Source organism: Type-A symbiont of Plautia stali, from assembly GCF_059731155.1.
The window spans coordinates 1,086,759-1,143,754 of the sequence record NZ_AP035891.1 but is presented as its reverse complement, the minus strand read 5'-3'; the positions used below and the strand labels follow the sequence as shown (position 1 = coordinate 1,143,754).

General features: G+C 57.4%; 49 protein-coding genes, 1 other RNA gene and 17 pseudogenes (2 of these 67 cut by a window edge). 30 read left to right on the top strand and 37 right to left on the bottom strand.

Going from position 1 to position 56,996, the window contains the following annotated elements:
- Positions 1-1,742: the 5' portion of a type I secretion system permease/ATPase gene (locus AC6I8M_RS06160; RefSeq protein ID WP_010618828.1), read on the bottom strand. It extends 445 nt beyond the left edge of the window; 1,742 of the gene's 2,187 nt are visible here — the first part of the coding sequence; the start codon lies at positions 1,740-1,742; its stop codon lies beyond the left edge, outside the window.
- 269 nt (positions 1,743-2,011) lie between these two features.
- Between AC6I8M_RS06160 and ddlA the strand changes: the two genes are divergently transcribed.
- Positions 2,012-3,106, top strand: coding sequence for a D-alanine--D-alanine ligase (ddlA, locus tag AC6I8M_RS06155; protein WP_010618827.1), 1,095 nt, complete (start codon positions 2,012-2,014; stop codon positions 3,104-3,106).
- Between the two features lie 16 nt (positions 3,107-3,122).
- Here ddlA and AC6I8M_RS06150 read toward each other — a convergent pair.
- From AC6I8M_RS06150 to AC6I8M_RS06135, 4 genes and pseudogenes are all read right to left on the bottom strand, one after another.
- A pseudogene (locus AC6I8M_RS06150) lies at positions 3,123-4,546 on the bottom strand (GGDEF domain-containing protein).
- Between the two features lie 292 nt (positions 4,547-4,838).
- Entirely contained in the window at positions 4,839-6,314 is a 1,476-nt protein-coding gene (locus AC6I8M_RS06145) for a SulP family inorganic anion transporter (RefSeq protein ID WP_498013708.1), read from the bottom strand.
- Between the two features lie 23 nt (positions 6,315-6,337).
- The gene (locus AC6I8M_RS06140) at positions 6,338-6,865 is read right to left on the bottom strand and encodes a carbonic anhydrase (protein ID WP_041387526.1); all 528 of its coding nucleotides are present in this window, start codon (positions 6,863-6,865) and stop codon (positions 6,338-6,340) included.
- 580 nt (positions 6,866-7,445) lie between these two features.
- Positions 7,446-8,255: pseudogene (locus AC6I8M_RS06135) on the bottom strand (5'-nucleotidase, lipoprotein e(P4) family).
- 109 nt (positions 8,256-8,364) lie between these two features.
- On the opposite strand from AC6I8M_RS06135, the gene AC6I8M_RS06130 reads away from it, so the two are divergent.
- Entirely contained in the window at positions 8,365-9,075 is a 711-nt protein-coding gene (locus tag AC6I8M_RS06130; protein WP_058948826.1) for a purine nucleoside phosphorylase YfiH/LACC1 family protein, read from the top strand.
- A gap of 31 nt (positions 9,076-9,106) precedes the next feature.
- Here the strand turns inward: AC6I8M_RS06130 and AC6I8M_RS06125 are convergent, their stop codons facing one another.
- The 4 genes and pseudogenes from AC6I8M_RS06125 to AC6I8M_RS06110 form a co-directional block, all read right to left on the bottom strand.
- Positions 9,107-10,426: a gluconate:H+ symporter gene (locus AC6I8M_RS06125; RefSeq protein ID WP_498013707.1), complete on the bottom strand. Its 1,320-nt coding sequence runs from the start codon at positions 10,424-10,426 to the stop codon at positions 9,107-9,109.
- Positions 10,427-10,505: 79 nt separating this feature from the next.
- Complete coding sequence (gene idnO, locus AC6I8M_RS06120) at positions 10,506-11,270, bottom strand: gluconate 5-dehydrogenase (RefSeq protein ID WP_010618822.1); 765 nt, start codon at positions 11,268-11,270, stop codon at positions 10,506-10,508.
- Between the two features lie 10 nt (positions 11,271-11,280).
- Positions 11,281-12,311 (bottom strand): annotated as a pseudogene (idnD, locus tag AC6I8M_RS06115) (L-idonate 5-dehydrogenase).
- A gap of 169 nt (positions 12,312-12,480) precedes the next feature.
- A complete protein-coding gene (locus AC6I8M_RS06110) occupies positions 12,481-13,182 on the bottom strand; it encodes a response regulator (protein WP_010618820.1) in 702 nt (233 codons plus the stop codon).
- Between the two features lie 299 nt (positions 13,183-13,481).
- Here AC6I8M_RS06110 and AC6I8M_RS06105 point away from each other — a divergent pair, with 299 nt between their 5' ends.
- From AC6I8M_RS06105 to AC6I8M_RS06065, 9 genes and pseudogenes are all read left to right on the top strand, one after another.
- Complete coding sequence (locus AC6I8M_RS06105; RefSeq protein ID WP_010618819.1) at positions 13,482-13,655, top strand: hypothetical protein; 174 nt, start codon at positions 13,482-13,484, stop codon at positions 13,653-13,655.
- Between the two features lie 27 nt (positions 13,656-13,682).
- On the top strand, positions 13,683-14,126 hold the full coding sequence (locus AC6I8M_RS06100; RefSeq protein ID WP_498013706.1) for a type 2 periplasmic-binding domain-containing protein: 444 nt from the start codon (positions 13,683-13,685) through the stop codon (positions 14,124-14,126).
- A gap of 298 nt (positions 14,127-14,424) precedes the next feature.
- Positions 14,425-14,940, top strand: a complete 516-nt coding sequence (locus AC6I8M_RS06095; protein WP_010618817.1) for a PAS — start codon at positions 14,425-14,427, stop codon at positions 14,938-14,940.
- A gap of 90 nt (positions 14,941-15,030) precedes the next feature.
- Positions 15,031-15,675 carry a PAS domain-containing protein gene (locus AC6I8M_RS06090; protein WP_010618816.1) on the top strand — a complete coding sequence of 215 codons (645 nt, stop codon included), beginning with the start codon at positions 15,031-15,033 and terminating at the stop codon, positions 15,673-15,675.
- A 159-nt stretch (positions 15,676-15,834) separates the two neighbouring features.
- Positions 15,835-15,894 (top strand): annotated as a pseudogene (locus AC6I8M_RS06085) (histidine kinase dimerization/phospho-acceptor domain-containing protein); the annotation flags it as partial.
- Positions 15,895-15,907: 13 nt separating this feature from the next.
- Positions 15,908-17,368, top strand: coding sequence for an ATP-binding protein (locus AC6I8M_RS06080; protein ID WP_010618815.1), 1,461 nt, complete (start codon positions 15,908-15,910; stop codon positions 17,366-17,368).
- A 99-nt stretch (positions 17,369-17,467) separates the two neighbouring features.
- Positions 17,468-17,668, top strand: a complete 201-nt coding sequence (locus AC6I8M_RS06075) for a helix-turn-helix domain-containing protein (RefSeq protein ID WP_318285149.1) — start codon at positions 17,468-17,470, stop codon at positions 17,666-17,668.
- A 14-nt stretch (positions 17,669-17,682) separates the two neighbouring features.
- Entirely contained in the window at positions 17,683-18,078 is a 396-nt protein-coding gene (locus tag AC6I8M_RS06070) for a LuxR C-terminal-related transcriptional regulator (RefSeq protein ID WP_318285150.1), read from the top strand.
- A 318-nt stretch (positions 18,079-18,396) separates the two neighbouring features.
- A pseudogene (locus AC6I8M_RS06065) lies at positions 18,397-19,116 on the top strand (oxidoreductase); the annotation flags it as partial.
- 120 nt (positions 19,117-19,236) lie between these two features.
- Here AC6I8M_RS06065 and rlmG read toward each other — a convergent pair.
- Positions 19,237-20,353 (bottom strand): annotated as a pseudogene (gene rlmG / locus AC6I8M_RS06060) (23S rRNA (guanine(1835)-N(2))-methyltransferase RlmG).
- 81 nt (positions 20,354-20,434) lie between these two features.
- Here rlmG and AC6I8M_RS06055 point away from each other — a divergent pair.
- Positions 20,435-20,935, top strand: a complete 501-nt coding sequence (locus AC6I8M_RS06055) for a M48 family metallopeptidase (RefSeq protein WP_498013705.1) — start codon at positions 20,435-20,437, stop codon at positions 20,933-20,935.
- On the opposite strand, the pseudogene AC6I8M_RS06050 reads toward AC6I8M_RS06055, so the two are convergent.
- Positions 20,932-22,013 (bottom strand): annotated as a pseudogene (locus AC6I8M_RS06050) (CBS domain-containing protein). The gene AC6I8M_RS06055 and the pseudogene AC6I8M_RS06050 sit on opposite strands and share 4 nt — an antisense overlap.
- A gap of 137 nt (positions 22,014-22,150) precedes the next feature.
- On the opposite strand from AC6I8M_RS06050, the gene AC6I8M_RS06045 reads away from it, so the two are divergent.
- The 3 genes from AC6I8M_RS06045 (at position 22,151) to sstT (ending at position 25,831) form a co-directional block, all read left to right on the top strand.
- Entirely contained in the window at positions 22,151-23,137 is a 987-nt protein-coding gene (locus AC6I8M_RS06045; RefSeq protein WP_010618811.1) for a Gfo/Idh/MocA family protein, read from the top strand.
- A gap of 253 nt (positions 23,138-23,390) precedes the next feature.
- Complete coding sequence (locus AC6I8M_RS06040) at positions 23,391-24,362, top strand: TerC family protein (RefSeq protein WP_010618810.1); 972 nt, start codon at positions 23,391-23,393, stop codon at positions 24,360-24,362.
- Between the two features lie 248 nt (positions 24,363-24,610).
- Positions 24,611-25,831 carry a serine/threonine transporter SstT gene (gene sstT / locus AC6I8M_RS06035; RefSeq protein WP_498013794.1) on the top strand — a complete coding sequence of 407 codons (1,221 nt, stop codon included), beginning with the start codon at positions 24,611-24,613 and terminating at the stop codon, positions 25,829-25,831.
- A gap of 46 nt (positions 25,832-25,877) precedes the next feature.
- Here sstT and AC6I8M_RS06030 read toward each other — a convergent pair.
- Both AC6I8M_RS06030 and AC6I8M_RS06025 read right to left on the bottom strand, forming a co-directional pair.
- A pseudogene (locus tag AC6I8M_RS06030) lies at positions 25,878-27,369 on the bottom strand (UxaA family hydrolase).
- Positions 27,370-27,373: 4 nt separating this feature from the next.
- Positions 27,374-28,570, bottom strand: a complete 1,197-nt coding sequence (locus tag AC6I8M_RS06025) for a tagaturonate reductase (RefSeq protein WP_010618808.1) — start codon at positions 28,568-28,570, stop codon at positions 27,374-27,376.
- On the opposite strand from AC6I8M_RS06025, the pseudogene AC6I8M_RS06020 reads away from it, so the two are divergent.
- From AC6I8M_RS06020 to AC6I8M_RS05980, 9 genes and pseudogenes are all read left to right on the top strand, one after another.
- Positions 28,472-28,915 (top strand): annotated as a pseudogene (locus AC6I8M_RS06020) (FCD domain-containing protein); the annotation flags it as partial. The gene AC6I8M_RS06025 and the pseudogene AC6I8M_RS06020 overlap by 99 nt on opposite strands.
- A gap of 336 nt (positions 28,916-29,251) precedes the next feature.
- Positions 29,252-29,926 (top strand): DedA family protein, encoded by a 675-nt coding sequence (locus AC6I8M_RS06015; protein ID WP_010618806.1) that lies wholly within the window; start codon positions 29,252-29,254, stop codon positions 29,924-29,926.
- A complete protein-coding gene (mzrA, locus tag AC6I8M_RS06010) occupies positions 29,926-30,294 on the top strand; it encodes an EnvZ/OmpR regulon moderator MzrA (RefSeq protein WP_022547899.1) in 369 nt (122 codons plus the stop codon). The genes AC6I8M_RS06015 and mzrA overlap by 1 nt, the downstream gene beginning before the upstream one ends.
- A gap of 174 nt (positions 30,295-30,468) precedes the next feature.
- A pseudogene (locus tag AC6I8M_RS06005) lies at positions 30,469-30,843 on the top strand (DUF1090 domain-containing protein).
- 34 nt (positions 30,844-30,877) lie between these two features.
- Entirely contained in the window at positions 30,878-31,183 is a 306-nt protein-coding gene (locus tag AC6I8M_RS06000) for an ElaB/YgaM/YqjD family protein (RefSeq protein ID WP_041387140.1), read from the top strand.
- A 1-nt stretch (position 31,184) separates the two neighbouring features.
- Positions 31,185-31,580, top strand: a complete 396-nt coding sequence (locus AC6I8M_RS05995) for a phage holin family protein (protein ID WP_010618801.1) — start codon at positions 31,185-31,187, stop codon at positions 31,578-31,580.
- Entirely contained in the window at positions 31,577-31,861 is a 285-nt protein-coding gene (locus tag AC6I8M_RS05990) for a YqjK-like family protein (RefSeq protein WP_010618800.1), read from the top strand. Before AC6I8M_RS05995 ends, AC6I8M_RS05990 begins: the two co-directional genes overlap by 4 nt.
- Positions 31,862-32,068: 207 nt before the next feature.
- Positions 32,069-32,479, top strand: coding sequence for a DoxX family protein (locus AC6I8M_RS05985; RefSeq protein ID WP_010618799.1), 411 nt, complete (start codon positions 32,069-32,071; stop codon positions 32,477-32,479).
- 81 nt (positions 32,480-32,560) lie between these two features.
- Positions 32,561-33,535 (top strand): annotated as a pseudogene (locus AC6I8M_RS05980) (glutathione S-transferase family protein).
- 70 nt (positions 33,536-33,605) lie between these two features.
- On the opposite strand, the gene mdtI reads toward AC6I8M_RS05980, so the two are convergent.
- The 4 genes and pseudogenes from mdtI to rsmI form a co-directional block, all read right to left on the bottom strand.
- Entirely contained in the window at positions 33,606-33,935 is a 330-nt protein-coding gene (gene mdtI, locus AC6I8M_RS05975; RefSeq protein WP_010618798.1) for a multidrug/spermidine efflux SMR transporter subunit MdtI, read from the bottom strand.
- Positions 33,922-34,272, bottom strand: a complete 351-nt coding sequence (gene mdtJ / locus AC6I8M_RS05970; RefSeq protein WP_010618797.1) for a multidrug/spermidine efflux SMR transporter subunit MdtJ — start codon at positions 34,270-34,272, stop codon at positions 33,922-33,924. Before mdtJ ends, mdtI begins: the two co-directional genes overlap by 14 nt.
- Positions 34,273-34,834: 562 nt before the next feature.
- An RNA gene (gene rnpB / locus AC6I8M_RS05965) (RNase P RNA component class A) lies at positions 34,835-35,211 on the bottom strand.
- Between the two features lie 33 nt (positions 35,212-35,244).
- Positions 35,245-36,108 (bottom strand): annotated as a pseudogene (gene rsmI / locus AC6I8M_RS05960) (16S rRNA (cytidine(1402)-2'-O)-methyltransferase).
- A gap of 62 nt (positions 36,109-36,170) precedes the next feature.
- On the opposite strand from rsmI, the gene AC6I8M_RS05955 reads away from it, so the two are divergent.
- From AC6I8M_RS05955 to dolP, 4 genes are read left to right on the top strand one after another with little or no spacing between them, the layout of a single operon-like run.
- Complete coding sequence (locus tag AC6I8M_RS05955) at positions 36,171-38,216, top strand: penicillin-binding protein activator (RefSeq protein ID WP_498013704.1); 2,046 nt, start codon at positions 36,171-36,173, stop codon at positions 38,214-38,216.
- Positions 38,174-38,569, top strand: coding sequence for a YraN family protein (locus tag AC6I8M_RS05950; protein ID WP_010617899.1), 396 nt, complete (start codon positions 38,174-38,176; stop codon positions 38,567-38,569). Before AC6I8M_RS05955 ends, AC6I8M_RS05950 begins: the two co-directional genes overlap by 43 nt.
- Positions 38,570-38,583: 14 nt before the next feature.
- Positions 38,584-39,171, top strand: a complete 588-nt coding sequence (gene diaA / locus AC6I8M_RS05945; protein WP_498013703.1) for a DnaA initiator-associating protein DiaA — start codon at positions 38,584-38,586, stop codon at positions 39,169-39,171.
- A 14-nt stretch (positions 39,172-39,185) separates the two neighbouring features.
- Entirely contained in the window at positions 39,186-39,758 is a 573-nt protein-coding gene (dolP, locus tag AC6I8M_RS05940) for a division/outer membrane stress-associated lipid-binding lipoprotein (protein WP_010617897.1), read from the top strand.
- 30 nt (positions 39,759-39,788) lie between these two features.
- Here dolP and AC6I8M_RS05935 read toward each other — a convergent pair.
- Positions 39,789-40,438 (bottom strand): annotated as a pseudogene (locus tag AC6I8M_RS05935) (pirin family protein).
- Positions 40,439-40,618: 180 nt separating this feature from the next.
- Between AC6I8M_RS05935 and AC6I8M_RS05930 the strand changes: the two are divergent.
- Positions 40,619-41,518, top strand: a pseudogene (locus tag AC6I8M_RS05930) (LysR family transcriptional regulator).
- 206 nt (positions 41,519-41,724) lie between these two features.
- On the opposite strand, the pseudogene AC6I8M_RS05925 reads toward AC6I8M_RS05930, so the two are convergent.
- The 8 genes and pseudogenes from AC6I8M_RS05925 to AC6I8M_RS05890 form a co-directional block, all read right to left on the bottom strand.
- Positions 41,725-43,624: pseudogene (locus tag AC6I8M_RS05925) on the bottom strand (BglG family transcription antiterminator).
- 24 nt (positions 43,625-43,648) lie between these two features.
- Entirely contained in the window at positions 43,649-44,386 is a 738-nt protein-coding gene (gene dagF / locus AC6I8M_RS05920; RefSeq protein WP_010616212.1) for a 2-dehydro-3-deoxy-phosphogluconate aldolase, read from the bottom strand.
- Positions 44,383-45,502, bottom strand: a pseudogene (locus tag AC6I8M_RS05915) (DgaE family pyridoxal phosphate-dependent ammonia lyase). Before AC6I8M_RS05915 ends, dagF begins: the two are co-directional and overlap by 4 nt.
- Positions 45,486-46,619, bottom strand: coding sequence for an amidohydrolase/deacetylase family metallohydrolase (locus AC6I8M_RS05910; protein WP_010616213.1), 1,134 nt, complete (start codon positions 46,617-46,619; stop codon positions 45,486-45,488). Before AC6I8M_RS05910 ends, AC6I8M_RS05915 begins: the two are co-directional and overlap by 17 nt.
- Positions 46,620-46,711: 92 nt before the next feature.
- Positions 46,712-47,359 (bottom strand): DUF4310 family protein, encoded by a 648-nt coding sequence (locus tag AC6I8M_RS05905; RefSeq protein ID WP_010616214.1) that lies wholly within the window; start codon positions 47,357-47,359, stop codon positions 46,712-46,714.
- 12 nt (positions 47,360-47,371) lie between these two features.
- Positions 47,372-48,149, bottom strand: a pseudogene (locus AC6I8M_RS05900) (DUF4311 domain-containing protein).
- Positions 48,150-48,174: 25 nt separating this feature from the next.
- Entirely contained in the window at positions 48,175-48,471 is a 297-nt protein-coding gene (locus AC6I8M_RS05895) for a DUF4312 family protein (protein ID WP_010616215.1), read from the bottom strand.
- 139 nt (positions 48,472-48,610) lie between these two features.
- Positions 48,611-49,201: a recombinase family protein gene (locus AC6I8M_RS05890; protein WP_022548474.1), complete on the bottom strand. Its 591-nt coding sequence runs from the start codon at positions 49,199-49,201 to the stop codon at positions 48,611-48,613.
- 161 nt (positions 49,202-49,362) lie between these two features.
- Between AC6I8M_RS05890 and AC6I8M_RS05885 the strand changes: the two genes are divergently transcribed.
- Positions 49,363-49,959: a hypothetical protein gene (locus AC6I8M_RS05885; RefSeq protein WP_498013702.1), complete on the top strand. Its 597-nt coding sequence runs from the start codon at positions 49,363-49,365 to the stop codon at positions 49,957-49,959.
- Here the strand turns inward: AC6I8M_RS05885 and AC6I8M_RS05880 are convergent.
- The 11 genes from AC6I8M_RS05880 to AC6I8M_RS05830 all read right to left on the bottom strand — a co-directional run.
- Positions 49,876-50,484, bottom strand: a complete 609-nt coding sequence (locus AC6I8M_RS05880; RefSeq protein ID WP_022547920.1) for a tail fiber assembly protein — start codon at positions 50,482-50,484, stop codon at positions 49,876-49,878. The two genes, AC6I8M_RS05885 and AC6I8M_RS05880, sit on opposite strands and share 84 nt — an antisense overlap.
- Positions 50,484-51,515: a tail fiber protein gene (locus AC6I8M_RS05875; protein ID WP_498013701.1), complete on the bottom strand. Its 1,032-nt coding sequence runs from the start codon at positions 51,513-51,515 to the stop codon at positions 50,484-50,486. Before AC6I8M_RS05875 ends, AC6I8M_RS05880 begins: the two co-directional genes overlap by 1 nt.
- A gap of 1 nt (position 51,516) precedes the next feature.
- Positions 51,517-52,104, bottom strand: a complete 588-nt coding sequence (locus tag AC6I8M_RS05870; protein WP_022547605.1) for a phage tail protein I — start codon at positions 52,102-52,104, stop codon at positions 51,517-51,519.
- Complete coding sequence (locus AC6I8M_RS05865; protein WP_010615526.1) at positions 52,097-53,200, bottom strand: baseplate assembly protein; 1,104 nt, start codon at positions 53,198-53,200, stop codon at positions 52,097-52,099. Before AC6I8M_RS05865 ends, AC6I8M_RS05870 begins: the two co-directional genes overlap by 8 nt.
- Positions 53,191-53,550, bottom strand: a complete 360-nt coding sequence (locus AC6I8M_RS05860) for a GPW/gp25 family protein (protein WP_010615527.1) — start codon at positions 53,548-53,550, stop codon at positions 53,191-53,193. The genes AC6I8M_RS05865 and AC6I8M_RS05860 overlap by 10 nt, the downstream gene beginning before the upstream one ends.
- Positions 53,551-53,612: 62 nt before the next feature.
- Positions 53,613-54,254 (bottom strand): phage baseplate assembly protein V, encoded by a 642-nt coding sequence (locus AC6I8M_RS05855; protein ID WP_498013700.1) that lies wholly within the window; start codon positions 54,252-54,254, stop codon positions 53,613-53,615.
- Entirely contained in the window at positions 54,251-55,084 is an 834-nt protein-coding gene (locus tag AC6I8M_RS05850) for a phage late control D family protein (protein ID WP_010615529.1), read from the bottom strand. Before AC6I8M_RS05850 ends, AC6I8M_RS05855 begins: the two co-directional genes overlap by 4 nt.
- A 202-nt stretch (positions 55,085-55,286) precedes the next feature.
- Positions 55,287-55,412: a hypothetical protein gene (locus AC6I8M_RS05845; protein ID WP_010615531.1), complete on the bottom strand. Its 126-nt coding sequence runs from the start codon at positions 55,410-55,412 to the stop codon at positions 55,287-55,289.
- Positions 55,413-55,426: 14 nt separating this feature from the next.
- Positions 55,427-55,654 carry a tail protein X gene (locus AC6I8M_RS05840; RefSeq protein ID WP_010615532.1) on the bottom strand — a complete coding sequence of 76 codons (228 nt, stop codon included), beginning with the start codon at positions 55,652-55,654 and terminating at the stop codon, positions 55,427-55,429.
- Positions 55,654-56,547 (bottom strand): phage tail protein, encoded by an 894-nt coding sequence (locus tag AC6I8M_RS05835; protein WP_058948924.1) that lies wholly within the window; start codon positions 56,545-56,547, stop codon positions 55,654-55,656. The genes AC6I8M_RS05840 and AC6I8M_RS05835 overlap by 1 nt, the downstream gene beginning before the upstream one ends.
- A protein-coding gene (locus AC6I8M_RS05830; RefSeq protein WP_041387466.1) for a phage tail tape measure protein crosses the window boundary here: on the bottom strand, positions 56,547-56,996 show its final stretch. Its footprint extends 2,049 nt past the window's final position; only the last 450 of its 2,499 coding nucleotides appear in the window; its start codon lies beyond the right edge, outside the window; the stop codon is at positions 56,547-56,549. The genes AC6I8M_RS05835 and AC6I8M_RS05830 overlap by 1 nt, the downstream gene beginning before the upstream one ends.

Sequence of the window (56,996 nt, the reverse complement as noted above, 5' to 3'; positions counted from 1 at the left end):
GCGACGTGATCGAGACCGGTCAGATTCAACACGCGCAGCAGTTCATTCGCGGTGGCATCCGGCCGGCCAATCATCACGTTCTCGCGCAGCGTGCCGTAGAACAGGCGCGCATCTTGGCTGACGAGGCCCACCGCTTTGCGCCAGTCCGCCGGATCGATCTGGTTAACATCGAGTCCGTCGGCGGAGATCTGCCCTTTCACCGGCTGATACAGACGCGCCATCACGCGTAACAGCGTCGATTTACCGCTGCCGATGCGGCCAAGAATCGCCACGCGCTCACCGGCCTTGATGGTCAGCGAAATGTCTTTGAGGATTTCCGGATTGGGCTTCATCGGCGGTGCCGGATAAGAAAAGCTGACATTGCTGAGGGAGATCTCGCCGGTCAGCGGCGGATCGGTCAGGTCGGTTTTGCTGCTGTCGCGATCGACCGGCATCTCCATCAGCTTATTCAGCGAGGTCAGCGCCGCTTTGGCCTGCTGATAACGCACCGCCAGACCAATCACCTGCCCCAGCGGGCCAGTGGCGCGGCTGGCCAGCATCACGGTGGCGATCATCGCACCCATAGTGAAGGTGCCGGCGTTGATCAGATAGACCCCGACCACCACCAGCATCACGGTCTGAAACTGTTGCAGAAAGGTCACCACGCCAGTTGCCAGCGTCGAATAGCGTTTTGACTTCATTGAGTTAGCCGACTGCAGCGCGCTGAAGTTCTCCCAGCGGCGCTGCATATGCGCTTCACCGCCAACGGCCTTCAGTGTTTCCATGCCTTCAACCGACTCGATCAGCACGCCCTGCTTCAGCGACGCATCGCGCAGGTTCTCCTTCATGATGCGCGCCAGCGGCCACTGGATCGCGGCGCTAACGATGATGATCAGCGGGATCATCATCAACGGGATAATGGCCAGCGGACCGCTGATAAAGAAGATCACGCCGACGAACATCAGGATAAACGGCAGATCCGAAATCGCCGCCAGCGTCGCCGAGGCAACAAAATCACGCACCGATTCGTATTCACGGATCTGGTTGGCGAAAGTGCCCGATGAGGCCGGTTTGTGCTCCATCTGGATCGACAACGCCTGACGGAACAGCATGCTGCCCAGCACTAGGTCGGCCTTTTTACCCGCCATGTCCAGCAGATGTGCCCGCACAAAGCGGGTAATGGCTTCGAAGATCATGGCGATGGTGACGCCAATCGCCAGCGACCACAGCGTAACAAAGGCTTGGTTCGGCACCACGCGATCGTAGACGTTCATGGTGAAGAAGATGCTGGAGAGTGCCAGCACGTTGATCAGCACGGCGGCAATGGCGGCGCTGCGGTAGTAACGGCGGTAGCGCCACAGGGTGCTGAACAGCCAGTGACCTTTGACCTCCGGCAGCATTTCGCTGGCGCGCTCATCCAGTACCGCCGCCGGTTTCGCCATCACCGCAAAGCCGGCGTAAATCTCATTGAGCTCCGCAAGGCTCATCTCCACCGCTTTATCATTCACCTCCGGCAGATCCTGCAGGCGGCGTTCGACCATGCCGCCGGTAATGCCAGCGTTCTCCAGAACGGTCATGGCCTGCGACGGCGACAGCAGCGTCGCTTTTGGCAGACCGGCGACCAGCGCCTCTACACTCTTCTCGCGTTTGTAGTGTTTGCAAATCCACGCCACGCTTTTTAACAGCGTGTCATCCACGGTGGTTTCGATACGAGCAACAGAACGCGCATCCTGCTCCACGGCATTCTGCTTCTGGTCCATCATTTCCCGACTCCTGTAAACCTGACAAAAAACGGTGGACACATCGTCCACCGCAGACTTTTCTTTGAATTGGGAAAATTCTGACAGAAGGCAGATTTCAGGCCGTCCAGGACTTGTCTCAAACGGTGGAGAATATTTATGAATAAAGCGGGCAAAGCCCGGTTGAATGCGGTCTGGCGACCGATCAACTGCAGAATAATCGCGGCGCTGTTGAGCGCTGTCATGGGCGTGTTATCTTAGCTGCCCGCTTTACTGCAACCGGACAAAGAGCAATGGCAAAACAGCGGGTAGGTATCGTATTTGGCGACAAGTCGGCCGAACATGAAGTGTCGTTACAGTCGGCCAAAAATATTCTTGAGGCGATCGATAAAAACAAATACGACGTGGTCCTGCTGGGGATCGACAAACAGGGCGAGTGGCATCTCAATGACGCTTCAGGGTTTCTGCTCAACGCCGACAATCCGGCGCTGATTGCCCCGAACCGCTCCGGTGAAAACGTGGCGCTGGTGCCCGGCAGCCGCGGGGAACAGCTGATTACGCGTCAGCAGGCACAGCCGCTGTCGCCGCTGGATGTAATCATCCCGATTGTGCACGGCACGCTGGGCGAAGATGGCTCCCTGCAGGGACTGCTGCGCATGGCCAATCTGCCGTTTGTCAGGTCGGATGTGCTGGGTTCCGCAGTCAGCATGGACAAAGATTTCACCAAACGCCTGCTGCGCGATGCCGGCCTGAAAGTGGCGCCGTGGCTGAGCGTCACCCAGGCGCAGCGCGCGGCGCTGGATGTACAGGCGGTGATCGCGCGCTTTGGCCTGCCGCTGTTTATCAAGCCAGCCAATCAGGGATCATCCGTTGGGGTGAGCAAAGTGACGCAGCCGGACGAATTCGACGCGGCGCTGGGTCTGGCGTTCCGCTTTGACCGCAAGGTACTGATTGAACAGGGCATTAGCGGCCGTGAGATTGAATGCGCGGTGCTGGGTAACGAGGCGCCAGAAGCCAGCCCGTGCGGTGAAATTGTGGTGCACGACGCCTTCTACTCGTATGACACCAAATATATCAGCGAGAGCGGCACGCAGGTGGTGGTACCGGCTGACATCAGCACGGAAGCCAGCGAGGCGATTCGGGCAGTAGCGATTACCGCGTTCCAGGCGCTGGAGTGCTTTGGCATGGCGCGCGTCGATGTGTTCCTCACCGAAACGGGCGACATTATTGTCAACGAAGTGAATACCTTACCCGGCTTCACCAACATCAGCATGTATCCCAAACTGTGGCTGGCGGCAGGCCTGAGCTACAGCGATCTAATTACCCGCCTGATTGAGCTGGCGCAGCAGCGTCATCAGCAATCCAGCCAGCTGAAAAGCAGCGTGTAACCTGGGATGGCGTGGCTCAGGCCACGCCATGCGCCATGCTGCGCGGCGCGATTGCCGGCGAGGTCTGATTGCGGCCGTTGCGCTTGGCAACGTAGAGGTGTTTATCGGCTGCCGACACCAGCCGGTTAATCACCCCCGGCCATTCACGTTCGTTAACCGCACCGCCGCGCGCCAGGCCGAGGCTGACCGTCACGGTCACGGTGTTGCCGTGAAGCCAGAACTTCTCTTTCACCATTGCCTGACGAATCACTTCGGCCAGCTGAAACAGCTGGCTGTGGGTGTAATCAAACACTACCACCACGAACTCTTCGCCGCCAAAGCGGCACACCAGGCCGCGACTGCCAACCACATGCTGAATACGGCGCGCAATTTCCTCCAGTACGCCATCGCCGGCATCATGGCCGAAATTGTCATTAATGGCTTTAAAGTAGTCGACATCCAGCATAATCACGCCGGCTTCACGCTGCAGGGAAAACGGCTGCTGGCGCAGGTCTCATACAGGCCGGAGCGCGACAGTAGCTGGGTGAGGAAATCATAATTGGCGCGCAATGCCAGGCGATGGTTAAGCTGGCGAATGGCGTCCATGCTCACCGCCACCAGCAGTGGGCTGAGCGCCACGGTGGCCACGCCGAGCCGTGCGGAAGTGAGATGGCTGATGGGCAGCAGCGAATCATCGCCCTGAATATTCATCACGCCGTACAAGACCAGCACGATCTCGGTGATGCCGGTGAACAGAATCACCAAGCTGGTGATCGGAATCGGCAGAACAATGGCACACCAGATCAGCGCCGGTACCGGGAAGGTCAGACTGCCCGCGCCACCAATCAGCGCCCCCACTGTGAGCGACAGCGCCACGGCGAGCAGCGCCAGCAGCCTGGCCGGATGAATCAGCGTCCGCAGCGGCACGCTGCGCAGCGGACGCGTCAGCATCACCGGCAGCAGCATCAGCGAGGTGGAAAACTGCTCGCTGAACCAGTCGGCCCACGCCACCACAAAGCGCGCGTTGAAGTCGATATCCTGCGCCCACGCACCCCAGGTGGCGCACGCTGCCGCGCCGAGCAGGCACGCCGGAAAGATGCGCATGGCATTGAACACCTGGCTGTTTGCGGTTGGCGATTGCAGATGCTTAATTAGCATGCTGACTGACACCAGAATAAACAGGATATTGGCAAAATTAATGGTCACCGCTGGCAGTGCCCAGCCGGAAAAGACCGTATCGTTGAAAATCATGGCGGCAAAACACACCAGATAACCGGAGGTGGTGTGTAAAAACGGGTTGCGCACCATCAAACCGGCGATGAGGGCATTCACCGGCCAGAACAGGGAAAACTCTTCGGGAATACGCAGGTGGCTGCTAACAAAGCAGAAGAACAGCGTAATAAGACACAGCGAAAGAGCATTCTTTTTAACATTATTCTCTTCAAACAGCTTAACGCGCATACGTCTGAACCCTGTAACCTGAAATCGCTGCCATCCGTCGCTGGCATCAGCAATCATTTAACCTGAAAAATCCGTGCGATAATTCGCTAATTAACCCGGTGTTCATCGCCCTACTCTGCGACTGAGCGGCGCTCACTCTGCCATGAAAGCCAGAGACGAGCTACCGGCCCCGCCGGCAGCAAGAGAAACAGGCAGGCGCTGTGAGCGGCAATTATGCCGTATAAATAAAAAAATCGGATATCCGGGATATCCGATTCTGGCGAAAAAAACTGCATGACTGCGCGCGGGAACGTTATTTCACCGCTACCGGCCACTGGCTCAACCGGATACCGCGCTCACCGGCGCTATCCCCGAAATCCTGCAGTACCGCTTTCACGTCCGGATCCATATACTCGGCGTTATCGTGATCGACAATCACCACACTATTTTCCGGGATCTCCGCCAGCAGCCCCTGCAATTTCGGGTTGTGCATAAAGGTCAGGTTTTGCTGAAAGCGCAGCACGTAATGGTCGTCATAGCGGGTAAGCTGCAGCGCGTTGCGGTGGCTTTGGTAGATGCTGCACAGAATCTGCGTCGCGATACCGATGCCAATCCCGGCCAGCATGCCAAACACAATGATGCCGCCGATGGTGGCGAGAAACGGCACGTACTGCTGCGCGCCCATGCGAATCTGTTCGACGAACAGGCGCGGCGTTGCCAGCTTATAGCCGGTATACAGCAGCACCGCGGCTAGGCTGGCGAGCGGAATCGCGTTAAGCAGAGCGCTGAACCACAATCCACAAATCAGCAGCAGCACGCCGTGCAGCAGAATCGACAGTTTGGTTTGTGCGCCAACGCTGACGTTGACCGAACTGCGTACAATCACCGCAGTAATGGGCATCGCGCCGAGCAAGCCGGCGGTCAGGTTACCGATGCCTTGCGCGAACATCTCTTTATTCGGTGACGGCGCCGGGTGCTGCGGACGCAGTTTTTTCAGCGCCTCCTGGCTGAGCAGAGTTTCAAGGCTGGCCACCAGCGCCAGCGTAATCGCTACCACCCACACCGATGGATTCTGCCACGCCAGCCAGTCAGGGGTTTCCAGCTCCGCCACCAGCGCCGACATACTGTCGAACGCCGGCAGTACGATACCCGGCAGGCCTTCGCCGAGGCTGTGAAACAGGCGATCGCCCAACACCGTGGCGAGGCAGCCAAACAGTACCGCCACCAGCGGGCCGGGGATCCAGCTCAGCGCTTTAACCGCTTTGATCGCGGGCGTGGTCCACAGCCACAGAATCAGCAGCCCGATACCTGCCACCAGCATCGCGCTGAGCGAAAACGAAAACTCCCTGCTGACCAGCGACCGCAGACCGGCATCGCTCGCTGCGCCCAGCGCCACCGGAATCTGCTGCATAATCAACAGCAGGCCAATTGCCGCCAGCATCCCTTTAATGACGCTGCCCGGCACCAGTGAGATAAAACGACCGGCGCGCAGCAGGCCGAGCATGCACTGCAGCACGCCAGCCAGAATCAGCGCGGTGAGAAACGCGGAAAAGCTGCCGAGCGTCTGGATTGAGGCCACAACAATGGTCACCAGCCCCGCCGCCGGGCCGCTCACGGCAAAGCGCGAGGGACTGAGCGCGGTAACCAGCAGACCGCCGATCACCCCGGTGAGCAGACCGGCAAAGGGCGGCAGACCGCTGGCCTGCGCGATGCCCAGACACAGTGGCAGCGCCACCAGAAACACCACCAGACCAGCAGGAATATCCTGACGAAGCGTTTGCAGATTCATGATGAGGGTTCCTCTGACGATTGCTAGATTAACTCTTTCAGATGGCCGGACTGCAGGTCATAAACGCAGCCAAACACATCCAGTTGCTGTCCGGCCTGCCAGGCCTGCTGCTCCGGCTCGCAGCGCACCAGCTGGCTAAACTGGGTGATGACATTGGCTTCAACCAGCCGGTTAAGCTTGCTGCTCTCCTCTTCCTGCGCTAACGGGCTGGCAGGCAGACCCAGCGCCGCCTGCACGCCGCCGCAGCCGTAGTGACCGCACAGCACAATGCGCTCGACGCCGAGATAAAAAATCGCGTACTGCAGCACGCTGAGAAAGTTGTCATCATCGGGTAGCACCATATTGGCGATATTGCGGTGCACGAATAGCTCGCCCGGATGCGAGCCGGTCAGCACTTCTGCCGGTACGCGACTGTCGGAACAGCCAATCCACAGGGAGTGGCGTTTCTGCTGATGCAGATATTGTTCAAAGTAATCTGGATTACGCTCGCGGCGCTGGAGTGCCCAACTGCGATTTTTCGCTAATAAGGGTTTAAGGGGCGTCACAATTATCTTCTCTCTGTATCCGCAAATAGCGCTTCCGGGCAAATAAATGCATTGCGCAGCACGGTTTTAGCGTTCTATGGCAGGTAAATACGGCGCTTTCTCACAGAGATTGATTATAGAAACTTATGAATTGATTTGCACTAGGAGTATTTCAGCCAGGCAGAAGAAGCGACCTTATGTAAAATAAGTGTCAGCAAATGTCATGACAAAGTAAGTTAATGAAAGTGACGCAATCAGGGCAACTTTCCTTAAAAATCAATATAATCAATTTATTAATGCGATTTTTTAAAGCGCATCTCGGATGCACTGACAAATATATACACGTAAAACTTTTGCGCCTTTACGCTGGTATGGTGGATTACGCTCTGCTCGCTGAGAAAAATCCTAATTACTAAATTTATGAATAGTGATATCAGCTGGTTTTAACGTTATTCGCGATGATATTTCACTGAAGGCGGCGGAAGGATTAAGTAAGAGATCGGGAAAATGATAAGCAGAATAATAATTGCAAAGAAACGTAAATATCACTGGCGCTGACCGCCTGCGATGAGCGCCCGCCAGGGCAGGCGCTATTTCGCTTGACGAATTATTTACCGTTCCAGGCTTTCATGCGGGATTCACGCACCTGCAGCTGCTGTTCCGGGGTTAACTTATTGTAGTTTTCAGCCATACCGCTCTCCCAGTCGCCGTACAGTGGATTTGACAGCACAATGAACTGGGTGCCAAAACGCTGATGGTTGAGCGTGACAAACTGCTGGCGCTGCGCGTTGCCCTGATGCCAGGTTGCCCCACCGAAGTCATTCAGGTTATCGCCGATATACAGCACCACGTTGTAGCCGGCATTTTTAATTGCGTCGAAACGCGCCTGTTTATTGGAGTTGCCGGTGCTGAGACGCACGGTTTTGTCGCTTACGCCGCTGAAGCCCAGCTTATTGAGATTATCGACCGTGGCCGCGTAATCTTTCTGATCGCGGTTCGAGACGTAGAACATGGTGCCGCCGTGGCTATTCACGTAGTTGGCAAATTCGACGGCACCGGGCACCGCGGTCGCCTGGCGCGCCTGCGTCCACGCTGACCAGGTTTTCCCGGAGAACGGCTGGCCGTTTTTTGCCTGCCACGCGCTGTAAGCGCTGTTATCGATCATGGTTTCATCCAGATCAACAATCACCGCTTTGGGTTTGCCGGTGAGCGAAGGGGCGTTATCGAACGCCATGCGTGCCGTATTGAATGCCTGCCAGCTCAGCGCCTGATACTCGCCAGACTGCTGGAACTAGTTGACTGCCAGAACCGACTGCTGACCGAGTTGCTGCTGAGCCTGCTGTTTTTGCGGTTGGGCACAGCCGGTGAGCGTCAGGGCAATCAAGCCTGCCGCGGCCAGCCAGGAGGTGTTTTTCATCATGTCGTCCTTAAGTGATTATGGTCAGTTTTTGTAAAGCTTTAAAAATGTAGCAGTTAACGTAAGCTGTGGGCAGAGGAAAACCGGGGTCAGGTCACAGGAGACACTTATGGATAATCGCGGGCCGCGCTCGGCGCTGCTGGAGAGTCAACGCTGGCTGGAGTATGCCTTCCAGCCTGCCGGTCAGCCGGCACCGGCCGCTGCGGCGTACGGACAGCAGCGGCACAGCGCAAAAGTGGTGCTGGCCGGACAAAAACGGCCGCCGAAAAGTTGTGAATCCGATGGTGTGATCAGTGACGATCATCAGCCGGTTGCGGTTTACACCGCTGACTGTCTGCCGGTGCTGTTTGCCGATGTGAAAATGCATCAGGTGGCGGCGGTGCATGCCGGCTTGCAGGGTACGCTCGGCGGCGTGCTGAGCAGTGCCCTCGATCAGCTGCTGGCGGGTGGCGCGACGCCGGCATCCCTGCTGGTGGCGATCGGTCCGGCGATCGGCCCGTGCTGCTATGAGCTGGGCGTTGATCGCATCGCACAGATGCAGCAGCGCCCGGACCTGCCGACGCTAAGCTGGTCACAGCAACAGCCGCATAATCCGCAGGCAATCCGACCTCAGGCGCGGGCGCATCATCAGGGAGTATGGTTTGATTTGCCTCTGCTGGCGCAGGGCCTGCTGTTACAGCGTGGCATCCCGGCGGCACAGATCGAACAACTGGCTGTGTGTACTTATTGCATGGCGGAGGCGGGATCGAGCTATCGCTATAACCCCCATTTTGACAGCGGCTATCAGTCACGTTTCTCGTGGATTCGCCGCCGCGCGTAAGCACGCTTCACCTCCCTGTGAAGCGCGGGCCTTAGTGGATGATGGCGTTAAGGGCCAGCACACCGGCGAGGCCGAGGATGGAGATCAGCGTTTCCATTACTGTCCAGGTTTTCAGAGTTTCAACCACGCTCAGGTTGAAATAGCCTTTGAACAGCCAGAAACCCGGATCGTTAACGTGCGAGGCGATCACGCTGCCTGAACCGACCGCCAGCACCATCAGCGCCGGATCGGTATGGGTAGCGGCAATGTTCGGCGTCACGATGCCGGCGGTCGTGATCGCCGCGACCGTGGCCGATCCCAGCGCGATGCGCAGCATTGCCGACACCGTCCAGCACATCAGCAGCGGTGACAGCGACGATCCTTTCATCAGATCGGCGATATAGTTACCGACACCGCTATCGACCAGCACCTGCTTAAAGGCGCCGCCGCCGGCAATGATAAAGAAGATCATGGCGATGGCGGCAATCGAATCGCCACACATATCCATCACCTGCTCCATTTTGCGCCCGTTGCGCAGACCGAGGGTAAACACCGCAATTACCACGGCGATAAACAGCGCCACCGCCAGGTTGCCGATAAATTTAAAGAACTGGCGCAGCGCATTCTCTTTCGGCATCGTCAGTTCGCAGACTGCCGCAATCGCCATCAGTACCACCGGAATCACCGCAGCAAAGATGCTGATAAAGAAACCCGGCATCTCCTCTTCGGTGAAAATTTTAGGGTTATACAGCCCTTCCGGCGACGACTTTTCGAAGCTTTTGAGGAATTTTGAAAAAATCGGGCCGGCAATGATCACCGTCGGGATGGTAATGATCAAGCCGTACAGCAGCGTGGTTACGAGATTGGCACCAAAGATGGTGGCAATGGCGGTTGGACCGGGATGCGGCGGCAGGAAGCAGTGCGTCACCGACAGCGCTGCCACCATCGGCACGCCGACGTACAGCAGCGGCAGTCCGGCCGCCGCAACGATGGTGAACACCAGCGGCAGCAGCAGCACAAAGCCGACTTCGTAAAACATCGCCAGACCGACGATCAGCCCGGTTACCACCAGCGCCCACTGCAGCCGCTGTTTACCGAACGCGGCAACCAGCGTGGTGGCCACCCGCTGGGCAGCGCCGGTATCGGACACCAGCCGCCCGAGCATGGCACCAAAGCCGAGGATCATCGCCAGGCCGCCGAGCGTGGAACCAATACCTTTCTGAATCGAGGCCATCACATTGAGCGGCGTCATGCCTTCGGCGATACCTACCACCGCCGAGACAAACACCAACGCAATGAAGCCGTTGACCTTGAAGACAATCATCAGAACCAGCAGCAGTATCACACCCAGCACAATTATGGTTATTGGCATTTTTTATTATCCTTAGGAAGACAGAGGGGGGTTTAAGGTTTAGGCGCGCGCCGGCAATTACGCCAGCCGCGCCACGGCATTACACGGCGACGCGCATACCGCCATCAACAAACAACAGATGGCCATTGACGAAATCAGATGCGCCCGACGCCAGGAACACCGCCGCGCCAATCAGCTCTTCCGGCTTGCCCCAGCGTGCGGCCGGTGTACGTTTGGTCAGCCAGCCGGTGAAAGCCGGATCGTCAGCCAGCGTCTGGGTCATCTCGGTGACGAAATAGCCCGGCGCAATGGCGTTAACCTGAATATTGTGGCGCGCCAGCTCCACGCACATGCCGCGCGTCAGCATGGTGACCGCGCCCTTGGAGGCGGCATACGGCGTAATGGTGTCACGCCCCAGTTCGCTCTGCATCGAGCCGATATTGATGATTTTTCCGCGCTGACGCTGCACCATTCTTTTCGCCACGGTTTGTGACACCAGAAACACCGCTGTCTGGTTGACGGCAATCACGTCGTTCCAGTCCTGCTCGGGAAACTCGAGAAACGGCCGGCGGCGCTGAATGCCAGCATTGTTCACCAGGATATCAATCGCGCCCCACTGACTTTCAATCTCCTCCACCGCCTGCTGAACCTGCGCCGACTGCGTGATGTCAAAGGCTTTCGCCCGCGCGTGATAACCCAGCTCGCACAGTTTCGCCGCGCCCTGCTCTGCGCCGCCCTCGGTGGTGGCATTGATGATCACTTCCGCGCCCGCCTCCGCCAGACCGCGCGCCAGCAGAAAACCGATGCCGCGCGCCGAACCGGTGAGCAGCACACGCTTGCCCGCTAGGAAAAATAGCTGACTCATACTGACCCCCTTAAAACGTTAACTGGACTTTCGCCGCCCGGGTTTTATCACCGGCAAACTGCAGCGCCGCGTCGATATCCTGTAAGTCATATTCTCCGCTGAACAGCGGCAGCGGATTGACCACGCCGCGTGCCAGCCAGTCAACCGCCGTGTTGAATTCGTGGGTGAAACGGAAAGAACCGACCAGATTGATCTCTTTGGCGATCAGCGTCATCAGCGGGAAATCCGGAATCGTGCCGCCCATGCCAACCTGTACCAGCGTGCCTTTAGCGCATACCACGTCGAGACAGCGCTGCAGCGAAGACGGATGGCCGGAAGCCTCGAAAGCGACATCGAAGAAGCCTTTATCTGCAAGGTATGGCGTGAAATCACCGTCAGCAGCGTGGATCACGCCGGTCGCACCCATCTGCTGCGCCAGGCTGAGCGAGCGTTCGCTGATATCGCTGCAAATAATCTCCGCGGCTCCGCGGGCTTTGGCAGCGGCGGCAATCAGACAGCCAATCGGCCCGACGCCGGAAATAAACACGGTTTTGCCGCTCAGATCGCCCGCCTGCTGCGTGGCGTGGATGCACACGGCCAGCGGTTCAGCAAACACCATCACGCTGTCATCGGCCTCCTGCTGGAACGGCACGCACTGCGCGCTATCGACCACTTTGTATTGCGTGAAGCCGCCATCCACGTGCGGCAGATACATGGCGCTGCCGAAAAAGCGCATTGAGGTGCACTGATTATGCTGCTCGCGCAAACAGTATTTACAGCTGCCGCACGGCTTTGAGGGATTGACCGCCACTTTCTGGTTGGGCTGGAGCTGTGGATCGTCGTTCTCCACGACGTAGCCGATCACTTCATGGCCGAGGATCACCGGCATCTTCACTTCGAAGCTGCCGACTTTACCTTCCTGATAGTAGTGTAGATCGGACCCGCAGATGCCGCCGCGGGTGATGCGCACCAGCGTGCCGGTGCCGTCCCACTGCACCTGCTGCTTGCGACGCTGACTTGTTTTTTGCCGGTAATGACGCAGGATTGCGTTTCGATGTTCATCGTAGCCCCTTCAGTGCTGTAGCAATGGGGGCTATCACAGCGGGATACGGCCGGCGAAACTGTGGCGAACATCACTCAAAGCGATGTTACAAAACGGCTGTTACCGGGAACGTGATGCAGAGAGGCGGAAAAGCAGACGGCGGCCATCCCTGACCGCCTTAAAGAAGGATTAGCTACCCGACATCAGGTCGTGGCTGTATTTGAACAATTCCGAATCCGAGCGCAGGCCGAGCTTTTTCAGCGCCGACGGCTTTTGTCCGCTCACGGTTTTGCGGCTGCGTTTAAACTTCACGGCAATTTGCGACACGCTGAGGCCATCCAGAAAACAGCGCACCACTTCTACTTCGCGCGGACTGAGCGTTTTGACCTTCTCATACATATTGCCTTTGCTGGAGAGATCGAGGTTTTCGTTGATGGCGTCTTCATTCATCACGTAGAGGTTTTCCACCTCGTACGCCACTTCCTGCGACAGGAATAGCCGCCCCTGCGCTACCTGACGAATAGCTTGGACGATCTCCTGCATATTGTGGCTTTTTCCAATAAAGCCTTTAACGCCGGCGCTCAGCACCATTTTGACAATCGCCGGACTCTCCATTGACGATGAGATCAAAATCTTTTGCTGCGGATAGTGATTTCGCAGCTGTTTCACTAGGGCCAGGCCATCCAGTTCACGCTCGCCCAGCAAAAAATCCAGCACCAGCACATCCACCGTGGTGCTGCGCAGCTGACTAAACAGTTCATTACTTGAAGACCAGGTCCCGACCAGATGAATATCGGGTTCGTGTTTCAGGCATAACTCGAAAACGGTACGAACCATCGGGTGATCATCAAGGACAGCGACACGCACCTGTTTATTATATGCATATACCATTCTTTTATTCCTTTATTACAGTCTCAATTTTGTCCAGTACTGATAATCACACCAGTGAAAATGACCTGAAAGTATGCGCTGACCGCTGCCGGGAAAATCGCTTGCAACGGTTAAAACCAAACGTCACCAGGTTAACAAAAATTAGAATTTTGCTTACACGTTTAACTTATTACCGCTATTTAAAAGGTAGTTTTACCGGATTAATGGACAGCAGCGGTTAGCGGTTCCGGAAAAACTGCGAAAATTCTGACATAACTCTGCGAAAGGACCACATAAGAATTGTCTTGAAAGGTAATTTTATGGATAAAGCGTTGAAATTTTTGAAATCAAAGCAAAAGCAATATCTAAAAAAAGCTGCGAATGTTAATAATAAGTTAAACATTCGAGAATGGTCGCAAAATATCCTTAATGCGGCATTAGATCAGGCAGGCGGGAAAAATCTCTTTATACTCCTTTTCCCTTATCGGCATTAATGACTTTATTTTCTTCAGGAACGCACGGTGTTTAATCCTGTTAATTTCATCCGTCTGGCGGGCGTGGTCCTGTTTATTTTTTTTGGCGGCGCGCTGCAAGCGGAGGTCAAACCTTTGCAGCTTTTAGCACGTTACGATACCGCACAGCCCGCGCTGCAGCTGGCGGAGCCCATCTCTTCTGCCTTTCGAAATAAAGTGATTAAAGCCGCGGTGGCCGGTAAAGCGCAGCCACCGATATATATGGATACCGATACGCGCCGCTTTGAAGGCCTGAGCGCCGACTACCTGTCGCTGATTCAAAGCATGCTGGAGACCAGCATTGAGCTTTATCACTTCCCCAGTCATAGCGCCGCGCAGCAGGCGGTGCTGAAGGGCGAAATGCATATGCTGGCGATTTACGTCGCCCAGCCGTCGTCACAGCCGCAGCCGCTGCTGTGGTCATCGCCCCGTGGATGCTGGATTACAGCGTGATGGGGCTGAAGACCGACAGCGACCTTTTTCTCAATAACGGCCTGCCCGAGCAAATTGCGTGGTCAGGCACGCCGCTGCAGCGCCAGTACCTGGAAGAGACATACGAAAACGCGCAGCTGGTGCGTTTCCCGGGCTACTATGATGCCGTCGCCGCCACTGTATATGGGTCAGACGGCGCGCGTCTGGGGAAACGCGGCGACGCTGACGCACCTCAATCGCTATCTGTTTGCCAACGCGCTCACTATTCTGAGCCGACGAGCATACGATCCCGCTCAACGTCGGATTTGGCATCAGTCCGTTGTATCCTGCGCTGGCCGACGCCATCAACCAGGCGCTGCCGCAGATTCCGCTGTCTATCCGCATGCAGATTGCCAAACGCTGGCAGCTCGATCCCCATCATGTACTGCAACGCAATCCGCTGGCGCTGACCGCCGACGAAGAGCAGTGGCTGCAAAACAACATTCACATCGAGACTACATTGCCGCTGGCGCAGGCACCGCTCAGCAGTCGGACGCCAGCAGAGCAGTTTCGCGGCATGGCGCCGGACGTGATGGAGCTGATCACCAGCCAGACCGGCCTGAATTTTGTGGCGCACGCCAGTCATGAATACCCCGGCGGACGTCCTCTGCCAAAGCTGTTTCCGCTGGAAATTCTGGAACCACAGTTCGAAGCACAACCGGCTCTGATTACGCGTCCGTGGCTGGTGTCGCATTGGGTGATCATCCGCAATCAGCAGCCGGGAAACATCATGGCGCGCGACACCTTTCCGTTTGGTTCGGCGCTGATGCTAAAAAATTCGCTAATGGAAAGCTAGCTGCAGGAGCACTATCCGCACCTGTCGGTCAGCGATACCGATCGTCCGCTGGATGCGCTGCGCCAGCTGCTGGCGCGCAAGGTCGATGCGGTGATCGTGCCGAAAATTTTTGCCGACTATCACCTGCGCAACCATTTTGGTAGCGGGCTGATCGTCGAGGGTACGCTGGGCGCCGACCCCGCGCGCTTTGTGATGCGCGTAGAGCCAGGCAATGAGACGCTGATCAGTATTCTTGATAAAGCGCTGCTGGCCATCCCGCCGGAAACACTGTTTAAGCTGATGGCGCAGTGGCGTCAGGCAGAGCCGCCGTTTCTCAGCAGCTTGTGGCAGAATTACAAGCAAACGATTCTGCTGATCGTTTCGGTATCGCTGGGATTGATTTTGCTGATCCTGCTGTGGAACCACCATCTGCGCAAAGTGATTCAGCAGCGTATGCAGGCAGAGAATGCGCTGAAAAACCAGCTCAATTTCACCCACACGCTGTTTAATGACTCGCCGGTGGCAATGTATATCCGCGATAAGCAAACGCGGCTGGTGGACTGTAATAATGCCTATCTGCGCTTTTTGCACATCAAACGCGACGAGGTAATCGGCAAACGACTGTCGGACGTGTTCAACACCAATAACGCCAGCATTCATACCATCGAAGATGGTTACCAGCAGACGCTGCAGGATGGTGAAGCGGTAATGCGCGACGTCCAGCTGATGTTTGGCCAGCAGGCCTTTCATCTGTAGCACTGGACGCTGCCGTTTCGCGATCGGTTGGGGGAAGTTGCCGGGGTGATCGGCGGCTGGGTCGATGTCACCGAACGTAACGCGCTGCTGCAGGAGCTGCAGCTGGCCAAGGACACCGCAGACAAAGCCAACCGATCCAAAAGTGAGTTTCTCGCCAGCATGAGCCATGAGATCCGCACGCCGCTGTACGCCATCATTGGTTTGCTGGAGCTGGAAACCCGCTCGCAGTCGTGTGAGACGCTGTCAGAGAATATTCGCGTCGCCTACAGCTCGGCGCGCGCTGCTGTCGCTGATCGGCGATATCCTCGATCTGTCGAAGATCGAATCTGGCCAGTATCAACCCAGGCCGGAAACCGTCTATCTGCCGGATGTTATCGATCAGGCGGTGACGCTGTTTCGCAACAAGGCCGAGAGCAAAGGGATCGATCTGCGCGTGGAGATGGACATCACGGCCTACTGGGTACAGACCGATCCGCTGATGATCAACCAGATCCTGTCTAACCTGTTGAGTAACGCCATTAAATTTACCGATCGCGGCAGCGTAACCGTGGTGCTGATGCAGGGGATTGGCCAGGAAGAGGAAGGTTGTGAGTTCGTCATAGAAGTGAGCGATGACGGCTGCGGCATGACCGAGGAGCAGCAGCAGGCGATTTTTGAGCCATTTGTCCAGGTCGGTGAACGTCAGCAGCAGCAGATTGGCACCGGTCTTGGCCTGAGCATCTGCCGCAATCTGGCAGAGCTGCTGGATGGCGAACTGATTGTGGAAAGTACGCCAGGTGAAGGATCGGTGTTCTCCTTCTACTTCCGCTCGCCGGCCGGCGAACCGCGCGATCAAACCCAACCGCATCTGTCACAGCCGCTGGTCACCGACAAGCTGTCAGTGCTGGTGATTGATGATCATGCACCCAATCGTCTGCTGCTGGGCAAACAGCTGGAGCTGGCGGGCCATCAGGTGGTGGTGAGCGAAAGCGCCGTCGAAGCGCTGAAGCTGTGGCAGCAGGATCCGCTGCGCTTTGACTTGATCATTACCGACTGCAATATGCCCGGCATGAACGGGTTTGAATTTGCCCAAGCGCTGCGCCAGCATGAACGCCACCATCATCTGCCGCCGATCACGCTATACGGCCTGACCGCCTCCGCCGAGCAGCACATCATGCAGCGCTGCCTGCAGGCTGGCATGAACGACTGTCTATTCAAGCCGCTTAATCTGGATACGTTGCTGGCGCAAATCACCCACTGTCCGCGCCGCACGCCAGGCACGCCGCACGCGCCTGACAGCGAGGCAGCCAGCGTGACCGGGCAACCTGCTGCCGACATGCCCGCCGCCGCTCTGCCGGCCCCTGTGGCGGTTCCGACTTTTGCGCTGCTGCTGATGCAACTGGCTGAGCGCGATCCCGCCAGCGGCATCACTCTGCTGGAGAGTATTCGCACCAGCCACGATGAATTGCTGGCGGCGCTGCAGCAAACCACTGATGCTCACGCGCTGTCACAGCTTGGCCATAAGCTGAAAGGCGGCGCCAGCATTCTCAACGCCAGCGCACTGATGGAGCTGGGGCGTAAGCTGGAGAAACACCAGCAGGAAGGACACGATGTCGCGCAACTGATTGCCGCCATCGCGTGCGAGATAAACACCGTCAATGAAACATTAATTATCTTTGAACAATATCGGCTGAAAAATCAGCGGGTTTTATAAAAAAATAATCTTATCAAGACATTTCTCTGTTCGCCGGGATAAGCCGCCAGACATAATGTCCGCCAGCGCCATCATATCGGTGTCGTAAAAGGGAGATCTATGTTTAATGCAAAAATTCTCATCGTTGATGAGCATCGCCTTGTTGCGGCTGGGGTGCAGGCTTTATTATTAATGAATGGCTTTAATTGTGTCACTACAGCAAACACAATTAATGATGGTATTGACGATGTTATTCATCAGCACATCGACATCCTGATTTCAAAGAAAAAAATGGCATCGCCTTTTTACGCGATATCGTAAAATCTAAAACTTGGATGAAAGTCGTTCTGCTCAGTCAGAGCAGTAACAATCACCTGCTTATACAATCGCTTAGTCAGGGCGCTAACGGCTTCGTGTCGAAATACGATCCGATTCAGACGCTGATCGCCGCCATTGGCTGCGTATTTAACAATGTAAATTATCTGCCAGGCGATATTCTTGACCGGCGCCAGCGCTATGTAAATGAACAGGATATGCTGTCGCGCCTGACCGAGCGGGAAACGCTTATTTTACGTCAACTGGCGCAGGGAAAATCCAATAAAATCATTGCCTGTGAATTAGGATTAAATAACAAAACCATCAGTACTTATAAAACTAAAATTTTTCAAAAGCTCGAATCAAAGAATCTGGTCGATATTATCGAACTGGCACGGCGAAATGGTGCCTGCTAAAGCCAAAATCAAGACCAGTCTTGCGGATTAATTCGACTGAGACATGGCATCATCACCTCGTCCTCACCCGGGATTGTTATAGAGATTGAGTCATACAGGAATTTATAACCACAGAGCTAATTTATTAACCCAATCTTCATGCCATTACAGGGCGCGCAGGTTTCTTCCCGTGCCTGGCGAAAGTGGTCCGATACTTTCGTCAGCGACTTGCCGCCCTGCTTTTTTTTAATGTTTCTCACAGGCTGAGCGCCACAAATTTCCAGCCCGCACTTTTCCCGCTAGAGTTCACTCATCCGACCACTCACTGAGTAAGTGATCATGACTGAGCGTTATCCGCATCTGTTTGCCCCGCTGGATCTGGGCTTTACGCAACTGAAAAACTGTTTCCTGATGGGCTCAATGCACACCGGTCTGGAAGAGCATGCCGATGGCGCACAGCGCCTCGCTGCCTTCTACGCCGAGCGCGCCCGGGAAGGCGTTGCGCTGATTGTGACCGGCGGCATCGCGCCTAATGCGCAGGGCGTGGTGGCGCAGGGCGGAGCCATGCTCACAGACGAAACCCAGTGCGGCTGGCACCGCCAGATAACCGATGCGGTACATGCACAGGGGGGCAAAATTGCGCTGCAGATCCTGCACGCCGGGCGCTACAGTTATCAGCGCGATCTGGTGGCGCCCTCGGCGCTACAGGCGCCCATCAACCCGTTTACACCGCAGGCACTGAGCGAAGCGCAGATTGAACAAACCATCGCTGATTTCGCACGCTGCGCCCGGCTGGCGCAGCAGGCCGGTTACGACGGTGTCGAAATCATGGGTTCCGAAGGCTACCTGATTAATCAGTTCTTGGTCGCCCATACCAATCAGCGCGACGACGGCTGGGGCGGTGATGTGGCGCGGCGGCAGCGCTTTGCACTGGAAGTGACGCAGGCGGTGCGCGCCGCCGTCGGTGAAGCCTTCATCATTATTTTTCGCCTGTCGATGCTCGACCTGGTGAATAACGGCAGCTCGCTGCAGGAGACGCTGCGGCTCGCCACGGCGCTGGCGCAGGTGCTGGCCGCACGCGGCAAAGCCGTGCGGCTGATCGGCGGTGCCGACGTCGCGCAGGAGCTGGATGCACGGCGCGCCATTGCTCAGGCCACTGAGCTGGCGCTCAGCCTGTGATTAACGCAGCTTGACCGAACGCAGCACCACAAATTTGGCATTAGAGGCCACCAGCTCGCAATTGCCAAACAGCTTCTTCATTTTCTGATGATAGCCAAGGTGGCGGTTGCCGACGATGCGCAGCTCGCCGCCATACTGCAGACAGCGTTTGGCGTCACGCAGCATCTGCCACGCTAGGTGGTCGGTCACCGCGTGCTGCTGATGGAACGGCGGATTGCACAGCACCGCATGCAGCCGGTCCGACGGAAAACCGCTCAGCACGTTGTTAACCCGAAACTGGCAGCACGCCAGATCCTGTGGTCGGTTCAGCTCAACGTTGAGCTGGCTGGAGGCCACCGCCATGTAGGATTCATCGACGAACAGCACCTCGGCCTGCGGATTCTGTTCCAGCGCCTGCAGGCCAATCACGCCGTTACCGCAGCCGAGATCGACGATTTCGCCCTCAATATCGTGCGGCAGATGTTGCAGAAAGAAGCGCGCCAATATCCAGTGCAGCGCGGGCGAACACATTGGCGTGGTTGTGGATGTGATACGGCGTCTCGTCGAGCGGCCACACGGTGGTCGCCGGCACGTCCGCCAGCGCCGGGGCGCTGAAATGGCTGTAAATCAGACGCGCTTTTTTCCACGCCAGCGAAGTTTTGCTCTCACCGAGAATGCGTTCAAACAGCTGTAGCGTGGAATTATGGATATCTTTGGCTTTGCCCGCCGCCAGAATAAGGGGATCCGGCGTGACGACCGTCCGCAGCGCGCGCAGCTGGTGCTCAAGCAGCGCCAGCGCTTTGGGCAGCTTAATCAGTACCGCCGCCTGGGCAGCCGGCAACGGCGCCAGGCTGTCAAGAAAATGTACCGACGCTTCGTCCAGACCGTTGAGACGCAGATTCTGCCGGGCGGCCTGCTGGCTGAGCCACGAGTCGCTGACGTGCCAGATTTCCCGATCGCTCAGCCCGCAGGTCAGCGCGCCAAAGCTGTCATTGAATACCAGCACCGGGCCTGCCGGCAGCGCCTGCTGCAGCAAATATTCATCTGCGGCGTCCCACGCCTGTAGCGGGCTCTCTTCGCGCATCGGCGGGAAGCGCTGAAGCGTCAGCGTGCGATCGGTCAGTTCAAGTTGGCTCATGGAATCTCCGGCGTGGTACACTTTGCGCGATTTTCGCCCTGAAAAGGGGGCGCAGTATACTGTCTTTCGTCGGGAATCCCAATGTCATTAATTTATCTGCAGGGTTACCCTGAAAACATCCTCGAGCAGGTGCAAGTGCTGATTGATAATCAGCGATTAGCCGCCTTTTTGCAGCAGCGCTATCCCGATACGCACGACGTCGTCAGCGACCGCGCGCTTTATGACTACACGCAGGCGCTGAAAAACCGCTATATGCGCAGCGCGCCGCCGGTAAGCAAGGTCATCTGGGATAATAAAATCAAAGTGATGAAGCATGCACTTGGCCTGCATACCGCCATTTCCCGCGTACAGGGCGGTAAGCTGAAAGCCAAGGCCGAAATTCGCATCTCGACCTTTTTCCGCCTTGCGCCGGAACCCTTTCTGCGCATGATCGTGGTGCACGAACTGGCGCACCTGAAAGAGAAAGATCACAGCAAAGCCTTTTATCAACTGTGCTGCCACATGGAGCCGGACTACCACCAGCTGGAGTTCGACGCGCGCCTGGGGATGACCGAACAGGCGCTGCGCGGCAACGCGGCCTAAAGAAACTCCTGCGCTTTCTGGATCAGACTGGTTTTGGTCAATGCGCCGAGGAAGCGACGCTCCTGCGCATTATTCAGCGCCGGTAAACGCTCCAGCGTTACGCGCGCAAACGCCTCCCAGCCTTCGCGCATGCTCTGGTGCTGGTAAATGCAGGGGAAATTATCATCCATCACGCTACTGACCGGCGAATCCAGCGTGATCTCCTGTGCCAGTACTTTTCGCGAAATGTCATGAATTGATACTACGCCAAGAAACTGACCCGCCTGATTAATGACGTAGACGTAGCGCTCGCGCTTGAGTGAACTCACCGCCAGCGCCTGCCCGACCGATTCCGCCGGCTGCAGCGCCGCGCCGGGGATGATCAGCTGATCAACCCGCATATTATCAAAATCATATTTCGCTTCTGAACGATTAAGGTGATGGCTTACCACCGGATAGGTGCTGGCGGACTGCAGCCGGTAGACCAGCATTGACGCCAGCACCGAGGCGATAATCAGCGGAATCAGCCGCTGTAGCGCAGAGATACCAAACGCAATTTCCGCGACAAAAATCGCGGACGCCAGCGGGGCGTGATACACCGACGACAGACCGGCGGCGGCCGCCATCGCGACGATGTCGCTGTTGCGCATATTGAGGGACGCTGGCAGCCAGTGCCCCAGCAGGCTGCCGCTCAGCGCCGACAGCTGGACCATCGGCCCCTCTTTACCAATCGACGCCCCGCTGCCGATACTGGCAATCGACGACAGCGCGCGAAACAGCGAGGTCTGGTAGGCACCGCATCCAGCCGCGCGTTAATCACTTCAAGGTAATCGGTTTTCACCGTCTCCTGCTGCTCAATCGCCACCGCGTAGCGCAGGAACCAGCCGGCCAGCAGCCCGCCCGCGCCCACCAGCAACGGCCAGAAGATCCACGGCCAGACGTGCATCGCGACCGTGATTTCGCTGTCGCTGTGAAACAGCAGATGATTGATGAGATCGATGATGCCGCGAAACGCCAGCGTGACCAGTGAGGCCACCAGGCCCACCGGAATGGCGATCAGCAGTGTGGTCCAGTTCCGTGCGTGTTTGCTTCCGCTCACCCGGCGTCCCCGCATGTCGGTTAAAAAAGGGTTTGGCATCATCATATTGGAATGCGGATCGCAGGATCAAATTTCGCCTGCCTGCGCCGCGAGGGAACATGCTACTCTGCCGCTTTCAGAGTGCAGGAGAGCTAGCCGTGATACGTTTTGCCATTGTGGGAACCAACTGGATCACCCGCCAGTTTATCGACGCCGCGCACGAGAGCGGCAAAATGAAACTGAGCGCCGTCTATTCACGCAGCCAGCAGCAGGCCGACGCCTTTGTCGCGGATTATCCCTGTCCGCTGACCTTTACCTCACTGGAGGCGCTGGCGGCAAGTTCGGAAATCGACGCGGTGTATATCGCCAGCCCCAATGCGCTGCACTGTGAGCAAGCGCTGCTGTTAATGTCGCACGGCAAACACGTCATCTGCGAAAAACCGCTGGCCTCTAACCTGCGTGAAGCTGAGGCGATGATTGCCTGTGCGCGTCAGCATCAGGTGGTACTGTTTGAGGCGTTCAAAACCGCCAGTCTGCCGACGTTCCTGCGCCTGCAACAGGCGCTGCCGCAGCTGGGCACGCTGCGCAAAGCGCTGTTCAACTATTGTCAGTACTCGTCACGCTATCAGCCCTATCTCGACGGTGAGAACCCGAATACCTTTAACCCGCGCTGGTCCAACGGTTCGATCATGGATATTGGCTACTACTGTCTCGCCGCTGCCGTTACCCTGTGGGGCGCGCCGCAGCAGGTTAAAGCTGAGGCCTCGCTGCTGGCAAGTGGCGTCGATGCGCACGGCGTGGTAGTGCTGGACTACGGCGATTTCGACGTCACGCTGCTGCACTCAAAAATCAGTGATTCACTGATTCCCAGCGAAATCCAGGGCGAAGCCGGCTCGCTGGTGATAGAGAAAATTTCTGAGTGTCAGCAGCTGCGCCTGATTCCGCGCGGCGGCGAGAGCCAGAACCTGACGCAGCCACAGCACATCAATACTATGCTGTATGAAGCAGAGACCTTTGCCCGGCTGGTGGAAACGCGCCAGATGGAGCACCCTGCGCTGGAGGTGTCACGCATTACCGCCCGGTTGCTGACAGAGATTCGTCGCCAGACCGGCGTGGTGTTTCCGGCGGATCGGAAGGAAGTGTAAATATTGCAAAATATTACAGCTCCCCCATTGAATCTGGTCGCGGTTGCACGTATGCTGGCCCAGCAAAGGGGAATAACTTGTAAGCTGACCGATCGTCATTACGATGCGTAGCGCATCCGGTCGTCAGGCAACCCGGAATTGATTCTGTGTTGTAAGTGAGACCTTGCCGGAAGGCGAGGTTTGCTTGCAGCTCTATAAAGCGGCTGACGTCTTCTGACTCAGCCGTTTTTCATTTTCAGGACAGGATACGACTATGCACTATGTAGGCACACCGTTACTCTGGGGCAGCTTCGCTGTCGTCGTGCTCATCATGCTGGCGATCGATCTCTTCTTACAGGGACGACGCGGCGCACAAACCATGTCATTCAAGCAAGCTGCCGTCTGGTCGCTGGTGTGGATCTCCGTTTCTCTGCTGTTTGCCGCCGCGTTCTGGTGGTATCTCGACGGCAGCGCCGGGCGCGAAGTCGCAACCGCGCAAACCCTAGCTTTCCTGACGGGTTACGTACTGGAAAAAGCGCTGGCGGTCGATAACGTCTTCGTCTGGCTGATGCTGTTCAGCTACTTCGCCATTCCGTCTAATTTGCAGCGCCGCGTGCTGATTTACGGCGTGCTGGGCGCGATTGTACTGCGTACCATCATGATCTTTGCCGGCAGCTGGCTGGTCACACAGTTCAGCTGGATCCTCTACATCTTCGGCGCTTTCCTGCTGTTTACCGGCATCAAAATGGCCTTCGCTAAAGACGGCGATGACGCTGCCGTCGGCGATAAGCCGGTGGTGCGCTGGCTGCGTAAGCATCTGCGCATGACCGATGAACTGCACGGTGAAAAGTTCTTCACCCGCAAAAACGGCGTGCTGTTTGCCACACCGCTGCTGCTGGTGCTGATTATGGTGGAGCTGAGCGATGTTATTTTCGCTGTCGACAGTATTCCGGCTATTTTTGCCGTCACTACCGACCCGTTCATCGTGCTGACCTCTAACCTGTTCGCCATCCTTGGCCTGCGCGCTATGTACTTCCTGTTGGCCAACGTGGCAGAGCGCTTCTCGATGCTGAAGTACGGTCTGGCGATCGTGCTGGTGTTTATCGGTATCAAGATGCTGATCGTCGAGTTCTACCATATTCCGGTGGCGATCTCGCTGACGGTGGTCGGCGTGATTCTCGGTGGTACGCTGCTGATTAACGCTTGGGTAAACCACAGAAACGACCAGAAATGCATCTCACAATAATCTTCTGCAGGGGCGCTAATCGCCCCTGCTTTGTTTCGCCAGCGCCAACCTTCGCGTTTCATATCTCTGTCACACTTCCCATCATCAGCAGATCAAAAAACCGATCTGGCGCGCACCGGCAGAATTATATCTTTTCTCGTCAGCTCTTTTCCTTATACTCCGCCGGGCAAACCGTTTGGCGCGGAGCAACCGCGCACAACACTCATACCGCGATAAAAAGACCGTAATATGCTAATAATCTTCTTCAACTGCTGGGTGCGCTGTTCTCAAGAAGCTTGGTAAAACAAATCATGATCGGCCTGATTGCCGGCGTGGCGCTGGCGTGGCTTTCACGCGATGCCGCGCTGGCCGTGGACCTGCTGGGTGAACTGTTCGTGCGCGCGCTGAAAGCCGTAGCACCGCTGCTGGTACTGGTGCTGGTGATCTCTTCCATTGCCAACCATCAGCAGGGGCAAAAAACCAATATTCGCCCGATCATCATGCTGTACCTGCTCAGTACCTTCTTCGCGGCGGTGGTCGCGGTGATTTTCAGCCATCTGCTCCCACAGACGCTGTCGATGGACGTCGGCGCGACCGAAATTACCCCGCCGTCCGGCATCACCGAAGTGCTGCACGGCCTGCTGATGAGCAGGGTCGCCAATCCGATTGAAGCGCTGATGAACGCCAACTACATTGGCATTCTGGTGTGGGCGATTGGTCTTGGCCTGGCGTTTCGTCATGCCAGCCCGAGCAGCAAAGCCTTCCTGAATGACGCGTCGAATGCCGCGACCTGGGTGGTGCGCTGTGTGATTCGCTGCGCGCCGCTGGGCATTTTTGGCCTGGTGGCATCGATTCTGACCTCAACCGGCTTCGGCGCGCTGTGGCAATATGCCCACCTGCTGACGCTGCTGATTGGCTGCATGCTGATTATGGCGCTGGTGGTCAACCCGATGCTGGTGTTTCAGAAAATCCGCCGCAATCCTTATCCGCTGGTGTTTACCTGCCTGCGCGAAAGCGGCGTAACGGCGTTCTTTACCCGCAGCTCGGCCGCGAATATTCCGGTCAACATGGCGCTGGCCAAACGCCTGAATCTGGATGAAGACACTTATTCAGTATCGATTCGGCTGGGCGCAACCATCAGCATGGCGGGCGCGTCAATCACCATTACCGTACTGACGCTGGCTGCGGTGCACACGCTGGGCATTGCGGTGGATGTGCCCACCGCTATTCTGCTGAGCCTTGTCGCCTCGCTGTGTGCCTGTGGCGCGTCCGGTGTGGCGGGCGGTTCGCTGCTGCTGCTGCTGATTCCGGTTGCCTGCAACATGTTTGGCATTCCTAACGATCTGGTGATGCAGGTGGTTGCGGTCGGTTTTATCATCGGCGTACTGCAGGATTCCGCCGAAACCGCGCTGAACTCCTCGACCGACATTCTGTTTACCGCAGCCGTATGTCAGGCAGAAGCGGAACGTCAGACGCGTACCGCCGGTTAACCCGCGTCGCGGCACACACCGGTGCCGCGATTTAACCGCTGCCACTTTAAAGCGTCACGCCACTCTTGAAGATCGCCAGCTCGCGGAAATCATTGACTTCATTGCGCGCCGGCTGGCCGTTCGCAATCGCCACAATAGTTTCAACAAACTCCGCTAACAGCGCCTCCATGCAGGTGCCCTCCAGCAGCCGTCCGGCATTGAAATCAATCCAGTGCGGCTTTTTCTCCGCCAGCGGCGTATTGGTGGCGATTTTCACGGTGGGCACGAAGCCGCCGTACGGTGTGCCGCGCCCGGTGGTAAACAGCACCATATGGCAGCCAGCTCCGGCCAGCGCGCTGGTGGCGACCGCATCGTTACCGGGCGCGCTGAGTAAATTGAGCCCCGGCGTGCGCAGCCGCTCACCGTATTTCAGCACATCCACCACCTGACTCTGCCCGGCTTTTTGCGTACAGCCAAGCGACGTCTCCTCCAGCGTGGTGATGCCGCCCGCCTTGTTCCCTGGCGATGGATTTTCATAAATCGGCTGCTGATGATCGATAAAGTAGCGCTTGAAGTCGTTAATCATCGCCACCGTTTTGTCAAAAATCGCCGCATCGCGGCAGCGGCTCATCAGGATGCGCTCGGCACCAAACATCTCCGGTACTTCGGTCAGCACCGTCGTGCCGCCGTTGGCGATCATCTGGTCAGAGAAACAGCCGAGCAGCGGATTGGCGGTGATGCCGGAAAAGCCGTCCGAGCCACCGCATTCGAGACCAAACTTCAGCTCGCTCAGTTTGCCCGGCTGGCGGCGGTCGTGACGCATCACGTTGTACAGCGCATGCAACCGCTGCAGGCCCGCTTCCACTTCATCATCCTGCTTCTGACACTCCATAAACTGCACGCGCTGGCTGTCAAAGCCGCCCAGCGTGTCGCGAAATATATCGACCTGATTGTTTTCGCAGCCGAGTCCAATCACCAGCACCGCGCCGGCATTGGGATGACGCACCATATTTTGCAGCATGGTGCGCGTATTTTCATGATTTTGCCCCAGCTGTGAACAGCCGAAGGGATGACTGAACAAGGTGCACGCCGTCGATGCCGGCCGCGTCGTCACTCTCCCTAAGAAAGCGTGACACAATCTGCCGGGCGATGCCGTTCACGCAGCCGACGGTCGGCAAAATCCACAGCTCGTTACGAATGCCAACCTCGCCCGTGGCGCGACGATAGATCTGCACCTCACGATCCGCCGCCTGCGGTGGCAGCGTGAGGTGTTCCGGCTGATAGTGATAGTCATCGACATCGCTCAGATTGGTGCGCGCGTTGCTGGAGTGAATCAGCTCGCCGACTGCGACAGGCTGGGTGGCATGCGCGATTGGCAGTCCATATTTGATCACCCGTTCACCGACGCTGAGCGGTTGCAGCGCAAACTTATGGCCGCGCCCAATATCCTGATGCAGCGTAATCCGCTGTCCTGCGACGATAACCTGGGTGCCGGCCGCCAGATCCTGCAGCGCGACGGCGACGTTGTCGCGTGAATGTATTTGGATTGCCTGTTGCATCGCGTTATCTCAGTTGGCTAAGGGCCGTCCGCATGCCGTGGACGAGAATGTTGTGCAGCTGCTGGCTGACCGCCGGGACCAGGCCGGGCCGTTGCGTTAAATCTTCGCCCCAGTGCTGCGCGTCGCTCAGTACGGCGCTCACCAGCTGCTGCGGGGTGAGTTGATCGGTGAGGACCGCAGGCCACAGCCGGGCAAAACGCTGCAGCCAGTGCGCGTCATCCTGCAGCGGCCACTGCCGGTCATCCTGCTGGCCGCGATAAAACGCCAGCAGCGCGGCAAAGGCAAAGGTGAGGCGCGGCGGCCAGTCGCCACGCTGCTGCTGCTGCGCCTGTAACAGCGCCGGCAGCAGGCGTGTGCGGAATTTGGTCATGCCGTTGAGCGCAATCGCCAGCAGCGCATGGTGAATAAACGGATTGCGAAAGCGGCGCTGCACCGCATCCGCAAAGGCGTGCAACTCGTCACGCGGCAAATCCAGCGTCGGTATCACCTCTTCACGCAGCAGGGCGTCGACAAAAGCGGCCAGCTGCGCATCGTTCATTGCCTCGCCCACGCTCGCCAGCCCGGCCTGAAACGCCACCGGCACCAGCGCAGTGTGCGCCCCGTTGAGGATCGCCACCTTCTGCGCTTTGTACGGCGTGATGTCATCCACCCGCCTGACGGCAGGCGCCAGCGCCGTCAGCTGCAGCTCGTGCATCAGCGCATCCGGTCCCTGAAGCACCAGCTGGTAGTCGCGCTCCCCGGCCACCAGATAGCGGTCGTCATAGCCCAGTTGGGCTGCAATCTGTGCGCCATCCGGCGGATAGCCGCTGACAATGCGATCTACCAGCGTGTTGTAAAAGGCGCAGTGCTGCGTCACCCACTGCGCAAAGGCCGCTGGCAGCTGCCACTGCTGGCAATAACGCAGCACTAACGCGCGCAGCGTGTCGCCGTTATGGTCGATCAGCTCACACGGCACGATCAGCCAGCCTTTATCGGCGGCACCGGCAAAGTGCTGATAACGCGCCCACAGCAGCTGCGTCAGTTTGCCGGGAAACGACGACGCGGGTTGATCCTCCAGCCGATCCTGTTCGGCATACACGATGCCGGCCTCGGTGGTGTTGGAGTTGAGAGCAATGTGGCCGAATTTGCCGCCACGCAGATCCGTCCACAGGACATCGTGGCGCTGCTGGCAATTCAGGAAAAAGCCCGGCAGGAAGATCACGCGCGCGATTCGAGATGGGACATGGAGTTTCACGTGCGCATTGCTCAGGCCACCCAAAACAGCGCGCTGGCCGCCATCGTAGAGAAAATGTGGCGGCACCGGCTGCATAATCCTTACTGGCTCAAGCTGCACGAACACATTGACGCACGCCATATCACCAGCTGGTGCGACGATCATGATCAGATTTTAAAAGCGCTGATGCGCAAAGATCCCGCCGCCAGCAAACTGGCGATGTGGCAGCATCTGGAAAATACTAAACAGATGCTGTTCGACGCCACCGCCGATGATTTCGAATTCAACGTCGACCGCTACATGTTCGCAGAAAATCCGGTGATCCTGCCCTGAAGCCGCAATGGCAGAAAACGCTGCATTTTCAGGCTAAAAAGTCAGTTAATCTACAATAGTGTCAGCTCGTGTAAAGCTCCTTTTGACCATCTGCGTCAAAAGGTAAAACTCCTGTGCGACCGCGACTTTACACTGTCTGAATCCCGCGATTTTTGTTACAGTTATCGCCCTTTTCTTACCCTTTGCGACAGGACTATAAAAAGTCGCTGATTTAACAATCAATTCTGGATGGATCCGGAAATCCTGCTCAGGTGGCATACCTAAAATGTATAACTTAACCCGCCTGCGCCTAAGCCCCTCACGGGCACGATTAACAATGATGTTCAGGAATGATTGATGGATATTTTGCAAGCATTGCTGCATGCCCTGTGGCAGCAGGATTACGAAATGCTCTCCGACACCACGCTGGTGTGGGCGATTTATGGCGTGTTGTTCATGATTCTGTTTCTCGAAAATGGCCTGCTGCCCGCCGCGTTTCTGCCTGGTGATAGTCTGCTGATTCTGGTCGGCGTGCTGATCGCGAAAGGCACCATGAGTTTCCCGCTTACCCTGCTGGTGCTGACCACCGGCGCCAGCCTCGGCTGCTGGGTCAGTTACATTCAGGGCCGCTGGCTTGGCAATACGCCGACGGTGCAGAAATGGCTATCCCACCTGCCCGCGCAGTATCATCAGCGCGCCCATAGTCTGTTCCACCGCCACGGCTTGTCTGCGCTGCTGATTGGCCGCTTTATCGCGTTTGTCCGTACCCTGCTGCCGACCATTGCCGGCCTCTCCGGCCTGAGCAATGCACGCTTCCAGTTCTTTAACTGGATGAGCGGCTTCCTGTGGGTGCTGATTCTTACTGTGCTCGGCTTTGCGCTGGGGAAAACGCCAATTTTCCGCCGCTATGAAGATGAGCTGATGTTCTGCCTGATGCTGCTGCCGCTGGTGCTGCTGGTCATCGGTCTGGTGGGTTCACTGGTGGTGCTGTGGCGTAAACGTCAGGCGGGTCAGAACGGGAAGTCACAGTAATGACAGGGTTGCGTAATTTCCCCAAGCGTTTACTCCCCTGGCTGTGCGCTGGCGTGCTGGCGCTGCTGGCTATCGGCATTGTGCCCAAACTGATGCAGCATGAAACGGTGGTAAAGATCCGCGTGGCACACAGCGGCACCAATCTGCCGGACGGCTTTTATCTCTACCAGCAGCTTTCGGCGCAGGGCGTGCGGATTAAAAGTATTACCTCGGCAGGCGATGCGCTGGTCATTCATTTTGAGAATGAAGAGCAGAGCCTGGCCGCGCAGAAAGTACTGCGCCGCCTGCTGCCACAGGGCTTTGTCGTGGCGGCGGGTCCGCAGGCGTCACAGCAGGTGGTGGAGGCTAATCGCCCCACCTATAGCTGATCCCCGCCGTCGGGTTCACCGCCCGGCGGCACCTCAATCCTCGCTATCCCCGCGTGTTTTTTGAATTTTTTCGTCTGCTGTCTATTCTTAAGTAAGCGCGAGCAGACGACAAGCTGGGATGCCCCTCCTGTCCGGTTTGCGACAGGTCGTCAACAATGGAAGGTAAAAAACCTGATGAAACAACAACTACTGCTGGGTGCGATTCTTTTCTCTCTCTCGGGTTCACTGCTGGCAGCTGAATCGCTGTGTCAGCAAAAACAGTAGGATATTCAGCGCGAAATTGAGATGGCGAAACAGCACGACAACCAGCGACGGGTCACCGGACTGGAACGCGCGCTGACTGAAGTCCGCGCCAACTGCACTGACGAGAAACTGAAATCCGCCCACGCTGAACGCATTGAAGCCCAGCAGCATAAAGTGGCTGAGCGCAAGCGCGAACTGCAGCAAGATCGCCAAGAAGGCAAAGACCAGGAGAAGATCGGTAAGCGCGAACGGAAGCTGGAAGAGGCACGCCAGGAGCTGAAAAAGCTGCAGGCCGAGCCTTATTAATCGGACTTAAATAAATGATGTAATGGAGAACACCATGGCTAAAGACACCACATCTGAACATCTGCGTGCGGAACTGAAAAACCTTGCCGACACCCTGGAAGAAGTGCTGAGCAGCTCGGCTGATAAGTCGAAAAGCGAGCTGGATAAACTGCGTCACAAAGCACGCGGTGCCATTGAGAGTTCACGCGAGCGGCTGGGCGAATCCGGCGAACGCATCGCGCAGACCACGCGTGAAGCGGCGGAAAAAGTGGACGTCTATGTGCGTGAAAATCCGTGGCACGGCGTGGGCATCGGCGCAGCAGTCGGCGTGCTGATCGGCATTCTGATTTCACGTCGTTGATATGAACGAGAATCAGAGCCACGGCCCAGGCAAAGGGGTCTTCAATGTAGGTCAGCGCGTGGTGACAACGCTGGTTGGCATGGTCGAGACACGCGTGCGGCTGGCCGTTGCCGAGCTGGAAGAGGAAAAGGCCAATCTGATCCAGATGCTGATCATGATAGGCCTGACCATGCTGTTTACCGTCTTCGGATTGATGAGCCTGATGGTGCTGATTATCTGGGCGGTGGATGCGCAGTACCGGCTGATGGCGATTGCCATCACCACCGGCGTGCTATTCGCGCTGGCGCTAATTTTTGGTTTATGGACGTTGCGTAAATCCCGGCAGTCCACGCTGTTGCGCCATACGCGCAAAGAGCTGGACACCGATCGCACCTTACTCGAGGAGCATCGCTCATGAGTCAGCGTGAACGTGAAGCACGCATTCATGAATTGCTTAATCAGGTACAACAGCAGCGGCTGGATCTCAGCGCTGCTCGCCGCGACTGGCTGGAAAGCACCGCGCAGTACGATCGCGGCTGGCTGACGTTTCTCAGCCTACGCCGCTATCTGGCGATTGGCAGCAGCGCGCTCGCCATCTGGTCGATCCGCAGCCCCAACCGCATCATGCGCTGGGCCAAACGCGGACTCGGCCTGTGGAGCACCTGGCGCATGATCAAATCGGCGATGCCGCCACGCTAACTTCCTCACATTAAACCGGATCGAAAAGGTTCGGTTTTCCTCACTTCAGAATTCCTGAATAACATCGACAGTTTATCTCGCTTACAACTATTGCTGCGCGCGACTATCATCTCCCTCCATCAGCCCGACGAACTGTTTAACGCGGTTTAGCGGGAAATTAACTAGGCAGGCCAACAACCTGCGCCAAAAACCTTGTTGGAGTAAATGATGAAAAAATTCGAAGACTCAGGCCTGCTGCTGGCACGCGTATTAATGACTATCCTGTTTATTACTGCCGGCTGGGGCAAAATCACCGCCTATGCGGGCACCGCACAGTACATGCAGGCGATGGGCGTGCCCGGCTTCCTGCTGCCGCTGGTGATTCTGCTGGAACTGGGCGGCGGCCTGGCGATTTTGTTCGGCTTCCTGACGCGCTTCACCGCGCTGTTCACCGCCGGCTTCACGCTGCTGACCGCGTTCCTGTTCCACAGTAACTTTGCGGAAGGCGTTAACCAGCTGATGTTCATGAAAAACCTGTCCATCGCCGGTGGTTTCCTGGTGCTGGGTCTGGTGGGTCCAGGCGCATACAGCATTGACCGCCTGATTCGTCAGCGCTTTATGCCTGCTACCGCACGCTAAGCACACAAGCCGTGGAACAGCACATATACTGAATAACAGGGGCGGGGATTTTCCTCGCCCCGTTTTTTTTATGGAGGGCTTATGGGACAACTGATTGACGGTGTCTGGCATGACACCTGGTACGATACGAAGTCAACCGGTGGCCGCTTCAAACGCACAGAAGCAGTCTGGCGTAACTGGATCACGGCAGACGGCAGCGCCGGGCCAACCGGGAAAGCCGGCTTTGCCGCCGAGCGCGATCGTTATCATTTATACGTTTCGCTGGCCTGCCCGTGGGCGCATCGCCCCCTGCTGATGCGTCAGCTGAAAGGGTTAGAAGAGATGATTTCAGTGTCAGTGGTGCATCCGCTGATGCTGGAGAATGGCTGGACCTTCGACGATGATTTCCCCGCCGCGACCGGCGATTCGCTGTATCAGAACGAATTCCTCTATCAGCTCTATCTGCATGCCGATCCGCAGTACAGCGGGCGCGTGACCGTGCCGGTGCTGTGGGATAAAAAGCAGCACACTATTGTCAGTAATGAATCCGCAGATATCATCCGTATGTTCAACAGCGCCTTCGACGCGCAGGGCGCTCGCGCCGGCGATTACTACCCGCCCGAGCTGCGTGACAAGATCGACGAACTCAACGGCTGGATTTATGACACCGTCAATAACGGCGTCTACAAAAGCGGATTTGCCACGTCACAGTCGGCCTATGATGAAGCCGTAACCGCGCTGTTCCATTCGCTGGCACGGCTGGAGCAGATTCTGGGTCAGCATCGCTATCTGACCGGCGATCGCCTCACCGAAGCTGATCTGCGCCTGTGAACCACGCTGGTGCGCTTTGAGCCGGTCTACGTGACCCACTTTAAGTGCGATCGTCATCGCATCAGCGATTACCGTAACCTGAACGGCTTCCTGCGCGATATTTATCAGATGCCGGGCATTGCCGATACGGTGAACCTGCTGCACATCCGCCATCACTACTACTGCAGCCACAAGACCATCAATCCGAACGGCGTTATTTCGCTGGGACCGGCTTTTGACTGGGATGAGCCGCACGGCCGCGGTTAACGGCTGGCTTACGCATGCCTGCCTTTCTCTCCCGCCATTGGGAAAGGAAGGCAGGCAGTATTGCGCTGCCTCAGGCAAATTTGATCAACACCATCCCGGCCAGCAGCAGCGCCACGCCCAGCCAGCCGCGGGTGTTCAGGCGTTGTCCGAACAGGATCCAGCCTGCAGCTACGGTAGCCACCAGACCGAAACCGCCCCACAAGGCGTAGGCCACCGAGAGATCGATCCCCTTCACTGCCTGCGACAGGGCACTAAATGCCGCCAAGACAGCCACCAGCGATACCACGCCATACAGCGGACGACGGAAGCCGTTGGCGTATTTCAGCGAGATGTTCGCCACAATTTCCAGCACGATGGCCAGCGCCAGCCAGGCCAGATGCACGGCGTTAAGCGTGGTCATGATGCAGCTCCTTACTGCTGAATGTCCCCGTTTTGATCAGCGCGATACCCGCAATCAGCGTGATCAAACCCGCCGCCTTCATCACCGACAGCGCCTCGTCAAACAGCATCACGCTGAACAGGGTGATAAACAGAATACCGATGCCTTCCCACATTGCATAAGCTACGCCAAGGGCAATACGTTTAACGGCAAAGGTGAGGAAGATGTATGACAGGGCGATCATCAACAGCATAAAAATATAGCCGGCGCTGCCGCCATTGACGCTGGCCCATTTCATTGACACGGTGCCCGTAATTTCAGCAGCAATCGCTAACGCTAATAAAATCCAGTACAGCATGATTTCTCTCCTGTGAGAAATAAACGCCATCCACACGCAAACCGCAGCGTGATAGCGGAAAAAGATAAAAAGCTAAGAAGGAGAGAAAAAAAACTACAGCGCGAAGCGCCAGTGCCGATCGCTCAGTGAGCAGGAGAAAACGCAGGTAGGTGAAGAGGTTAATACGTAAAGTGTAACGAAATGGTTATCCATAATTTTACAACTTATCCACGTTGTTGCTTTTCCCGGTGTGGATGAAAAATTGTCCTCAGTAGTTGAACTACGCGCCTACTCTGCGCACAGAGAAAAGAATATTTTTGCGCATTTGCGTTTCTTTACGCAAGTAAATGGGGGTTTTGTGCGGTTTTCTATGGCTTCGTGCGGTTTTCTGCCCTCACCCTAACCCTCTCCCACGGGGAGAGGGAATAGTTAGGTGCGGTCTGGCAGGGCGAATACTCAACTTACCACACGCACAATCGGTCCCTTCTCCCGCCTGCGGGAGAAGGTTAGGATTAGGGACAGCACGCACCCTCCCCAAAAAAAAAACGCCCGCAGATTCTCACCTGCGGGCGCTCATTAAAAAAGTCGAAACTGACCGATAAGCCGGGTTCTGTCGTGGACAGTCATTCATCTAGGCCAGCAATCGCTCACTGGCTCAAGCAGCCTACCCGAGTTCAGTACGGGCCGTACCATGTGAACCCCTATTTGGCCTTGCTCCGGGTGGAGTTTACCGTGCCACGGACTGTTACCAGTCGCGCGGTGCGCTCTTACCGCACCCTTTCACCCTTACCTGATCCCATTACTGGGCCATCGGCGGTTTGCTCTCTGTTGCACTGGTCGTAGGCTTGCGCCCCCCAGGCGTTACCTGGCACCCTGCCCTATGGAGCCCGGACTTTCCTCCCCTCTGCCCGTCTCCCCCGAAAGGGACGACGACAAAGCGGCGACTGTCTGGTCAGCTTTGGCGCCGGATAATAGGCGATCCGCCCGCGTTTGTCACGCCTCTTGCTGCTCCAGCGCGTACTTGTACAGGGCGTTTTTCTTAACCCCATGAATTTCCGCCGTCAACGCCGCCGCCTTTTTCAGCGGTAGCTCAGCCTGCAGCAGCGCCAGCGTGCGCAGCGCCTCCGCCGGCAGCATCTCTTCATCCGCTTTATGGCCTTCAACAATCAGCACCATCTCGCCCTTGCGGCGATTCTCATGCGCCTGCACCCACGCCAGCAGTTCACCCACCGGCGCACCGTACAATGACTCCCAGGTTTTGGTCAGCTCACGTGCCAGCACCACGTAGCGTGTCGCGCCCCATACGCTGACCATATCCTGTAGCGTATCCAGCACGCGATGGGTCGATTCGTAGAAAATCAGCGTGCGCGGCTCGTCACTCAGTGCACGCAGCGCATCGCAACGCCCTTTACTTTTGGCCGGCAGAAACCCTTAGTAACAGAAACGATCGGACGGTAATCCCGCTGCGCTCAATGCTGTGATCGCCGCGCAGGCACCGGGCAACGGCACCACACGTACCCCTGCCTCGCGGCAACGGCGCACCAGATGGTAACCCGGATCGTTGATTAACGGCGTGCCCGCATCGGAAACCAGCGCAATGCTCTGGCCCTCCTGCAGCTTCGCTAACAGCACGTCGGCCTTCTGCTGTTCGTTATGGTCGTGAAGTGCGAACAGTCGCGCATTGATGGCGAAATGTTGTAGCAACAGCCCGGTATGACGAGTATCTTCCGCAGCGACCAGATCGACGCTCGCAAGCACCGTCAGCGCACGCTGCGTGATATCACCCAGGTTACCGATCGGGGTAGGAACGATGTAGAGCGTGTTGGCAGAAATCTCTGCCCGATCGAGTTGTTTCATTGTTTCATCCGAATTGCCGATTTAATATTGAGCATCTTGAAAAAAACATCACTGGATACAGTATGCTTCCTTCGAAAGTCGTACGTCATAAAGCAGGACGCCTGGTCCCTGTTTTGCTCGCGGGCCTGATTCTGGCCGCCTGTAGCGGCCAGGGACCGCAGCAAACCTCAAGCGTAAACGTTCAGGGTCCTGCCACGGGCCGCTCTGACTATTATCTGCAGCAGGTGCAGCAAAGCAGCGATGATAGCAAGACCGACTGGCAATTACTTGCCATCCGTGCCCTGCTGAAGGAAGGAAAGTATCCGCAGGCGCAAAATCAGCTCGGTCAGTTGCCACAGCAGCTCTCTGACGTACAACAGCAGGAACTGCTGCTGCTGCGCGCCCAGCTGCAAATTGCCCAGCAGGATTTCAACGGTGCTCAACAGCTGCTGGGACAGATAAAAGCCGCTGACCTGTCGCAGGATCAGCAGGTGCGCTACTACGCGCTGCTGATTGCCGCTGCGCAAAATCGTCCGTCGCTCGCGCTGCTGCGCGCCTATATTGCTCAGGAACCGCTGCTGAAAGGCGCCGATCACCAGAGCAATATTGACGCCACCTGGCAGGCGCTGACCCAGCTTACCCAGGATCAGCTCAACAGCGTGGTGATCAACGCCGACGAAAATACGCTGCAGGGCTGGCTCGACCTGCTGAATACCTGGCACGCCAACAGTCAGGATGCCCAGATGCTGAAAGCCGCCATTAGCGACTGGCAGATGCGCTATCCGCAAAACCCCGGCGCGAAAACCCTGCCGACCCAGCTCAGCCAGGTGCAGAACTTCACTAAAGCCTCGACCAGCACTATCGCACTGCTGCTGCCGCTTAATGGTCAGGCGCAGGTGTTCGCCAGTGCCATCCAGAAAGGCTTTAACGATGCGAAAAACGGTGTGCTGACTGCGCCGGCAGCCCCTGCCGTACCGGCCAGCAGCGATGCCAGCGCCTCCACGCAGCAGTCCGCCAGCGCGGCAACGCCAGCCAATGGCGATGCCAACACGGTGGTCAGTCCGGCGGCCGCGGCCATCACGCCGTCAGACAGCGCACAGCCGCAGCAGTCCGCCGCACAGCCAGCTGTCGCGCAGCCCGCCAGCAGCGCCCAGGTGAAAGTGTATGACACCAGCAGCCAGCCGATTGCTCAGGTGATGCAACAGGCGCAGCAGGATGGCGCCACCCTGGTGGTCGGTCCGCTGCTGAAAAATAACGTTGAACAGGTCGCCAACAGCCAGACACCGCTGAACGTGCTGGCGCTCAACGAGCCAGAGCAGCTCCAGAACCATCCGAATATTTGCTATTTTGCGCTTTCTCCTGAAGACGAAGCGCGCGATGCCGCGCACCATATCTGGGATCAGGGCAAACGCCAGCCGTTGCTGCTGATGCAGCGCAGCAGCTATGGCGACCGCGTGGGCAAAGCGTTTGCGCAAGAGTGGCAGAAGCTGGGCGGCGCAACCGTGCAGCAGCAGCGTTTCGGCGGCGTGGGCGAGCTGAAACAAGGCATCAACAGCGGCGCCGGTATTGCACTGAGCGGCACGCCGCTGACGGTACAGGCGGACCAGCCGCAGGGCGTGGCGGTCGTCGGTCTGACGATTCCGGCACCGCAGACCAGCATTCCTGCACCTGAGAGCGCCAGCAGCAGCGGCAGCGTTGATGCGGTTTACATTATTGCCACCCAGGACGAACTGCAGCTGATCAAGCCGATGATTGCCATGCGCACCAGCAGCCGAAATAACATTGCCCTGTACGCCAGCTCGCGCAGCGCGCAGGCCGGTGCCGGTCCGGACTTCCGTCTGGAGATGGATGGCTTGCAGTTCAGCGATATTCCGCTGCTGTTTGGCGCCAATCCGGGCCTGATGCAGCAGGCGGCGCGCAGTTTCAACAATGACTATTCGCTGGTACGCCTTTATGCGATGGGCATTGATGCCTGGACGCTGGCGAACCAGTTTAACCAGATGCGTCAGGTGCCGGGCTTCGCCATTGATGGCAACACCGGCAAGCTGAGCGCCGACACGGATTGCGTGATCAACAGGAAGTTGGCATGGAACCAGTATCGTCAGGGACAAATCGTTCCGGTGCAGTAAACCGCCAGCGCCTCGGCGCTGAGCAGGAGCAGCAGGCGCGTCGCTACCTTGAGCGCGCCGGACTACAGTGGGAAGCCAGCAATGTGCGTTGCCGCAGCGGGGAAATCGACCTGATTATGCGCGACGCGGATTGCTGGGTGTTTGTTGAAGTGCGCTATCGGCGCGATGCACGTTTTGGCGGCGCGGCTGCCAGCGTGACGCGCCAGAAACAACAAAAGCTGCTGCGTACCGCTGCGCTATGGTTGCTGGTACGCGGCGGCAGTTTTGATACGGTGAATTGCCGTTTTGACATCATCGCCATCACCGGGCGCGAACTGGTGTGGCTGGCCGATGCCTTTCGTGCGGATGGATAGAACTAGGTGGTCTTGTGCAGGACAGAATTAAAGCGTGTTTTACCGAAAGTATTCAGACGCAAATCGCCGCAGCCGAAGCGCTGCCTGATGTTATTTCCCGCGCCGCGATGACGCTGGTGCAGTCACTGCTGAACGGCAACAAAATCCTCAGCTGCGGTAACGGCGCCTCGGCGGCTAACGCCCAGCATTTTGCCGCCAGCATGATTAACCGTTTTGAGACCGAGCGTCCCAGCCTGCCGGCGCTGGCGCTGAGTGCGGACAATGTGATGCTGACGGCAATCGGTAACGACCGTCTGCACGACGAAATTTATGCCAAGCAGGTTCGTGCGCTTGGACAGGCCGGCGACGTTCTGCTGGCCATCTCCCCCCGTGGCAACACCCGCGATATTGTTAAAGCGGTGGAAGCTGCGGTGACCCGCGATATGACTATCGTCGCGCTGACCGGCCATGACGGCGGTGAGCTGGCGGGCCTGCTCGGTCCGCACGATGTGGAAATTCGCATTCCGTCACATCGCAGCGCACGCATTCAGGAGATGCATATGCTGACGCTGAACTGCCTGTGCGATTTGATTGATAACACCTTGTTCCCACACCAGGAATGACTGAAGGAGCTCAAATGAAAGCATTGAACGCTATCGCCATTCTGTTAACCGCCATGCTGCTGCAGGGCTGCGTGGCGGTTGTCGCCGGCGGCGCTGCGGTCGCCACCAAAACCGCCACCGACCCGCGTACCGTGGGCACGCAGGTTGATGACGGCACGCTGGAGCTGCGCGTCACTAACGCGCTGGCAAAAGATGAGCAGATCAAAAATCAGGCGCGCGTGGTCGTGACCGCGTATCAGGGCAAAGTACTGCTGACCGGTCAGGCACCGTCAGCCGATCTTGCCAGCCGGGCGAAACAGATCGCCATGGGCGTTGATGGCGCGACAGAGGTATATAACGAGATTCGCACCAGGCGGAAAGTGAGCCTCGGCACGTCTTCATCGGATACGTGGATCACCACCAAAATCCGCTCGCAGCTGCTGGGCAGCGATCAGGTGAAATCGTCCAACGTGAAAATCACCACTGAGAACGGGGAAGTGTTCCTGCTGGGTCTGGTAACGCAGGAGGAAGCGAAGGCAGCAGCGGATATCGCCAGCCGTGTCAGCGGCGTGAAGCACGTCACCACCGCCTTTACCATTCTGAAATAATTCCACAGGCGGCCAACAGGGCCGCCTTTTTTACACCGGAATATCAATCACCAGCGCACGCAGCGGCGTTTCCGCCCGCAGCGTAATCTGCGCCTCTTCACTGACAAACGCTCCATCACCACAGCGCAGCTGTTCCTGATGCGCACTGCTGGCCCGCACCTCAAGCGCACCGTGAATCGACTGCAAATAGGCGCGCGGTCCGTGCAGCGCCAGGCTGTACTGCTCGCCCGGTGCCAGCGTGACCTGATGTACCCACACCTGCTGGCGCAGCTGCAAACTGCCGTCCGCGCCATCCGGTGACGCAATCAGCACATGGGTTTGCTGGGCAGCGCGCGTTTTTGCAGCAGCGGATTTTCCCGTTCCGGACAGGCGGCCAGCCACAGCTGCATGCGCGTCAGTGGGCGATCCTTGCTGATACTGTGTTCGCTGTAATTGACGCCCTGGCGAGCCGACAGCAGCATCTCTTCGCCCTCCCGCGCCACCAGGTAATTGCCTTCGCTGTCGCGGTATTCGGCTTCACCCTGCAATACCAGGTTGAGCACATCCACCTGCGGATAGGTGCGCGGCTGAAATGCCGCACCGGGTGCCAGCACTTCCTGATTCAGCACGCGCAGCGAGGCGTAGCCCATCAGTTGGGGATCAAAATAGTGGCCAAATGAGAAGCTATAGCGCGCCTGCAACCAACCAAAATCGGCCTAGCCACATGCGGACGCGCAGCGGGTTGTCATCATGCTTTACCTCCGACGCACTGCGGTGAGAATCCACCACATGCTTTATACGTCAATGGTAAAAGGCTGGACGCCGGATTGTTAGCCAGTTAATCTGCCTGGCATATTCAAATTTACTGACAGAGAGTCGGCATGGCTAAAGAGGCGCGTTAACCTTGGAAGCTTTACGTGTGATGGATGCTATTGACCGTCGCGGCAGCTTCGCCGCTGCGGCCGACGAGCTGGGACGCGTGCCATCGGCGCTGAGCTACACCATGCAGAAGCTGGAAGAGGAGCTGGATGTGGTGCTGTTTGACCGCTCCGGCCATCGCACCAAATTCACCAACGTCGGGCGAATGCTGCTGGAACGCGGCCGCGTGCTGCTGGAAGCCGCCGATAAACTCACCACCGATGCCGAAGCGCTGGCGCGCGGCTGGGAAACCCATCTGACCATTGTGGCCGAAGCGCTGATCCCGACCGAGCTGCTGTTCCCGCTGGTAGAGAAGCTGGCCGAGAAAGCCAATACGCAGATTTCGCTGGTCACCAAAGTGCTGACGGGCGCGTAGGAGCGACTGGAGCAGGGCCGCGCCGACATCGTGATCGCGCCGGATTTGCATTTTCGCGCGTCCACCGAAATCAACACGCGCAAGCTGTACAGCATTATGAGCGTGTATGTTGCCAGTCCGGATCACCCGATTCATCAGGAAGCCGAGCCGCTGTCCGAGGTCACGCGCGTTAAGTATCGCGGCATCGCCGTGGCGGACACCGCGCGCGAACGCCCGGTGTTGACGGTGCAGTTGCTGGACAAATAGCAGCGCCTGACGGTAAGCAGCATGGATGATAAACGCCGCGCGCTGCTGGCCGGTCTCGGCGTAGCGACCATGCTCTTATCCGATGGTGGAGAAAGATATCGCCGAAGGCCGCCTGCGCGTCGTCAGCGCCGAGTACACCCGTGAGGTGGATATTATTATAGCGTGGCGCCGCGATAGCATGGGTGAAGCCAAAGCCTGGTGCCTGCGTGAGATTCCGAAACTGCTGGCGAAACGCGGCTGATTTCGGGTGCTGGCGGCCCTTCGCCCTCACCCCAGCCCTCTCCCGCAAGCGGGAGAGGGAGCCGTCCGAACGGGGTTTGAGAGCCGGAATCAAGACTATCCACTAGGCGCTGAGGCTCAGCGCCTGAGCTTACACGCCGCTGGGTCGGTCCCCTCGCCCGCTTGCGGGAGAGGGTTAGGGTGAGGGGCAAACCGCACCCATCCCCATCACAACCTGCTCAGACAATCCATCGCCACCGCTTTAAAGCTGATGAAATCAGCGCAGTCGCGCAGTCTTGTCACCGCCCTTTCGCGCAGGAAGGTGACAAACAGATCGTAAATCGCCATCGCCTCCTCATATTCGCTCTTACTGATCGCCAGCAGGAAAATCACTGAGGCCGTCTCATCGCCCCAGCTCACGCCGTGCGGTGCCAGCACGGTGTAAACCACGGTTTTTTTGGCCAGTAATCCCAGCGAGTGTGGCAGCGCAATCCCTTCGCCCAGCATCGTACTGACAATCGCTTCACGCTCTTCGACCGAAGGATAAAAATAAGCATCGACATAGCCCTCCGCCTCGAGCCGATCGCACAGCAGGCGGAACAGCGCCGACTGGCTTATTGGCCGGTCGAGCACCATGAAATGCTGCGCGTCGAAGTACTTCTCCAGCATGTAAGGTCGGGTGCGATCCACCAGCACCAGCTTGCCGAGCTGTTCCAGCTGAAACTCCGTAGGAAACGGCGACATCATCACTACCGGCTTGTTCTTCTCGCTGAGCCGCGCGGTTGAAATAACAAAATCTTCATCGATGTGCGCACGTACCTCGTAGTCACGCTGCGACAGCCGCGCCGTTACCACCAGCTGTAGATATTTGCGCAGCAGCAGCGCCTCGATCATGCGCAGCGTGGAGTTGCCGCTGTCGCAGACCAGCAACACCTGCGGATGTCGCTGATAGCCGACATCGTAATGTCGCTCCAGCCCGACGCCGATGTGCAGCACCAGAAAGCCAATCTCGTTTTCGCTGATGGTATACGGCGTGTATTTGCCCCAGCTGGTGACGGCCGCCAGCGTCACATCGTAGGCCATCGGATAGTGCTGCTTGATGTTACTCAGCAGCGGATTAGGGATGTGGATCTGATAGCGCACGCGGGTGATCATGGTTTTGATGTGCGTGAGCAGATCGGCGCGCAGCTGCTCATCCTGCTGTAGCCGGTAGTTGTAATGGGTGTTGATGTAGTTAAGCAGGTAATCCACCAGCGCATCGGCGTTGATGGTACTGGGGGCCAGCGCCTGAATCTGCCGCGCCGCAATATTGACGCGCAGCCAGTTATCTTCGACCTGCGAGATGGCTTTGCCCACCAGCGGGCGCATCAGATTAACCAGATCGTGCGCCGCCTCGCGTATCTCCTCGCCGACATCCTCCGCGCCGGGATCGCTGAGCGGGAAGCCTTCGCTGATGCGACGCACCGCCACCGCGCAGTAAATCAGCAGGTAGCGCTCGCCCTCATCGCTGAGCCGGATGGCGTGCTGCGTAAAACACTGCGCCAGCAGCGGCTGCAGCTGCGCCAGCATGCCGCTGTGCAGCGCCTCGACCGTCAGCAGCGGGCTGTCCGGTGTCTGCTGGTCGATTTGCCACAGCAGCTCGGTCAGGCAGGTGCGAATCGCCGCCTCGCTGTCAAACAGTTTCATACCGTAGCGCGGCTTGGTTTCGATGTTGAGATGATAGCGGCCCAGCCACTCGCGCACTTCCGCCATATCGCTCTGCAGCGTGGCGCGGCTGACGAACCACTCTCCGACAGATCTTCCAGCTTGAGTGAATACGCAGCGGTGAGAAAGCGGCTCAGCAGATAGCGCACCCGATCCTGCGAGGTGCGCGGCACCCGCAGCGGTGCCGCACTCTCCTGCTGCAGGCGGCCGAAGCGCACCGCGTCGTCGATTTTTAGCTGATAGCCCGCGCCGCGCGCCAGCACGAACTGAGCGCCGTGTGTTCCAGCAGCGCATTGAGCGCGGTGATGTCGGTGCGCACCGTGCGCGTTGAAACGGAAAAACGCCGCGCCAGCTCATCCTGTGGCAGCGTTTCGCTTTGCAGCGCCGCGAAGAGTTGAGCTAAACGCTGATTGGGAAATCTCACGGAGCCTCACCTGTTACTCATTTGTTACAGCAGTTTCTTGCACGTTGCCAGAAGCTGACGCACATCGTCAATGCGCGTGTCGCCGCTGGCGCTATCAATAATCGAGCTGTAAACGTGCGGGATGACTTTACTGACCCCGGCCTCCAGAGCAATCCGCACGATCTCTTCGAAATTATTAAGATCGATACTGCCGGTCGGCTCCAGCCAGAAATCATGGCGCGCACAGGCGTCCGCCACCGCGCGATACTCCTCTACTGCTTTCAGGCCGCCCATCGGGAAATACTTTACCGAACTGCCGCCCATATCCTGCCGCATGGCGATCGCCGTGGCGATCGGCACAATGCCGTCCGCCGCCTGCGAACTGCGCGGGCCGGTGGAGATTTTCACCCTGCCCGGCGTGTCGGTTGGTGAAACCAGACCGTTCACGATGATGTGTGGCTGTCCGAGCAGCGCGCAGCTGGTGGCCACGCCGGTGAAGACCTGATTGACGTGCTGCGGCTGCAGTTCTGCCGAGATTTCACTTACCATCGCCGACTGATTGGGATCGCCCGCGCCCAGCCCAACCGACAGCGCATTATCAATCAGCGCCGCGTACTCGCGCATATCGGCGATTGCGGCCTCATTGGAGGCATAGTTTTTCGACAAAACGCCGACCAGCACATGCCCTTCTGCCGCCTGCCAGATCGCCTGCGCATTCTGCTTTGAACCGGCCAGCACGTTGAGGCACAGACGGCCCTGATAGAAATTGGGGTTGAGATTCATGCGCGTTTTCCTCCGCTGAGCAGCGCCTGGATGCGGCTAAAGATGATGTGCAGCTGTTCCGCGCTGACGCTGCGCACATCCGCTTCGATAATGCCTTCGTTGGCTTTATAGCCGCGGAAATAGATGGCGATGTCGCCGTTTTTCAGCGCCTGCACCAGCTCGCCGGTCGGCCAGCTCGTCACCGCTTCATCAAATTTGATCTCGGCGCGGGCGATATCACGACCGGCCGCATCCCAGACCACGCGCGCTGACGCCGTTCAGCGTGTTGAGGTTATCGATAAATGGCGTCATCTTCGCCACCATGTCGGCGCCGCTGGTTTTGCTCTGCAGCAGGTAGTTTTCAATTGCCTGAGTCAGACCGAGAATGCCCTCTTTGCCGACTTTCATCGCGCGGCCAATGCCGTTACTCTGGCGTTTCACCCACTCGACGTACTGGCTGCGGCCGATCACCAAGCCGCTGGTTGGCCCTTCAATCGCTTTGGCACCGCTGTAGATCACTAGGTCGGCCCCTATCTGGTAATAGCACTGCAAATCCTCTTCGGCCGCCGCATCGACAATCAGCGGAATACCGTGTTTGCGCGCGACCACTGCCGCCTGTTCGACGCTGAGATGGCTTTTCTGCACACAGTGATGCGACTTGACGTAAAGCAGCGCAGCGGTGGTCGGCGTGATGGCCGCCGCCAGCTGTTCTGGCGAGCACTCATTGCTGTAACCGGCTTCAATCAGGCGTCCGCTGCCCAGCGCCACCATGCTGCCCACCGGCGCGCCGTAGTTCACGTTATGGCCTTTCGGCACCACGATGTCATGCGGCACGCTGAGCGGCGCGGCGTGCAGGTTATCCAGCAGCCAGTCGTTATCTTTGACGATCACCGCCGCCACGCACTGGGCAATACCGGCCGAGGCGCAGGACACCACCACCGCGTTTTCGACTTCCAGCAGGCGCGCGATGTAGGCACCGGTTTTGTTGACCAGATCTTTGATCTCAAAGTAGTGATTAAGGCCATAGCTGACGGTATCCACCACGTCGGCGGACGGCGTCGACACGCCGAGAATGGTCATGCGGCCGGAGGCGTTGATCACCTGTTTCAGGTCATATTTCTCATAAATCGAAGACATGATGCGCTTTCCCTTCCCCAGTCAGATGCCACTGGCCCGCTATCACCACGGCCAGCGGCAGCAAATGTTGCTCACCCGTTACCCGTTCGCCTTCAGCATCGACGAACGGGCGGGCTTCCTCTTTGACGGTAAAAATTGTCAGATCGGCGTCATAACCGGCGGTCAGATGTCCTTTGCCGGCCAGACGCAGACCCGCTGCGGCATTAACGGTGACGCAGGCGATCACCTGCGGCAGCGTCATGCCAATGGAGAAAAATTTCGACATCACGTGCGCTAGGCTGTGCACCGGGCCGTTGATGCGGTTGCGACAATAGATATCGGAGCTGATGGTGTCCGGCAGAATGCCCTGGACAATCGCCTCGCGCGCCACCGCAAAACTGAAGCTGGCGCTGCCGTGGCCGATATCCAGCTTCACGCCGCGCGCGATCGCCTGCTTAACCGCCGCTTTCAGCTCGCCCTGCGGTGACAGAATGCGGTTCGGCTTGCCGTTGAAGCAGTGAGTGATGATGTCGCCGTCGGTGAGCAGCGCGGCGATCTCCTCCAGCACCGGCGGGTTGTTACCGATGTGCACCATCAGCGGCAGATTGCCCGCCGCCTGCTGAATGGCTTTGGCGCGCACCAGCGGCTGAATGCCGTTGTCGTCGACCACGCTGCTGCTCATGCGCGCCTTCAGGCCGACGATAAAGTCCGGGCGACGCTGTATCGCCTGCACCACCGCTTCGCCGTCGATCTGCGCCATATCGGCCAGCTCGTTCTGCGTGACGATGCCGGTGCGCGAGATGTTGATCAGCGCGCGCACTTCGGTCTTCGCGCTGCGCGTCAGCTGATAAAAGTCGTCGATGTGATCGGCACCGGTGCTGCCCGCATCCACCACGGTGGTGACGCCCTGCGCCACGCCAATCGCGTCGGCTTCGTCGTGGTAAATCGGCGATTTGGGATAGCAGTGTACGTGGCTGTCAATCCAGCCCGCGCTGACGTAGTAACGGCCACCGAGATCGCGCTCCTGTTGCGCTGCGCCGTCCAACTTACCAACCGTCGCGATTTTGCCGGCGCGAATCGCGATATCCACCAGCTGTTCATCACACAGACGCGCGCGGCGCAGAATCAGATCAAACATAAAACCCCCATTTACAGAGCGCACATGCCGTAGCGGCGCAATTTATTGCGCGATAAATCGCGCCGCTACGGGGTTGTGCAGCCATTTCGCGCTTACAGCGAAACCGGGAAGATAGCGCCGAGCACCATGGCACCGAGAATGGCACCGCGGGTTATCGGCTTGTTCCACAGATAAAACAGCAGCGCACCGACCAGCGAACCGAGGCCGATCGGAATTGACGCGGCCATGGCGGACAGAATAATCAGCGGCCCGAGGAAGCGACCAGAGGCATTCCCGGCCCCCATCATTACGTCCGCGCCATAGGTGGAATCGCTCTGGTTGATGGTGAATTTACGCGCGAGGATAATCACGTAGCCAATCGCCATGCCAATCACCAGACCGGTTGCCAGCGAGGCCGCAAAGTTCGCCACCGGAAACACGATACCGGCCCCCAGCAGCAGCGCCGGCACGCCGAGGCCAACGCCGGTCTGAATCGCGCCGCCGATATCCAGAATCCCCACCAGCGAGCCTTCAATAATACGCGCAAACAGGAAGCTGGCACCAAACGCCGCCACCGCGCCGTACACGCCGGTTTCCATGCCGGAGCGCAGCATCGAAACAAACGCCACTTCGTTAAAGGCACCGATGCTGTACAGGTAGTACATGTGCGTCCCGGCGAATACGCCGGAGGAGAGCAGGCCGACAAACAGCGGGAAAGACCAGTCGGCGTACCAGAACCCTTTGTTTTCGTTCTCGTTCATGCTGAAGGCTCCTTATTTGCCGCTCAGGCTGTTGTGGATCATATCGAGCCAGCCAGGAATGCCGAGCTGGAAGGATTGCAGCAGTTTCACATCGAAGCCACGGAAGAAGCCGCTCAGCACAAACAGCAGGACAATCGCAGCCATCATCACTTTGGTGACTTTGTTCCAGTCGCTCTCTTCCACGCCTTTACCAATCAGAATCCCCAAGCACCAGACCCGGCACGGCGTTACCCATGATCAACTGCGCCAGACCGCCAAAAATGGTCGCCCAGAAGCCCGATTTCTTACCGGCATCAATCGCCGCCAGCCAGAACATCATCGGCATCACCGTGTTCACCAGCAGATTCGCCGCCGGCACCAGCACTTTCACCGCGGTCACCTGCAGCGCAGCCGGTACGGCGGAAGCGGTACTGTTCAGGAAGGCCACCACGATCATGCCGATGATGCCGCAGGCAATCGCCATGCGCTTCGGGTTATGCCGCGTTTCCGCGACGTTGCGATTTTTTACCATTAGTGCTGCCGCGCCCCAGTTCGGCAGAATGCGGTGATCCACATCCTGCGTGAAGGAGCCCGCTGCAACGGAGGATGCCCAGGCGTTAAAGAAGAAGCCGAGACCAAAGGAGAAGTGCGAAGCCGGATCGCCCTCGCAGGAGTTGAGCTCGCCCAGCGTACGGAAGGCACCCATCCCCTGCGTGACGGGCGCGTGGAACATGCGCGCCGCGCCCGCTCCAACGCCCACGCCGACTAACCCACCTATGATCAACGACTTAAACAAAATGATTAAAAACATATTGTTACCCTTGTTGTCGTTATTCTTACGTTGCTGTGAAGGTCACGCTCTCGGTGTCGATCACAGTGACGCTGACGGTAATTTCCAGCTCCAAGCTGTAATTCCGCCGTTCACGCGCGAGGAAGAAGAACAGAAATTTCTTCTTCCGCACGCTCTCCTGCGCGCGCAGCACCCGCACATTGAGCGGTTCAATGCGCAACAGAATTTTCTGGCTGGTGCGCAGCACCTGCTGCTGCACCTTGCTGAGCGCATCGGCGAAGGCTTTTGCTTTGCTGTCGCCTTTGCCCTGCACCGTGACCTGCGTCTCATACTGTTGTTTCATGCTTAGCTGCCGTGTTTTTTATTCCAGGTCTGAACCAGACGCTCACCCAGCTCTTGATGCGGCGTGCGATATTTGAAGCCAAAACGTGCGATAAATGGCAGGCTACTTTTGTTTCCATCAGTGCAACGAAATTACACTGTCATTTTTCATCAAAGCCATTTTGGCCTGTTCGAGCATTCCGGTTAACTGGACAATATTTGTAGATGCTGGCCAATGAAACATCATACAGTAATGCAAGCTGTTTTCTGCTATGACCATTCGCCAATAATTTTTGAGCTTCCTGTTGCTGTGCAAAAGATAGCGACTGAGGTCTGCCGCCAATACGTCCTCTGCTTCTCGCTGCAGCTAAACCAGCCTGAGTACGCTCAACAATCAGTTCGCGCTCCATTTGTGCTAACGCGCTCATCACATGAAAGAAAAAACGGCCTGCGGACGTAGAGGTATCAATGGCATCCGTCAAACTATGAAAATGAATACCTTCATCTTCCAGATTGGATATTAAAGTAATCAAATGTTTAATGCTGCGACCCAGCCTGTCGAGCTTCCAGACCACCAGAGTATCCCCCGATTTCAGGCAGTTTAACGCGCGTTTTAATCCGGGTCTCTGGTCTGTTTTTCCACTGATTTTATCCTCAAAAATCTGTTCGCAATTTGCACAAATCAAGGATTTTTGCTGTAAATCGGTGTTTTGGTCATTTTTTGACACCCTCATATAGCCAATTTTTGCCATTTTAGCCCCTAATCCTCCCTCCGAAAGCCTTGTCATCGCTGGTTTTGGGCAAAATATTAGCTAAATTCCCGATTTAAGAAAACCTTGGTTTAACGGAAACGGTAGATTGTGCAAAAAATGCACTGGATAAACGGACTGGCGGAACGGTCAATGGTGACATTATGTCACAGGGGGGCCAGATCACCCTGAAGGGAGATGGCCGCAAGCATCTGGGTATTCATAATCAGGATGATAGCGTTCGCATGTGGCTCTACAAAGACAAGGGCGGTGATGGCGTTCGGCTAAACAATGGCAATGACGGCGGCGGCGATTATATTTTTCATAAAGATGGCGGTTTTCGTGCCCCTTCTTCCATATATGCCGGAGCCGCAAGGATAGCCTCTGACGGCAATATCTACGGTAGCATGTGGGGCAATCAGTGGCTGGACGCTTACCTGAAAAAGACCTTCCAGCCCAAAGGGGCCTACGGCAAAGCGAATACAGCGAAGCTCGGGGTCAATGGATGGTTTAAATGCGGGGACACGGGATTGATTATCCAGTGGGCAAGATATGGAAAAGATAAAAGGGAAGGAACCTATGATTTCCCGTTGCCCATGAAATTTCCCAGCGCGGGATTGTTCTGTATCGGCTATGTTGCTTCTGCGATAAATTTTCATGCAGATCGTCAATCACAGTCAGCCCATCTGGTCGATAACGGGATCGTCAGGGTGACGGTGGATAACAGCCTTGAAACCGTGGTTCTGGCGATTGGTTTCTGAAGGAGGATTTGGCCAGTCAATATCCGGCGCACTGCTAATATCGAGCCGATTAAGCAGCACTCTGTATTTTTTCCACGCCAGCAGCGCCATTTTTTCGGCTTCTGAAGCCATGTTCAGCTCTACCGCATCCTGCCACGGCGCTATAATTTTTGCTGCCTGCTCAAGTAGATAGTCTCGTTTATGAGTTGCTTGCTCCCTGAGTTCATCTAGTGTATAAACACGTGGAACCACCTCACCATCGATAAAACACCATTTTCGATTAGGGGCTGCCTCTTTAGGCCATTTGGATACTTCTGCTATGCTGCATCGATCAGGACAGAAACCGCTGATATCGTAGCCCATCGAGCGTATAACTCCGTCGGCTTCATACTCGATTTTCATTGTTTCTGGCTGAAAAGTTTTCTGGCACTCATACCAGTCTTGACCATCTTCTGAGATAAGAAAAATCGCACCAATAGAGCGTTCTAGCGCTTTTTTATCAACAGAATCAGGGTGGTATCGTTTAAAGTTTTTAATGTTTTTCATCACATAAACCACACATTTATCCAGTTACCATTAATGTCCTTTTGAAGGACACGCCGTTGAACAAAATCAACATATGCATCACCATTCCCGTTATACACGCCGGTAATCACATGCGACGGTTCATCACGATAGCCTGGTCCCTTCCATATCTGAACTTCCTGTATATGCCCCAATCGAATATCGCGCACAAAGGTATTATTAAGCCAGCCGCTCAACGCCCCGCCCCAAAGGGGACCCACCACATCCCCGTTTTCGTGAAAAGTAGTAGTTCTACCGCCCCATGAGACGGTGACATTGCCGCCAAACGTCGCCCCGCCGTTGGCGGTAAGTTTGCCGCCGACTTCAAGGTTTTGCACCCAATGCAGTCGGTCCTTATTCCATTCACCGGTTTTGAGGTCCTGTGCATAGAACGCAACGCTCCCGTCGCCGTTAGCAATAAGCCCTGAGTCAACGTCCCCCACATTAACGGAGTGGGTAACATGCAGTGCACCAGTGACGGTTCCGCCGGTACGTTTATCCAGTGCATTTTTTGCACAATCTACCGTTTCCGTTAAACCAAGGTTTCTAACAAATTGATTCTTGTCCGGGATGTCAGCACCATTTTCATTTTTTGCCAGTTTCTGGCTCAACAGTTGCGTCACGCTTTCGGCAAATTTCGGGTTATTGCTGATCGCTTGCGCCAGCTTGTTCAGCGTATCTAAATCAGACGGCGCATTGTCGACAATGGCATTGACCCGATCATTGACCAGCCTGGGCGTCGCTGCGGTGCTCTCGTCCTGGCTGTAGGTGGCATTACTCAGCTGCACAAACCCTTTCGCCGCCAATGTGGCATCCGGATGGTTGCGCGAATTGGCATGGGCCTCAAGGGCCGCCTGTGTGCCTTCCAGCTGCTGCTTTAGCCAGGCGATGCGATTGGCCAATTCCCTGGGCGGTCGGTTGGTGATGCCTTCCGGGCCACCCAATACCGGGTCTGAGGTTTCTATCTGGTAAATGCCGTCTTCCCATGCAGGGGATTCTTTCAAAGAACTCATCTTAGCTGCTCCCATGATTATAAACTCCGTCATACTGGGCGGTGTGGTTATAGCGTAACGGGACGGCGGTGTAATCGAGCGCCGCCAGTTCACAACGTGCCGGGGCAAACGCCGCCAGCGTCTGGCGTAACAGTGCCGCCTGGTCATTGGTAATAATCTGTTTCAATACCACCCGGTAAAGCGCCCAGCGGCATTCTGCTGGCCAGGTACGGGTCAGGGGTTCCCCCAATGCCGCTTCCCCTTCGCTTAATTCGACGTCTCCGAAGCCCAGACGGCGAATGACTTCACGTACCGACCAGGGGGTGCCTTTATAGCGGTGCAGTTCAATGGCGTTTTTCAGCATCGCCCGGCAGGCATCGTCGGATTCGGCCAGATCCCAGCCATTATCGCCGGTCAGCGACAGTTGTTCGGCCAGCCAGGGTAAGGCACTGGTTTCGGTCATATCCATCAGGTAGACCAGCAGCGGCGTCAGGTCAAGCTGCTGCAATCGGCCCGCCAACATTGCCAGCCACTGAAAGCGGCTATCGTCGGCTAATGGCGGGGGCAGTAAGCTCTCGTGGGCAGGGGTATCGGGTGTGATATCAGTCATTGACCACCCCCACTAACGTCAGGTCGATGTTTTCACACCAGGGCCATTCGTTTTCTTTCACCACCTGCAGGGTCGGTTGTTTAAGCTCGACGCTGTAAACCCCGTTGACCGAGAGGGTGGCCTGTATCTGGCTGGGAACGATATCACGACCCAGCTGTGCGGCCTGCTTGTCCATATAATGCCGGGCGGCCTGCTTCACTTCTGCCATGACCTCGGCGCTATCGTAGCCAGCATAAACGCGGATAGCCGCTTCAATCCGGTAAGTCACCTTAACCGGCGAGGCCACCTTGACGGTATCCGTTAATGGGCGCACCTTTTCATCCGCGCATGTGCCGCTGACCAGGGCCAGCAAGGTGTCGGACGGCAGACCGGTTTTGACCAGTGGATAAAGCGCCACCGTACCCGGTACCGGGCGCATCACCGCCACATCGCGGATATCCTGATGGGCACTCATGGCATGAAAACGGTACGCCTCGCGCGAACCGGCGTTGCTAAATGACGCGGGGGCCAGCCGGATACGCTCACGCAGATGCGCATCCTCTTCCGGATCAGCACCACCGGTACTGGGTTCGGTATTGGTCACGCTCAGGTCAGCATCGTTGATGCCGTCGAGCAAGGTGCTGATTTGCGCCGGTTGCCAGCCGTTGCCGAGTGTGCCGCGCTCGGTACAGGTAGCCGTCACGTTGGCAGTGGTGTCGCTCAGGGTGACCGCCTCATCGGTGGCAAAAACAATACTGTCGCGAGCACTGACGCGCGTGCCCGCCGGAATGACCAGCGGCGTGGCGGGAGGCGCTTCGAGCTGAAACCGTAGGCGGGTACGGGCTGCCGCAGCCGCCAGGCGGTATACGCCGACCAGTTCACCCAGATAGTCCAGCATCGGGGCGCGAGCAAAGGCCACCAGATTCTGCTCGGCGGTATCCTGAATCGCCAGGCGTACCAGTGCCTCACGGTAAGCCATCAGGTTAATCAGCAGCCGTTCATCCTGCGCCGGATAGAGCGTCTTGCCGCTGACCTTTTCATACCAGGCTATCATTTCAGCGGTCAGTGCCGCCGCATCGGTGTTGATAAATACCGGTTTCTTGTTGGTTAACGCCATGCAACCTCCGTCATCTGCGGCGCGCCGTCCGTTATCGGTTGCCAGCGTATCCGCAACCAGAGATGTTCTGCTTCAGCACGCGGTTTCACCTCAAGGAGTTGCATCCGTGGCTCCCAGCGCCTTAGTGCATCTACCGTCTCTCTGACGACATGGGGGATGGCCTGCTCGGTGGGCATATCCAGATAGCGGTACAGGTTGCTGCCAAAATCGGGTCGATGCAGGTCTGCACCACAGGGCGTACCCAGAATAATACGCATGGACTGCGCAATATCGGCCAGCCCGGAAACGCGCTCGCCAGGACGGTTCAGCGCGGGCTGCCAGTAAACGGACGTTGCATAATCATTTTTCATACTGGCAGCATGACACAGGCGGGCGACAGGGGGTATTAAAGCGCGTTAAAGCCTGCCAGCGTTTATACCGGCTTGCCGGTTGGCTTGCTATCATGACCGTTACTGTGCTGATGGTTCTCCAGCGACACGTTCCCGGCCTGGATATCCCCGCTGGCCTTGATATCGCCGTTAATGGTGGCTGCCGCACCCTTGCCACCCGAGCCGCTCATACCGCCCAGGTAAGTGAGTTGCTTCTGCACCGTCAGGTTACCGGTCGTAAGGGTATCAGGTGAATCGAGTGTGAGCTGTTTACTCGCTTTTACCGTCGCATTTTGCGTCTGGATATGCACATTGCCCTGGGTGGTCAGTATCAGGGTCTGTATCTCGCCCCCGATAGCCATCGCGTGGTTTTTTCGGTCATACTCGACAAAGGTGCCATCGGCAAAGTCGACCCGGCGTTTATCGCGTGACGCAATAGCCGGTCGGTCGACCTGTGAATAGACCGCGCCGAGCACCACACCATCATCACCATAGGGGTCAAGTAACAGTTTAACCTGCTCGCCAATATCCGGTAGCCAGTAATCCTTGTTATTCTGCGTGTTGCGCTGCAATACCTCAAGCCAGGCAGTACGCAGATTATCCAGTTCAGGCAAACGAACGCGTACCCGCACCGTTTTCTCATCCACCGCACTCACCGTGCCCGTGGTAAATTTGATACCGCTCATCGTTTTTTCTCCTGTGCAACGGGGGTTTCTGTTGCCACCACGCCAATACTGCCGTCGGCTTTTTTGCCGATGACCATAAGACTCTGTGGCTTGCTGGCCTTGCCTTTTTTATGCGAATTAGCAATCGGCCCCTGACCTAACTCCAGTTCGCAGGTATAGCCGCTTTGCCGGTTAAGGTCATGCCGCACCGAGGTGATGAGCCAGACCCCGGACAGGCGACCGAAGTCCGCCAGTTGCACCGTGATACCCGCTTTGAGCCGGGTCTGACCCGGCAAGCTGAGATTTGCCGTGCGCTGGTATTCATTGTGGCGGTTAAGTCCGGCACACAGCTTACCGACCGCTTCATCGCGGGTGCGTGCCCGGTTTTGCATGTGCAGCGTATCGGCACTGGTGGTTCGGCTTCCCCTGGCAGGGACGGTTTCCTCTGCCACCGTGCCAATGCTGCCATCGGCCAGCACGCCGACAGTGACCCGTTTTTTGGTGCGGGTGTCCTGGTATTTGACCTTGCCTTGCTGATAAATGCGATTAAGCGTATCGCGCAAGGTAAAGCCGCTCACTTCAGACGGCGTCAGCGTCAGTAGCGGCGAGGCTTCGCGCAATGTCGCGCGATGGGAAAACACCAGCGCCTTATCGGTCACCTTGACAATATAGCCATACTCACGTCCCAGACGGGTGATAAACGCCAGATCGGTTTCGTTATACTGCGTCACCCGGTCGAGCGTCAAAGGCGCAAGGAACCCTTCCAGCCGCAGATGATGTTTTTTGGCTATCCGGCTGGCGATAGCCCGCAGCGTAGTGGCCTCAAAGGCCCGGTTACTGCGGGTACGCAACGCGCGGGTTACCGGGGCCGACAGCCCCCGTAACCGTACGCTGTCCGGCGGGCTGGAAAATTCCAGCTCATCCAGGGAGAACGTCCCGCACGCCAGCAGCGGTTGACCGGCCAGACCTATCGCCAGCGTCAGGCTGTCGCCTTTGCCCGGATACCAGGCCTCGCGCCAGCGACCGTCACTGTCTTTCAGCTCGACTTCAACTTCATCCGATTTCCCCGGCCAGACGGTCGGTAAAGCTCACCGACAGCACATAAGGCGTCACTTCCCGCGAGATATCTTTCTGGCCGTAATGCAGGGTAAAGGCAGGCGTATCTACCGGGGTTGTCATGTCAGACCGGGGGGTTAGCGCAGCCATGGTGGTGTGTTCTCCCCGGTGTCATCCGCTGCAATGACAGGGATAAGCAGCTGCCCCCCTGCCGGGAGCGACGCGGTAATGGCCACCTGCGGATTAGCCATAATGATGCGCCCATAGCCCAGCGGGTCACCATAATAGTGATGGGCCAGGGTGTCCCAGCGTTCGCCTTCACGGGTGGTATGGATCATGACGGCAGGCGTATCAGCAGACATCATTATCCCCTCCGGCTCATAATACGGCTGGCCAGGCGACTCAGCGGTGCTGACTGATGCTGGTAAACCGTCACGGCATTGCCAGCCAGACCGGCGACGGTATCGAGCGCACCGGGCAGCTGTTGACTCTCGCCCGGCGCAAGGCCGCGCAGGGTGTCCCGGGCATGGTCTATCATCGTTGCCGCTTCACCGCTCGCCCGCAGGAGCGGGATAGCGTCGGGTAAGGTGCCGGTTAACTGGCGCAGCCAGGGTTGCGATTGCGCCAGCGGCGCGGCCACATCGCCCAGGCTGGTCAGTACGCCGGGTACGCGGGTCAGCGCCGCCACCGGATTACTTTTCATCTGTCGTGCGACCCGGATGACACTGGAGGCGGTCTGTAGCGCCGATTGCGCCTGCCGGGCAAAGCCCACCGCCTGGCGCAGCGTCTGCCCCAGCCCCGACGCGGGCAAGGCCGCCTGCCGGGTCTGATGCAGGTTTGGCAACCCACCTTTGACGGCAGGGGGTCTGAGCGGCTTTTGCAGGTCGCCGGTATATTCGCGCAGCGTCACCTCAACCGATAGCGCCTGGGCACGGCCCTGCGCGCTGCAGAGCTGGGTACTCAGCGACAGGTCGGTAATGACAAACCAGCCCTTGTAATCGCCGTTACCCAGCACAAAGGCCAGCGCCTGATGGGCACGGCTCGCCGCCTGCAGCCGTTGCCACTCACGCCCCGGATCACAGTAACGCTGATGAAGCACCAGGGTCAGATGGTACTCATCCAGTTTTGCCCCGGTAAACTGCAAGCCCGGCTTGTGGCCAATGCGTGCCTGCTCGGCAAAGTCATTGCCAAAAGTCCCGTCCTGGGCATCAAAGCTGGTACCCAGCTGAAAAGGGATATCCCCCAATACGGCAAACATTATTCCAGCCTCCGGCGCTGCTGTTGTTGCAGTACGCGCGCCAGCATCTGCTCCAGTTCGCGCACACCCAGACTCAACGCCTGCTGCACCGCTGAACCGGGGGTTTGCGACCGACCATCAAGCACAATATTGGGACTAAAATGCACCACGATACCGCCCTGGCCTGTCGTCCCATGCCCCATCGGCCCCGCCCCGTTCGGTACCGCGGGGATGGGAGCGGGTCGCCATCCAGGCAGACCCGGCAGTGCCAGCCCTGCGCCTGCCTGCAACAACGCCGCCAGCCAGTCGCTGGTCGCGCTGCGAGTTTTTGGGGTGGTGCGTCGGATACCGATTGCCGCCCCCTCAACGATATTGTCCCCAAAGCCCATAAAGACCCGTGAGGGGCTATTAATACCCAGCGTCTCGCTAAACCAGCTTTTGATACTGCCGCCAAACTCAGTGATACTCTC

Excerpts from the sequence above, each read along its gene's own strand:
- ddlA (WP_010618827.1), top strand. The coding sequence starts at position 2,012 with ATGGCAAAACAGCGGGTAGGTATCGTATTTGGCGACAAGTCGGCCGAA.
- AC6I8M_RS06145 (WP_498013708.1), bottom strand. The coding sequence starts at position 6,314 with ATGAATCTGCAAACGCTTCGTCAGGATATTCCTGCTGGTCTGGTGGTG.
- AC6I8M_RS06130 (WP_058948826.1), top strand. The coding sequence starts at position 8,365 with ATGGATAATCGCGGGCCGCGCTCGGCGCTGCTGGAGAGTCAACGCTGG.
- AC6I8M_RS06125 (WP_498013707.1), bottom strand. The coding sequence starts at position 10,426 with ATGCCAATAACCATAATTGTGCTGGGTGTGATACTGCTGCTGGTTCTG.
- idnO (WP_010618822.1), bottom strand. The coding sequence starts at position 11,270 with ATGAGTCAGCTATTTTTCCTAGCGGGCAAGCGTGTGCTGCTCACCGGT.
- AC6I8M_RS06110 (WP_010618820.1), bottom strand. The coding sequence starts at position 13,182 with ATGGTATATGCATATAATAAACAGGTGCGTGTCGCTGTCCTTGATGAT.
- AC6I8M_RS06105 (WP_010618819.1), top strand. The coding sequence starts at position 13,482 with ATGGATAAAGCGTTGAAATTTTTGAAATCAAAGCAAAAGCAATATCTA.
- AC6I8M_RS06075 (WP_318285149.1), top strand. The coding sequence starts at position 17,468 with ATGTTTAATGCAAAAATTCTCATCGTTGATGAGCATCGCCTTGTTGCG.
- AC6I8M_RS06070 (WP_318285150.1), top strand. The coding sequence starts at position 17,683 with ATGAAAGTCGTTCTGCTCAGTCAGAGCAGTAACAATCACCTGCTTATA.
- AC6I8M_RS06055 (WP_498013705.1), top strand. The coding sequence starts at position 20,435 with ATGTCATTAATTTATCTGCAGGGTTACCCTGAAAACATCCTCGAGCAG.
- AC6I8M_RS06040 (WP_010618810.1), top strand. The coding sequence starts at position 23,391 with ATGCACTATGTAGGCACACCGTTACTCTGGGGCAGCTTCGCTGTCGTC.
- AC6I8M_RS06015 (WP_010618806.1), top strand. The coding sequence starts at position 29,252 with ATGGATATTTTGCAAGCATTGCTGCATGCCCTGTGGCAGCAGGATTAC.
- mzrA (WP_022547899.1), top strand. The coding sequence starts at position 29,926 with ATGACAGGGTTGCGTAATTTCCCCAAGCGTTTACTCCCCTGGCTGTGC.
- AC6I8M_RS06000 (WP_041387140.1), top strand. The coding sequence starts at position 30,878 with ATGGCTAAAGACACCACATCTGAACATCTGCGTGCGGAACTGAAAAAC.
- AC6I8M_RS05995 (WP_010618801.1), top strand. The coding sequence starts at position 31,185 with ATGAACGAGAATCAGAGCCACGGCCCAGGCAAAGGGGTCTTCAATGTA.
- AC6I8M_RS05990 (WP_010618800.1), top strand. The coding sequence starts at position 31,577 with ATGAGTCAGCGTGAACGTGAAGCACGCATTCATGAATTGCTTAATCAG.
- AC6I8M_RS05985 (WP_010618799.1), top strand. The coding sequence starts at position 32,069 with ATGAAAAAATTCGAAGACTCAGGCCTGCTGCTGGCACGCGTATTAATG.
- mdtI (WP_010618798.1), bottom strand. The coding sequence starts at position 33,935 with ATGACCACGCTTAACGCCGTGCATCTGGCCTGGCTGGCGCTGGCCATC.
- mdtJ (WP_010618797.1), bottom strand. The coding sequence starts at position 34,272 with ATGCTGTACTGGATTTTATTAGCGTTAGCGATTGCTGCTGAAATTACG.
- AC6I8M_RS05955 (WP_498013704.1), top strand. The coding sequence starts at position 36,171 with ATGCTTCCTTCGAAAGTCGTACGTCATAAAGCAGGACGCCTGGTCCCT.
- AC6I8M_RS05950 (WP_010617899.1), top strand. The coding sequence starts at position 38,174 with ATGGAACCAGTATCGTCAGGGACAAATCGTTCCGGTGCAGTAAACCGC.
- dolP (WP_010617897.1), top strand. The coding sequence starts at position 39,186 with ATGAAAGCATTGAACGCTATCGCCATTCTGTTAACCGCCATGCTGCTG.
- dagF (WP_010616212.1), bottom strand. The coding sequence starts at position 44,386 with ATGAATCTCAACCCCAATTTCTATCAGGGCCGTCTGTGCCTCAACGTG.
- AC6I8M_RS05910 (WP_010616213.1), bottom strand. The coding sequence starts at position 46,619 with ATGTTTGATCTGATTCTGCGCCGCGCGCGTCTGTGTGATGAACAGCTG.
- AC6I8M_RS05905 (WP_010616214.1), bottom strand. The coding sequence starts at position 47,359 with ATGAACGAGAACGAAAACAAAGGGTTCTGGTACGCCGACTGGTCTTTC.
- AC6I8M_RS05895 (WP_010616215.1), bottom strand. The coding sequence starts at position 48,471 with ATGAAACAACAGTATGAGACGCAGGTCACGGTGCAGGGCAAAGGCGAC.
- AC6I8M_RS05890 (WP_022548474.1), bottom strand. The coding sequence starts at position 49,201 with ATGGCAAAAATTGGCTATATGAGGGTGTCAAAAAATGACCAAAACACC.
- AC6I8M_RS05885 (WP_498013702.1), top strand. The coding sequence starts at position 49,363 with ATGTCACAGGGGGGCCAGATCACCCTGAAGGGAGATGGCCGCAAGCAT.
- AC6I8M_RS05880 (WP_022547920.1), bottom strand. The coding sequence starts at position 50,484 with ATGAAAAACATTAAAAACTTTAAACGATACCACCCTGATTCTGTTGAT.
- AC6I8M_RS05875 (WP_498013701.1), bottom strand. The coding sequence starts at position 51,515 with ATGAGTTCTTTGAAAGAATCCCCTGCATGGGAAGACGGCATTTACCAG.
- AC6I8M_RS05870 (WP_022547605.1), bottom strand. The coding sequence starts at position 52,104 with ATGACTGATATCACACCCGATACCCCTGCCCACGAGAGCTTACTGCCC.
- AC6I8M_RS05865 (WP_010615526.1), bottom strand. The coding sequence starts at position 53,200 with ATGGCGTTAACCAACAAGAAACCGGTATTTATCAACACCGATGCGGCG.
- AC6I8M_RS05860 (WP_010615527.1), bottom strand. The coding sequence starts at position 53,550 with ATGAAAAATGATTATGCAACGTCCGTTTACTGGCAGCCCGCGCTGAAC.
- AC6I8M_RS05855 (WP_498013700.1), bottom strand. The coding sequence starts at position 54,254 with ATGAGCGGTATCAAATTTACCACGGGCACGGTGAGTGCGGTGGATGAG.
- AC6I8M_RS05845 (WP_010615531.1), bottom strand. The coding sequence starts at position 55,412 with ATGACAACCCCGGTAGATACGCCTGCCTTTACCCTGCATTACGGCCAG.
- AC6I8M_RS05840 (WP_010615532.1), bottom strand. The coding sequence starts at position 55,654 with ATGATGTCTGCTGATACGCCTGCCGTCATGATCCATACCACCCGTGAA.
- AC6I8M_RS05835 (WP_058948924.1), bottom strand. The coding sequence starts at position 56,547 with ATGTTTGCCGTATTGGGGGATATCCCTTTTCAGCTGGGTACCAGCTTT.